The sequence below is a fragment of the Primorskyibacter flagellatus genome, assembly GCF_048268605.1.
Taxonomy (GTDB): domain Bacteria; phylum Pseudomonadota; class Alphaproteobacteria; order Rhodobacterales; family Rhodobacteraceae; genus Primorskyibacter; species Primorskyibacter flagellatus.
Window position 1 is genome coordinate 1 of sequence record NZ_JBLWVF010000012.1, and the last position, 57,671, is coordinate 57,671.

Annotated in this window: 50 protein-coding genes and 2 tRNA genes (1 of these 52 running past the window's edge); 31 read left to right on the forward strand and 21 right to left on the reverse strand. The window is 60.7% G+C overall.

Translation table 11 applies throughout. The features are described from left to right. Positions 1-677 precede the first annotated feature (677 nt). Both ACN0WV_RS13185 and ACN0WV_RS13190 read right to left on the reverse strand, forming a co-directional pair. On the reverse strand, positions 678-1,472 hold the full coding sequence (locus ACN0WV_RS13185; RefSeq protein ID WP_417606370.1) for an NAD-dependent epimerase/dehydratase family protein: 795 nt from the start codon (positions 1,470-1,472) through the stop codon (positions 678-680). A gap of 96 nt (positions 1,473-1,568) precedes the next feature. Beyond that, entirely contained in the window at positions 1,569-2,444 is an 876-nt protein-coding gene (locus tag ACN0WV_RS13190) for an SMP-30/gluconolactonase/LRE family protein (RefSeq protein ID WP_417606372.1), read from the reverse strand. Between the two features lie 417 nt (positions 2,445-2,861). Between ACN0WV_RS13190 and ACN0WV_RS13195 the strand changes: the two genes are divergently transcribed. Together ACN0WV_RS13195 and ACN0WV_RS13200 are read left to right on the forward strand one after the other, a co-directional pair. Further along, positions 2,862-4,094 carry an enolase C-terminal domain-like protein gene (locus ACN0WV_RS13195; protein WP_084353477.1) on the forward strand — a complete coding sequence of 411 codons (1,233 nt, stop codon included), beginning with the start codon at positions 2,862-2,864 and terminating at the stop codon, positions 4,092-4,094. 72 nt (positions 4,095-4,166) lie between these two features. Continuing rightward, positions 4,167-5,087 (forward strand): ornithine cyclodeaminase family protein, encoded by a 921-nt coding sequence (locus ACN0WV_RS13200; protein WP_417606374.1) that lies wholly within the window; start codon positions 4,167-4,169, stop codon positions 5,085-5,087. Positions 5,088-5,094: 7 nt separating this feature from the next. Here ACN0WV_RS13200 and ACN0WV_RS13205 read toward each other — a convergent pair whose 3' ends face one another. The 6 genes from ACN0WV_RS13205 to ACN0WV_RS13230 are packed head-to-tail and all read right to left on the reverse strand — an operon-like array spanning position 5,095 to position 9,778. Next, positions 5,095-6,261: a molybdopterin molybdotransferase MoeA gene (locus ACN0WV_RS13205; protein ID WP_417606376.1), complete on the reverse strand. Its 1,167-nt coding sequence runs from the start codon at positions 6,259-6,261 to the stop codon at positions 5,095-5,097. Beyond that, positions 6,258-6,734, reverse strand: coding sequence for a cyclic pyranopterin monophosphate synthase MoaC (gene moaC / locus ACN0WV_RS13210; protein WP_417606378.1), 477 nt, complete (start codon positions 6,732-6,734; stop codon positions 6,258-6,260). The genes ACN0WV_RS13205 and moaC overlap by 4 nt, the downstream gene beginning before the upstream one ends. Next, positions 6,731-7,534 (reverse strand): indole-3-glycerol phosphate synthase TrpC, encoded by an 804-nt coding sequence (gene trpC, locus ACN0WV_RS13215; protein ID WP_417606380.1) that lies wholly within the window; start codon positions 7,532-7,534, stop codon positions 6,731-6,733. Before trpC ends, moaC begins: the two co-directional genes overlap by 4 nt. Further along, the gene (locus ACN0WV_RS13220) at positions 7,531-8,181 is read right to left on the reverse strand and encodes a uracil-DNA glycosylase (RefSeq protein ID WP_417606382.1); all 651 of its coding nucleotides are present in this window, start codon (positions 8,179-8,181) and stop codon (positions 7,531-7,533) included. The genes trpC and ACN0WV_RS13220 overlap by 4 nt, the downstream gene beginning before the upstream one ends. Beyond that, positions 8,181-9,200: an anthranilate phosphoribosyltransferase gene (gene trpD, locus ACN0WV_RS13225; RefSeq protein ID WP_417606383.1), complete on the reverse strand. Its 1,020-nt coding sequence runs from the start codon at positions 9,198-9,200 to the stop codon at positions 8,181-8,183. Before trpD ends, ACN0WV_RS13220 begins: the two co-directional genes overlap by 1 nt. Then, the gene (locus tag ACN0WV_RS13230; RefSeq protein WP_084353471.1) at positions 9,197-9,778 is read right to left on the reverse strand and encodes an anthranilate synthase component II; all 582 of its coding nucleotides are present in this window, start codon (positions 9,776-9,778) and stop codon (positions 9,197-9,199) included. Before ACN0WV_RS13230 ends, trpD begins: the two co-directional genes overlap by 4 nt. 137 nt (positions 9,779-9,915) lie before the next feature. Here ACN0WV_RS13230 and ACN0WV_RS13235 point away from each other — a divergent pair, with 137 nt between their 5' ends. Further along, entirely contained in the window at positions 9,916-11,994 is a 2,079-nt protein-coding gene (locus tag ACN0WV_RS13235) for a divergent polysaccharide deacetylase family protein (RefSeq protein WP_417606385.1), read from the forward strand. Between the two features lie 161 nt (positions 11,995-12,155). Here ACN0WV_RS13235 and trpE read toward each other — a convergent pair whose 3' ends face one another. The 6 genes from trpE to fabI all read right to left on the reverse strand — a co-directional run bounded on the left by trpE (position 12,156) and on the right by fabI (position 18,820). Next, the gene (gene trpE, locus ACN0WV_RS13240) at positions 12,156-13,667 is read right to left on the reverse strand and encodes an anthranilate synthase component I (protein ID WP_417606495.1); all 1,512 of its coding nucleotides are present in this window, start codon (positions 13,665-13,667) and stop codon (positions 12,156-12,158) included. Positions 13,668-13,679: 12 nt separating this feature from the next. After that, entirely contained in the window at positions 13,680-15,527 is a 1,848-nt protein-coding gene (locus ACN0WV_RS13245; RefSeq protein ID WP_417606387.1) for a peptidylprolyl isomerase, read from the reverse strand. 75 nt (positions 15,528-15,602) lie between these two features. Then, positions 15,603-16,802, reverse strand: a complete 1,200-nt coding sequence (locus tag ACN0WV_RS13250) for an aminotransferase (RefSeq protein WP_417606389.1) — start codon at positions 16,800-16,802, stop codon at positions 15,603-15,605. Between the two features lie 85 nt (positions 16,803-16,887). Continuing rightward, positions 16,888-17,391 carry a xanthine phosphoribosyltransferase gene (gpt, locus tag ACN0WV_RS13255; RefSeq protein ID WP_084353467.1) on the reverse strand — a complete coding sequence of 168 codons (504 nt, stop codon included), beginning with the start codon at positions 17,389-17,391 and terminating at the stop codon, positions 16,888-16,890. Positions 17,392-17,404: 13 nt separating this feature from the next. After that, positions 17,405-18,007: a LysE family translocator gene (locus ACN0WV_RS13260; RefSeq protein ID WP_417606391.1), complete on the reverse strand. Its 603-nt coding sequence runs from the start codon at positions 18,005-18,007 to the stop codon at positions 17,405-17,407. A gap of 6 nt (positions 18,008-18,013) precedes the next feature. After that, positions 18,014-18,820 carry an enoyl-ACP reductase FabI gene (gene fabI / locus ACN0WV_RS13265; RefSeq protein ID WP_417606393.1) on the reverse strand — a complete coding sequence of 269 codons (807 nt, stop codon included), beginning with the start codon at positions 18,818-18,820 and terminating at the stop codon, positions 18,014-18,016. 139 nt (positions 18,821-18,959) lie between these two features. Here fabI and pdxH point away from each other — a divergent pair, with 139 nt between their 5' ends. The 10 genes from pdxH to ACN0WV_RS13315 all read left to right on the forward strand — a co-directional run bounded on the left by pdxH (position 18,960) and on the right by ACN0WV_RS13315 (position 30,939). Further along, a complete protein-coding gene (gene pdxH, locus ACN0WV_RS13270; RefSeq protein ID WP_084353464.1) occupies positions 18,960-19,565 on the forward strand; it encodes a pyridoxamine 5'-phosphate oxidase in 606 nt (201 codons plus the stop codon). A gap of 137 nt (positions 19,566-19,702) precedes the next feature. Continuing rightward, positions 19,703-20,236, forward strand: coding sequence for a cold-shock protein (locus tag ACN0WV_RS13275; RefSeq protein WP_235866629.1), 534 nt, complete (start codon positions 19,703-19,705; stop codon positions 20,234-20,236). A 68-nt stretch (positions 20,237-20,304) separates the two neighbouring features. After that, complete coding sequence (locus tag ACN0WV_RS13280) at positions 20,305-20,688, forward strand: DUF192 domain-containing protein (protein ID WP_417606497.1); 384 nt, start codon at positions 20,305-20,307, stop codon at positions 20,686-20,688. A gap of 74 nt (positions 20,689-20,762) precedes the next feature. Then, positions 20,763-20,839: transfer RNA gene (locus ACN0WV_RS13285), tRNA-Pro, on the forward strand. Positions 20,840-21,555: 716 nt separating this feature from the next. Continuing rightward, a complete protein-coding gene (locus ACN0WV_RS13290; RefSeq protein WP_417606498.1) occupies positions 21,556-25,215 on the forward strand; it encodes a vitamin B12-dependent ribonucleotide reductase in 3,660 nt (1,219 codons plus the stop codon). 205 nt (positions 25,216-25,420) lie between these two features. After that, positions 25,421-25,651, forward strand: coding sequence for a DUF2188 domain-containing protein (locus ACN0WV_RS13295; RefSeq protein ID WP_417606395.1), 231 nt, complete (start codon positions 25,421-25,423; stop codon positions 25,649-25,651). A gap of 861 nt (positions 25,652-26,512) precedes the next feature. After that, complete coding sequence (locus tag ACN0WV_RS13300) at positions 26,513-27,604, forward strand: HlyD family secretion protein (protein ID WP_417606397.1); 1,092 nt, start codon at positions 26,513-26,515, stop codon at positions 27,602-27,604. Positions 27,605-27,612: 8 nt separating this feature from the next. Next, positions 27,613-28,653: an FUSC family protein gene (locus tag ACN0WV_RS13305; protein WP_417606398.1), complete on the forward strand. Its 1,041-nt coding sequence runs from the start codon at positions 27,613-27,615 to the stop codon at positions 28,651-28,653. After that, positions 28,650-30,191, forward strand: a complete 1,542-nt coding sequence (locus tag ACN0WV_RS13310) for a phospholipase D family protein (protein WP_417606399.1) — start codon at positions 28,650-28,652, stop codon at positions 30,189-30,191. The genes ACN0WV_RS13305 and ACN0WV_RS13310 overlap by 4 nt, the downstream gene beginning before the upstream one ends. A 55-nt stretch (positions 30,192-30,246) precedes the next feature. Further along, on the forward strand, positions 30,247-30,939 hold the full coding sequence (locus tag ACN0WV_RS13315) for an endonuclease/exonuclease/phosphatase family protein (protein WP_417606400.1): 693 nt from the start codon (positions 30,247-30,249) through the stop codon (positions 30,937-30,939). Positions 30,940-31,208: 269 nt separating this feature from the next. On the opposite strand, the gene ACN0WV_RS13320 is transcribed toward ACN0WV_RS13315, so the two are convergent. From ACN0WV_RS13320 to ACN0WV_RS13335, 4 genes are all read right to left on the reverse strand, one after another. Beyond that, entirely contained in the window at positions 31,209-31,730 is a 522-nt protein-coding gene (locus ACN0WV_RS13320; RefSeq protein ID WP_417606402.1) for a bactofilin family protein, read from the reverse strand. Continuing rightward, positions 31,720-33,033: a DUF5930 domain-containing protein gene (locus tag ACN0WV_RS13325; RefSeq protein ID WP_417606404.1), complete on the reverse strand. Its 1,314-nt coding sequence runs from the start codon at positions 33,031-33,033 to the stop codon at positions 31,720-31,722. The genes ACN0WV_RS13320 and ACN0WV_RS13325 overlap by 11 nt, the downstream gene beginning before the upstream one ends. 197 nt (positions 33,034-33,230) lie before the next feature. Further along, a complete protein-coding gene (locus ACN0WV_RS13330) occupies positions 33,231-34,031 on the reverse strand; it encodes a ferritin-like domain-containing protein (RefSeq protein ID WP_417606406.1) in 801 nt (266 codons plus the stop codon). A gap of 89 nt (positions 34,032-34,120) precedes the next feature. Continuing rightward, a complete protein-coding gene (locus ACN0WV_RS13335; RefSeq protein ID WP_417606408.1) occupies positions 34,121-34,594 on the reverse strand; it encodes a peroxiredoxin in 474 nt (157 codons plus the stop codon). Positions 34,595-34,678: 84 nt separating this feature from the next. Between ACN0WV_RS13335 and ACN0WV_RS13340 the strand changes: the two genes are divergently transcribed. The 5 genes from ACN0WV_RS13340 (at position 34,679) to lpdA (ending at position 42,606) form a co-directional block, all read left to right on the forward strand. Continuing rightward, positions 34,679-37,957: a YhdP family protein gene (locus ACN0WV_RS13340; RefSeq protein WP_417606410.1), complete on the forward strand. Its 3,279-nt coding sequence runs from the start codon at positions 34,679-34,681 to the stop codon at positions 37,955-37,957. A gap of 30 nt (positions 37,958-37,987) precedes the next feature. Continuing rightward, positions 37,988-39,058: a tRNA preQ1(34) S-adenosylmethionine ribosyltransferase-isomerase QueA gene (gene queA, locus ACN0WV_RS13345; protein WP_417606412.1), complete on the forward strand. Its 1,071-nt coding sequence runs from the start codon at positions 37,988-37,990 to the stop codon at positions 39,056-39,058. A 97-nt stretch (positions 39,059-39,155) separates the two neighbouring features. Then, positions 39,156-40,418: an MFS transporter gene (locus ACN0WV_RS13350; protein ID WP_417606414.1), complete on the forward strand. Its 1,263-nt coding sequence runs from the start codon at positions 39,156-39,158 to the stop codon at positions 40,416-40,418. Between the two features lie 97 nt (positions 40,419-40,515). Beyond that, positions 40,516-41,094, forward strand: a complete 579-nt coding sequence (locus ACN0WV_RS13355) for a DUF924 family protein (protein ID WP_417606415.1) — start codon at positions 40,516-40,518, stop codon at positions 41,092-41,094. Positions 41,095-41,211: 117 nt separating this feature from the next. Next, positions 41,212-42,606 carry a dihydrolipoyl dehydrogenase gene (gene lpdA / locus ACN0WV_RS13360; protein WP_417606417.1) on the forward strand — a complete coding sequence of 465 codons (1,395 nt, stop codon included), beginning with the start codon at positions 41,212-41,214 and terminating at the stop codon, positions 42,604-42,606. Positions 42,607-42,770: 164 nt separating this feature from the next. Here lpdA and ACN0WV_RS13365 read toward each other — a convergent pair whose 3' ends face one another. Then, the gene (locus ACN0WV_RS13365) at positions 42,771-43,424 is read right to left on the reverse strand and encodes an alpha/beta hydrolase (protein ID WP_084353487.1); all 654 of its coding nucleotides are present in this window, start codon (positions 43,422-43,424) and stop codon (positions 42,771-42,773) included. A gap of 158 nt (positions 43,425-43,582) precedes the next feature. On the opposite strand from ACN0WV_RS13365, the gene iscR reads away from it, so the two are divergent. The 11 genes from iscR (at position 43,583) to ACN0WV_RS13420 (ending at position 52,479) form a co-directional block, all read left to right on the forward strand. Then, a complete protein-coding gene (gene iscR, locus ACN0WV_RS13370; RefSeq protein WP_084353448.1) occupies positions 43,583-44,044 on the forward strand; it encodes a Fe-S cluster assembly transcriptional regulator IscR in 462 nt (153 codons plus the stop codon). A 121-nt stretch (positions 44,045-44,165) separates the two neighbouring features. Continuing rightward, positions 44,166-45,212 carry a cysteine desulfurase family protein gene (locus ACN0WV_RS13375; protein WP_235866628.1) on the forward strand — a complete coding sequence of 349 codons (1,047 nt, stop codon included), beginning with the start codon at positions 44,166-44,168 and terminating at the stop codon, positions 45,210-45,212. Positions 45,213-45,241: 29 nt separating this feature from the next. Continuing rightward, positions 45,242-46,765 (forward strand): Fe-S cluster assembly protein SufB, encoded by a 1,524-nt coding sequence (gene sufB, locus ACN0WV_RS13380; protein WP_417606419.1) that lies wholly within the window; start codon positions 45,242-45,244, stop codon positions 46,763-46,765. Positions 46,766-46,869: 104 nt separating this feature from the next. Further along, positions 46,870-47,184: a heavy metal-binding domain-containing protein gene (locus tag ACN0WV_RS13385; protein WP_417606421.1), complete on the forward strand. Its 315-nt coding sequence runs from the start codon at positions 46,870-46,872 to the stop codon at positions 47,182-47,184. A gap of 3 nt (positions 47,185-47,187) precedes the next feature. Further along, positions 47,188-47,802 (forward strand): hypothetical protein, encoded by a 615-nt coding sequence (locus ACN0WV_RS13390; RefSeq protein ID WP_417606423.1) that lies wholly within the window; start codon positions 47,188-47,190, stop codon positions 47,800-47,802. Between the two features lie 32 nt (positions 47,803-47,834). Then, positions 47,835-48,590, forward strand: coding sequence for a Fe-S cluster assembly ATPase SufC (sufC, locus tag ACN0WV_RS13395; protein WP_417606424.1), 756 nt, complete (start codon positions 47,835-47,837; stop codon positions 48,588-48,590). Beyond that, positions 48,590-49,873 carry a SufB/SufD family protein gene (locus tag ACN0WV_RS13400; protein ID WP_417606427.1) on the forward strand — a complete coding sequence of 428 codons (1,284 nt, stop codon included), beginning with the start codon at positions 48,590-48,592 and terminating at the stop codon, positions 49,871-49,873. Before sufC ends, ACN0WV_RS13400 begins: the two co-directional genes overlap by 1 nt. Before the next feature lies 1 nt (position 49,874). Continuing rightward, on the forward strand, positions 49,875-50,378 hold the full coding sequence (locus ACN0WV_RS13405; protein ID WP_084353442.1) for a YIP1 family protein: 504 nt from the start codon (positions 49,875-49,877) through the stop codon (positions 50,376-50,378). Further along, entirely contained in the window at positions 50,375-50,965 is a 591-nt protein-coding gene (locus tag ACN0WV_RS13410; RefSeq protein WP_179141492.1) for a YIP1 family protein, read from the forward strand. Before ACN0WV_RS13405 ends, ACN0WV_RS13410 begins: the two co-directional genes overlap by 4 nt. Beyond that, the gene (locus tag ACN0WV_RS13415) at positions 50,958-52,178 is read left to right on the forward strand and encodes a cysteine desulfurase (RefSeq protein WP_417606429.1); all 1,221 of its coding nucleotides are present in this window, start codon (positions 50,958-50,960) and stop codon (positions 52,176-52,178) included. The genes ACN0WV_RS13410 and ACN0WV_RS13415 overlap by 8 nt, the downstream gene beginning before the upstream one ends. Positions 52,179-52,402: 224 nt before the next feature. Beyond that, a tRNA-Arg gene (locus ACN0WV_RS13420) sits at positions 52,403-52,479 on the forward strand. Between the two features lie 586 nt (positions 52,480-53,065). Here the strand turns inward: ACN0WV_RS13420 and ettA are convergent. After that, positions 53,066-54,721, reverse strand: coding sequence for an energy-dependent translational throttle protein EttA (gene ettA / locus ACN0WV_RS13425; protein WP_084353439.1), 1,656 nt, complete (start codon positions 54,719-54,721; stop codon positions 53,066-53,068). Positions 54,722-55,022: 301 nt separating this feature from the next. Here ettA and ACN0WV_RS13430 point away from each other — a divergent pair, with 301 nt between their 5' ends. Together ACN0WV_RS13430 and dacB are read left to right on the forward strand one after the other, a co-directional pair. Continuing rightward, the gene (locus ACN0WV_RS13430; protein WP_084353438.1) at positions 55,023-55,697 is read left to right on the forward strand and encodes a nicotinate-nucleotide adenylyltransferase; all 675 of its coding nucleotides are present in this window, start codon (positions 55,023-55,025) and stop codon (positions 55,695-55,697) included. After that, positions 55,694-57,190: a D-alanyl-D-alanine carboxypeptidase/D-alanyl-D-alanine endopeptidase gene (dacB, locus tag ACN0WV_RS13435; protein ID WP_417606432.1), complete on the forward strand. Its 1,497-nt coding sequence runs from the start codon at positions 55,694-55,696 to the stop codon at positions 57,188-57,190. The genes ACN0WV_RS13430 and dacB overlap by 4 nt, the downstream gene beginning before the upstream one ends. Positions 57,191-57,515: 325 nt before the next feature. Here the strand turns inward: dacB and ACN0WV_RS13440 are convergent, their stop codons facing one another. Further along, positions 57,516-57,671 carry the 3' portion of a tellurite resistance TerB family protein gene (locus ACN0WV_RS13440; RefSeq protein WP_084353436.1) on the reverse strand. Its footprint extends 246 nt past the window's final position, so only the last 156 of its 402 coding nucleotides appear in the window; its start codon lies beyond the right edge, outside the window; its stop codon occupies positions 57,516-57,518.

Consider the following 57,671-nt stretch of genomic DNA (forward strand, 5'->3'; position numbering starts at 1 on the left):
AACCCGCTTGCCTTCCTCACCCCAGAACGCCTCCGGATCCGAAACAGACGCCGCATAACGCCGCTCATATCCCGACGCATCAACATGCGCCTTGCCAGACAATTCCGAAGACGGAGGATAGGTTTTGGAAGTTTCGGTTGGGGTCTGTTTGGTCATCAGAGGCTCCTCCCTGAGTGAAGCATTTCGTGGCTCGATCCTGGCCATATTTGTGGCCAAAAATCGGGTCCGTCCGTTGCGGTAAATATACCGTGATACGAAAATAATTAAACAAGTATCAGAAAAATAACAGTTTTACTGTAAATTATTTTCATAAGGGCGCACAAATCAGTAAAAATATTTGCCTGACCTTAAGGAAACCCCTGTGAAACAGCACTCTCTTGATTTTGCGTAGTTCAGTGAAAATTAAAGGTAGCGCAATCATTTGGACCGGGATGGTCCATCAAGGGGTGCGGCAAAATGTTTCAGTATGCTGTTGTATGCCGCTGACGCCCACTGATGGGCCGCTGCTCAGTGCGTTCAACCTAAGCCTGCGTCGCAGGTGATTCTCCCTCTGCGTTCTCTGCACAATCATCGCGACGTGTGTCGACATGGAAAAAATCAAGAGCCTTCTCGAAAACAATTGTCAAAACGGCTGCGAAGGGGGCTTTGGCGTGGTTTGAAAGCCGGGGAGGGGCGTCCTAGTCTTCGTGGATGTCCTCAGCGGTGAAGATACCGCCCTGGAACCGCACTTCCGGAGTATCCGGAGCGGGCCGCGCATTATTGGCATCAACCGTCGGCCTGTAGTCTTCAGAGTTGTCTTGCGGTTTCCAGCCCAGGTAACCGACTTTGGAGTTATCCCACCAGCCGGCGTCATTGTCAGACGCGCCGTAGATTACCGGGCATCCCAGCTTGGAGGTCGCAAAGGCCCGTTCGATCAGCCGAACGAAATCGTCTTGGCTTAGCCAGGTGGACAGCTGCCTGTGGTCGGAGGGTTCGGGCAAGCAGCTTCCGATGCGCACGATGGCGGTCTCGATCCCGAATTTGTCATGGTACATGTTGGCGAGCGCTTCGCCGAACACTTTGGACACGCCGTAAAGGCTGTCCGGCCGAGGGTAGACATCAGAATCAAGCCGCTCATTTTGCGGATAGTACCCGATTGCGTGGTTGGAACTGGCAAAGACGATCCGATTGCAGCCTTGTTTGCGCGCGGCTTCATAAAGGTTGAAAACGCCGTCAATATTGGCGGAGCTGATCACGTTCCAACTGTCCTCGATGGAGCGCCCACCAAGATGCACAATACCGTCACAGCCTTTGACGAGTGCCTCGACTGCGGCCTTGTCGCTGAGGTTGCAGGGCATCAATTCTTCATTCGGACCTGCTTTGCCCAGATCCGCGATGTCGGACAGGCGCAGCGTATCGGCCAGATACGCCAGTTTGCTGCGCAAGACAGATCCCAACCCTCCTGCCGCGCCGGTGATCAGTAGTCTTTTCATGGCATTGTCCTTCAATTATTTCCTACTGCCCGAAGGCCCGCAACGCAGATCGAAGTTTGCCTATACGGCTGCGTGGATGCCGCAATCCTTTAAACCTTATCCGGCAAAACGCTTTTGCGGCAGGCCGGTCGCGCCCAAATCGGTGATGGCGAACAGCCCGCCAGCCTGGGGTTGATCCGTACCTTCCGTCAGGTCTGCGCCGATCGAGGTAACAAAAAGGATGTCCAGATCCTTGCCACCGAACATCGGTTTGGTGGGCTTTTCAACCGGCATATCTATGGTCAGAAGTATCTTGCCCTCGGGAGAGATCCGATAGACCTGCCAGCCGCTGACGCCGGCCATCCAGTAACAGCCTTCGGAATCGACCGTGCCGCCATCGGGCCGACCGGCAACGTGGCGTGTGTCGAAGAACACGCGCGCCGGGCCGGGCGTTCCGGTCTGGGTATCGTAGTCGCAGGCCCAGATCGTACGGACCCGCGCATTGCTGTCGGAGAAATACATGGTTTGCCCATCGGGAGAAAAGGCAAGGCCGTTGGTGGTGTAAATACCGTCTTTCCAAGGATGCACGACGCGGTCTGCATCCAGACAATAAAACCGGCCCATCGGTTGCGGCGCGCCGCCGTCTTTCATCGAACCGGCCCAGAACCGGCCCTGCGCGTCGGTGGCACCGTCGTTGAACCGGTTATCTGGCAGATGTGCTTCGGGGTCAGAGATATGGTCGCGTCGTCCGCTTTCCGGGTCGTAAAGACAGAAGCCCGATTTGGTGGCCAGCACAAGCCCGCCTGCCTCCCGGACTGCCAGACAACCAACCGGTTCGCCAAATTCCTGCGCGGAATTTTTGCGCGTCACGGGGTCATAGCGGTGGATCAGCCCGGCGGAGATATCCACCCACCACAGCACCTGTGCGCGGTCGTCCCAGACGGCACCTTCGCCAATCATGCTGCGGCTGGAGACAACACATTCAATTTGCATGAAAAAGCCTCATTGTGAATACGGTCTTTGGCGAGCCACGCCGCCGGATAAGAAATCATCGTGCCGGACTGCCGAGGACACCTGGCGGTGTTCCCAGAAGTCTTTGATCTTTGCGTTCACCCAGAGATGGCATGCAATAGTTCCAAGGACAACTCAGGTTCTCAGCCGTGACCGGGCACCCTGCGAAATGCGCCCACCGCCACTATCCCCAACCGGCGTGCGGCCGGCGCTTGTCTTGACAATTTATCGCATCACGTTCTGCCGGGTGTGGACTCTACCCTCCCTTTGTCGACTATGATGAGGCCGACTTGCATTGGGACTGCGTCGACCGCTGAACGATGACGTGACTGACTTGCGCCTCTGCATATGCTGTGGGGGCGGGGCATGACCTGAAACATGTAACAAATAGAGGCTCCCTTGACCGACACCCGCATCGCCGACATTCGCGTCACGCCAATTGCCTTTTCCGATCCGCCGCTGCGCAACAACGCTGGCTGCCACCAGCCCTATGCGTTGCGTTCCATCATCGAGGTGGAGACGGAAGGCGGCATCGTGGGCTTGGGCGAGACGCATGCCGGCAAAGAGCTGCTGGACGGGATGACAGACCTCGCCCCGCGATTGATCGGAATGGATGTGACCGATCTCAACGGGTTGTGGGCACATGCGCGGCGTGCGCTTTGGCCGATGCCCGATCCTCGGGTACAACTGCGCGTGGTTGCCGGGATCGAGGTTGCGATGTGGGACGCGTATGGCAAGGCCACTGATCGGCGGGTCTGCGACCTGCTGGGCGGGCAAATGCGCAAGACCGCCCCATTCTCGGCCTATCTGTTTTACAAATTCGCCAAGCACGCAGGCAGCGACACCGCCGATATGTGGGGCGAGGTTGCCACGCCTGAACAATTGGTCAACGAGGCCCACACGCTTGTCGATCAACACGGGTTCCGGTCGTTCAAGGTCAAGGCCGGCGTTCTGCCGCCCGACGAAGAGATTGCCGGGCTGGAGGCCCTGCGCGAGGCGTTCCCGAATGCGCCGCTTCGGCTTGACCCGAATGGTGGCTGGCATCTGCATACCACGCTGGACCTGCTGCCCAGGCTTGACGGGCTGGTGCAGTATCTGGAGGATCCAACGCATGGCATTCCGGCCATGGCAACCGTACAGGCAGCAACGGAAATTCCGCTGGCCACAAGCATGTGCATTACCAGCGACGCAGATTTGCCCGAGGGGATTTCGCGCAAAGCCGCGCAAGTGATCCTGTCTGACCATCATTATTGGGGCGGGCTACAGGCGACGCGGGAATTGGCGCGGATCTGCGCGATCTGGGGTGTCGGGTTGTCGATGCATTCAAACTCGCATTTGGGTATCAGCCTGGCGGCGATGGCGCATCTTGCCGTGTCCTTGCCGCATCTGAGTTATGACTGCGACACGCATTACCCGTGGCAGACGGATGAGGTGATCGAGGGTGGAAAGCTGCGCTTTGACAAGGGAGCGCTGACGCTGCCCGAAGGGCCGGGGCTAGGGGTGACGCTGGACCGCGATGCCCTGAAACGGCTGCATCAGAACTATCTCGATTGCGGCTATACAGAGCGTGATGATGCAAGCGAGATGCGAAAACACCGTCCCGACTGGCAATACGCGCATCCGCGTTTCTAACCCCCCCGTTCGAAAAGGACCGACATGCCAACGGCTTGTGGGCGATACTTGCCGGAACGAAAGACGATACAAATGCAGCACATCACCTATGACGCCGTCAACGCGCATCTGTCCTGGCCGGATGCCATTCAGGCGTTGAAAGAGGGCCACAAAGCGCCAAAACCAGAGCTTGACGATATGTTCCTCGGCCCGTCAGACGCGACCTTGCTGAACAGGGGGGCCTATATCGAAGGCTTGGGTTATGGGGCGAAGGCGGTAACGGTCTTCGGTGCCAACGCACGGCGCGGCTTGCCGACAGTACAAGGCGCAATGTTCTTTTTTGCGCCCGAGGACGGTCAGCTGCGCGCCATCATCGAAAGCCGTCTTGTCACCGAATGGAAGACCGCAGCCGACAGCGTTCTGGGCGCGCGGCTTCTGGCCCGCCCGGACGCCAAGCGGTTGCTGATCGTGGGGGCCGGTACGGTCGCGGCCTCGCTGGTGCGCGCCTATTCCGACGGGTTTTCGGGATTGGACAGTATTCAGGTCTGGGCGCGCCGGGGCGAGCAGGCAGAGGCGCTGGTTGCGAAAATGCAGAAGGAAGGGTTTGGTGTCGAGGCGGTTCCGGACTTGCAGGCGGCGGCCGGGCAGGCCGACATCATCTCGACCGCCACGATGGCACGCGCGCCTGTATTGCTGGGCGATTGGATCGCGCCGGGCACACATGTCGATCTGATTGGGGCCTTCAAGGCGGATATGCGCGAGGCTGATGATGCGCTGATGCGCAAGGCAAGCGTCTTTGTCGATAATCGCGACACGACCCTGCACCATATCGGCGAGTTGATCATGCCGCTCGCCTCTGGCGCACTGGCCGAAAGCGATGTTCTGGGCGACTTCTATGATCTTGTGGGCGGCGCGCCGGGGCGTACGAATAGCGATCAGATCACCGTGTTCAAAAACGGCGGCGGCGCGCATCTTGACCTGATGATGGCACGCTATATCGCCTCGGTTGCCTGAGGCCGGATCAGAGCGGAATGTACTCCACCGGATCGCCCGCATCGCGCGCCGGATCATGCGGAGGACGCACCAACAACGCGTCTGACAGGCCCAGAACGGATAACAAGGAGCTGTCTTGCCGCTGGTCGGGCAGAATGCCGTTTTCTGTCAGCCGCGCCCGCATGTAATGTTCGCGCGGGCCGTTGGCAGGCTGGGATTGGGCCAGAACGGTTTGCTTGCGCAGGGCTTGCGCGCGGGGCAGGCCCAGCATGGCCCGGATCACCGGGGCCACGAAAACATGTCCGCAAACCATGGCCGAGACGGGATTGCCGGGCAGTCCGATCATCATCGCGCCGTTCAATGTCCCTGCCATCAGCGGTTTGCCGGGCCGCATCGCCACTTTGTAAAACGCGCGGTCCATGCCCAGGTCGCCCGCCACCTTGCCAACCAGATCGTGATCACCCACCGAGGCACCACCGATCGTCACCACCAGATCCGCGCCTTGGGCAAGATCAAAGGCAGTGCGCAACGAAGCCTCATCATCGCGGGCCAACGGTAACAGCCGCGGCCGGGCACCCAAATCGCGCAGCAGCGCATGCAGGCCGAACGTATTGGATGCGATGATCTGATCCGGGCCGGGGACTTCGCCGGGCATCACCAACTCATCGCCCGTGGACAGGATAGCCACCTCAGGTCGGCGGGTCACGGGCACCCGCGCCACATTCATCGAGGCCAGCAAGGCGACAAGCGCGGGCGTCAGACGAACGGGCGCGTCGATGGACTGCCCCACACGAAAGTCACCGCCTTCAGCGCGGATATGCGGCCCCTTGTCCAAGCCCTCTGTGACGGTGATGACATCGCCATCGCGCGTCACATCTTCCTGGATCACGATGCGGCTGGCACCTTGGGGGACGGGCGCGCCGGTGAAGATACGCACAGCCTCGCCCGGCCCAACCGAGCCGTCAAAGCGCGTTCCGGCCGCCGCTTCACCGATGACCTTAAACCGGTCGCCGGGGGCTGCCGCGACAACCGCATAGCCATCCATCGCAGAGGCCGAAAACGGCGGCTGATTGCGTGTCGCCGAAACGGCGCGCGCCAACACCCGACCGTTCGCCGCGATCAACGGGATCTCTTCAACGGGCAGTGTAGGGGTGCGCGAAAACAGCCGGTCGAGCGCGTCTGATACGGGAATCATGTCGCCTCAAAACGGCCGGATTTGCCGCCATCTTTCAGCACCACACGGATGCCGCCGATCTGCATCGTTTTGTCCACCGCCTTGGCCATGTCATAGATCGTCAGCGCAGCCGTGCTGACCGCGGTCAGGGCCTCCATCTCTACCCCTGTCTGGCCGGTGGTCTTGACCGTGGCCTCGATCCGCAGGCCGGGCAGATCCGCATCCGGCGTGATCTCGACCGCGACCTTGGTCACGGGCAGGGGATGGCACAGAGGGATCAGTTCGGGCGTTTTCTTGGCCCCCATGATGCCGGCCAGCCGGGCAACACCGATCACATCGCCTTTTTTGGCACGGCCTTCGGTGATGATGTCAAATGTTTCGCGGGCCATCAGAACATGGCCCTCGGCCACGGCCACACGCGCCGTCACAGCCTTGTCGGAGACATCAACCATATGGGCATCGCCCTTGGCGTCGAAATGCGTCAGGCCACTCATGCCGATACCGGATCTGACAGAAGCTGCCGGGTCGCGGTCGCCACATCCGCCTGCCGCATCAGGCTTTCGCCGATCAGGAAGGTGCGGGCCCCGTAGGAGGCCATATCGGCCAGATCGTCGCGCGTGTTCAGACCGGATTCAGAGATCAACAGGCGATTGTGCGGCACGCGTTTGGAAAGCGTGCGCGTTGTGTCCAGCGAGGTCTCGAAGGTCTTGAGGTTGCGGTTGTTCACCCCGATCAGCGCCGATTTCAGCCGCAGCGCGCGGTCCAGTTCCGGCCCGTCATGCACCTCGATCAGTGCATCCATACCCCAGTGATGCGCCGCGTCCTCCAACTCCGCCGCCTGGGCATCGGACACGCTGGCCATGATGATCAGGATGCAATCGGCGTGCAGCGCGCGGGCCTCGGCGACCTGATAGGTGTCATACATGAAATCCTTGCGCAGCGCGGGCAGCGACGTGGCGCTGCGGGCCTGGGTCAGGAAAGTCTTGGCCCCCTGAAAGCTGGGCGTGTCGGTCAGGACGGACAAGCAGGTGGCGCCGCCATCCTCATAGGCGCGGGCCAGCGTGGCGGGGTGGAAGTCCTCCCGGATCAACCCCTTGGAGGGCGAGGCTTTCTTGACCTCGGCGATCAGGCCATAGCCTGTCGCGGCCGCCTTGCGCAGCGCCTCGGCAAACGGGCGCACGGGCGGGGCTGCGCGGGCGGCGTCCTCGACCGCGCCAAGCGGCGTGGCAGCCTTGTCGGCGGCGACTTCCTCCAGCTTGTAGGCTTTGATCTTGTCGAGGATTGTCAGGGTCATGGCGTCGTCCAATTGATCTGTGTCTCGCCCCTTGCCTTAAGCCAGTCGTTGACTTGGGAAAAGGGGCGCGAGCCGAAAAAGCCGCGGTAAGCAGACAATGGCGAAGGATGGGCGCTGCCGAGGATAAGATGGTCGGGGCCTTCAATATGCCGGGCGTATTTCTGCGCCGGTCCCCCCCAAAGCAGAAAGGCGCGGGGGCGGTCCGACAATGCCGTCAGCACTTCCTTGTTCAACCTGTCCCAGCCAAGCTTCGCATGCCCCTTGGCCGCCCCTTCTGGCACCGTCAGCGCGGTGTTGAGCAAGAGAACGCCCTGATCGGCCCAGTCTGACAGGTTGGTCTGTGTTCGTGTGAGGTCCAGATCGTCATGCAACTCTTTGAAAATATTTCCAAGACTGTCCAGACGTCCGCCAAAGTCGTCGGGGATGGAAAAGGCCAGCCCGTCCGCCTTGCCGTTGGTGTGATAGGGATCCTGTCCGAGGATGACCACCTTGGTGTTGTCCGGCGAACATAGGTCCAACGCCCGGAAAACCTGCTGGTCCGGTGGATAAATCGGGCGGGTTTCGGCCTCCAGCCTAGTGACGATCCCCGGCAGGGTTTCGGAGAAGAAGGGCAGATGCGCCCATGCCTCTGGCACCGTCAAAGCCATCACGCGGCTTGGGTGATGCGGGCCAGCGCCTCGATCCGGGCTTTCGCGGCACCGCTGTCGATACTCTCGCAGGCCATGGCCACGCCTTCGCGCAGGTCGTTCGCCTTGCCAGCCACAACCAGCGCACCCGCCGCGTTCAGCAGCACCGCGTCGCGGTAGGCCGAGGGCGCACCGTCCAGCAGCGCGCGGAAGGCCGCGCCGTTTTCTTCGGGTGTGCCACCGATGATGTCCTCGAACGGATGCACGGGCAGGCCCGCATCCTCGGGATGCAGTTCCGATTCGCGGATCGTGCCGTCTTCTTCCAGCGCGGCCACCCAACTGACGCCGGCGATGGTCAGCTCGTCGGTGCCGTCAGAGCCATGCACCAGCCAGGCGCGTTCGGACCCCAGCTTGCCCAGCGTCTCCGCCATCGGGCGGATCAGATCGCGGGTGAAAGCCCCGGTCAACTGGCGTTTCACGTCTGCCGGGTTGGTCAGCGGCCCGAGAATGTTGAACATCGTGCGGGTGCCAAGCTCGGCCCGGACAGGGCCGACATGGGCCATGGCGGGGTGATGCATGGGTGCCATCATAAAGCAGATGCCTGCTTCTTTCAGGGCTTTTTCAACCGTTTCCACGCCGATCATCACGTTGATGCCCATCTGGCCCAACGCGTCCGCCGCGCCCGATTTCGACGACAGGTTGCGGTTGCCATGCTTGGCGACCACGACACCGGCACCGGCCACAACAAAGGCCGTCGCGGTCGATATGTTCAGCGTGCCCTTGCCGTCGCCCCCGGTGCCGACGATGTCTATTGCCCCTTCGGGCGCACGAACCTTGTGGCATTTGGCGCGCATGACGGCGGCGGCGGCGGCATATTCCTCGACCGTTTCGCCGCGTGTGCGCAGGGCCATCAGCAGCCCGCCGATCTGGGCCGGGGTGGCTTCGCCCTCGAACAGGATCTCGAAGGCCTGATGCGCCTCTGCGGCGGTCAGGGCGCGATCCGGGGCGGCCCCGATCAGGGGCTTGAGCGCATCACTCATGCGGGCACCTTCATTTCCTTCACGAAGTTTTGCAGCAGGGCGTGGCCATGTTCGGACGCGATCGATTCCGGGTGGAATTGCACGCCGTGGATTGGCAGGGTCTTGTGTTGCAGGCCCATGATGGTGCCATCCTCCAGCTCTGCCGTGATTTCCAACGCGTCGGGCAACGTGTCCCGGTCCACCACCAGCGAATGATAGCGCGTGGCGTCAAAGGGCGAGGGCAGGCCCGCGAACACGCCCTTGCCCGCATGTTGCATTGCACCCATCTTGCCATGCACGATCTCGTGGCAGCGCACGACCTGACCGCCAAACGCCTGCCCGATGGATTGGTGGCCAAGGCAAACCCCCATCAAAGGTGTGCGGGTTTCCGCCGCCGCCAGCACCATCGACAAGCAGATCCCCGCCTGATCAGGTGTTCCGGGGCCGGGAGACAGCAGGATGCCGGCCGGTTTCAGCGCCATGGCCTGCTGCACATCCAGCGCGTCGTTGCGCCAGACCTTCACATCCGCGCCCAATTCGCCCAGATAGTGGACGAGGTTATAAGTGAAGCTGTCGTAGTTATCGATGAGCATCAGCATGGGTCGATTTCCCTGTCTGGGGCTGGTGGCCGGGGCCTTGGTCGCGGTATACATGCTCTGGCTTGGCAGGCAGCGTCAAGGGCTTGGCACGTCGCAGGCACATGTGCGGCCATGAAGGACAACGAGAGGGCAGTAAAGTGGCAAAGGGTTTTCTCTCCGGAGCAGTGTTTGGCACCGTGACCGCCGTCGCCGGGGCAGGCGTCTTGTCGTTGGCTGTCGGAATGCCGCAATCGCAACGCCCAGAGGTTGTCGCCGTCGAGGTCCCTGCCGGGTCCGCCTTTGACGATGTCCGCGACGACCGTGCCGCCACGCGCCCTGCGTCAGAGACAAGTGGCCCGGCCGGAGAAGCCCCCCGGATCACTGCGCCGGTGCCGGATGATCTGGCGCGGCTTGCCGATGCCGACACGACGCCGGTGGCGGCACCTTCGCCGGATATGGGCGCGAATGCAATGCCCGCGCCTGATGCCGGGGTATCAAGCGGTGCTGTGACAGTGCAGTCCGAAACGCCGGCCCCGGTCGCCGTGGAGCCATCGGCCGCGCCCGCGACACCTGAGGCAGAGACGCGCCTGACGGTATCCACCGAACCCGCGGATCCTCCGGCACCACCGGTGGAGGAACGCCTGAACGGTCTTACCCCGCCTGATGACGCGCTTGATGATGACGTGTTCGTCCAAAGCATGCGGGCAGAGGCGGTCAGCGGTGGACCGGTGCCACAACCCTGGCGCCCGGACGCCGGTGTCGCGATGTTTGACGCGCCAGCTCAGCCCGCGCCACCTACGGCCGAGGATACCACGCCGCCGACGGCAATCGACACGCCCCCGGCAGCCACGGTCAGCGGCCTTTCCGAGCCATCTGCCCCGGCACCGTTCGTGATTCAGAACGATCCTGGGTTGGCGCAGGATAGAGCCGATGATGCGCCGGCTGGCCGTGACATGTCTGATGCGAGGGATGCAACCGATGGCTCCCGGTCCGAAGCTGAAGAGCCTGCGGATGCGCCCGTCCTGACGGACACGCCGGAAGTCGCTGGCGCCGAAAAAAGACAATCATCAGAAATTGTTACTGCCGAAGGAGAGACTGCTCGATCTGTTCCCGATGATGGCAACGAACAGCCCGCAGACCGGGAGAGCACTGCTGACACTGTAGCGCCGGCAACTGGTGGCGGTGGCGATGTCGGGCCTGGTTCCGACGATGGTGCGGATGCGGGGTCTGACGAAGCGGATGACATGGACTCTGTCGAAGCGACCCCGACGGCTGACAGCGGCCCATCGGATGAACCGCCGGCAATCACGATGTCGGACGCACAGCAAGGCGAGGGGCCAGAGCCAGCCGATGCAGATCGCGATGAGGCCAGCGCAGACACCGGCGCTGAGGCAAATGTGAACCTGGGTGCTGATGAGCCGAGCATGGCACCTCCAGAGGAAATGATTGCTGAGAGCGCCCCCGTGATTGGCAGTCAGCCAGTCCAAACCACTGCGCCCGACGCAAGCGCAGAGTTTCCCGGCAACGCGGTGGCTCTGGCGGAACTGTCGCCGCTTGAACGTTTCGGCGCTCCCTTCCAACCTGCGGGCGAAAAGCCATTGTTGTCGGTGATCCTGATCGATGATGGAACAGGCCCGCTTGGGCCGGACGCAATTGACGGTTTTCCCTTTGCGGTGACCTTTGCACTTGATGCCGCCAGCCCCGATGCGCGGCAGCGGATGACGCTTTACCGAGAAAAGGGCTACGAGGTGATGGCGCTTGCCGATCTGCCGCAAGAGGCTGGCGTCAATGCGGCAGAGGACGCCCTGGACGCGCTGTTGAATGATCTCCCGGAAGTGGTGGCCGTGCTTGAGGGCGATCAGGCCGGCCTTCAGGGGGCGCGGGCAATTTCTGATCAGGTGACGCGGACAGTCCTGCAAAGCGGTCACGGGCTGGTCATGCGGCCCAATGGCCAGAACTCTGCGCAAACGCTCGCCGCGCAACAGGGCGTGCCCGCCGCAACAGCGTTTCGGGATCTTGACGGGCAGGGACAGGGCCAGACCGTGATCCGAAGGTTCCTTGATCAGGCGACGACGCGGGCAACCTCGCGCGCAGGCCGGGAACAGCCGATCATTCTGCTTGGTCGCCTGCGTGCGGAAACGCTGGCATCGCTGATGCTCTGGGGGATGCAAGACCAGACCAAGGATGCCGTCGACATCGTACCGATTTCGTCTTTTCTGTTGCAGCAGGCTGACTGACACTTAGTCGCCAATGGCGATTTTTTGCGCGGTTTTCCACCAAGACAGCGCTTTTCCCGTCCTTTTATGCGCAACACAAGGCGGCCCGGTCAGCTTTGCTGACCGGGCCGCCGGGCGACGCCGAAGGCGGCGCAATCGATGCCCTAAAATGAACGATCGGATCAGAGGTTGCCGGACCCGGTAAAGCGCGCGGCATCTTCCGCAGCCATGCGAATGGCGTTGGATTTATGCACGGTCTCCTGATACTCGGCTTCCGGGTCGCTGTCATAGACCACACCGCCACCGGCCTGAATATACAGCTTTTCGTCTTTCACCACGGCCGTGCGCAGCGCAATGCACATATCCATATCGCCGCCCGCGCTGAAATAGCCGACACCGCCGCCGTAGACGCCGCGCTTTTCCGGCTCCAGCTCGTCGATGATCTCCATCGCGCGCACTTTCGGCGCGCCGGAAACGGTGCCCGCAGGCAACCCGGCCAACAGCGCCGACAACGCGTCGTGGTCGTCGTCCAATTCACCTACAACGTTCGAGACGATATGCATGACGTGGCTGTAGCGTTCGATGATGAATTGCTCGGTGGGCGTCACGGTGCCGATCTTTGACACGCGACCGGTATCGTTGCGTCCCAGATCCAGCAACATCAGATGCTCGGCCAGTTCCTTCTTGTCGGCCAGAAGATCGGCCTCCAACGCCTTGTCCTCGGCGGGGGTGGCACCGCGTTTGCGCGTGCCTGCAATCGGGCGGATTGTCACTTCCCGACCAAAGACCCGCACAAGGATTTCCGGCGACGCGCCGATCACCTGAAAATCGCCGAAGTTGAAATAGAACATGAAGGGCGACGGATTCGTGCGACGCAGCGACCGGTAAAGCGAGAAGGGCGGAAGCGGGAAATCCTGCGTCCAGCGTTGCGCGGGCACGACCTGAAAAATATCGCCTGCGCGGATGTAATCCTTGGCCTTTTCGACTGCAGCCTTATAGGCATCCTTGGTGAAATTCGACACCGGATCGGCCGTCTGCCCAGCCTCGCCAAGATCGCGGCTGGCCTGCGGCATGGCACGCTCCAGATCGCGCACCGCGTCCATCACGCGCTCTGCGGCCTGCGCATAAGCCGCGCGTGCCGACAGGCCTTCACGGGTCCAGGCGGGGGCCACGACCGTGACCTCGCCCTTGACGCCATCCAGAACCGCAACGACAGAGGGACGCATCAACAGCGCATCGGGCAGGCCCAACGTGTCCGGATTGACGTTCGGCAAATGCTCCACCAGCCGGATCATATCGTACCCGAGATAGCCGAACAGTCCGGCCGCTGCCTGTGGAAGGTCGGCGGGCAGGTCTATCCGGCTTTCGGCGATCAGCGCGCGCAGCGTGTCCAGCGGATGGCCGTCCAGCGGGGTAAAGCTCTCGCGGTCGAAGCGTGCCTGCCGGTTGATGCTGCTCTGTTCGCCGTCGCAGCGCCAGATCAGGTCAGGCTTCATGCCGATCATCGAATAGCGGCCACGCACCTCGCCGCCAGTCACCGATTCCAGCATGAACGCGTCCCGCGCCGCGCCTGTCAGCTTCAGCATCAGCGATACCGGCGTGTCCAGATCAGCCGCCAGACGGGCATGCACAATCTGGTTTTGCCCGGCATCATAGGCGCGGGCAAAAGTTTCAAAGTCGGGGGTCAGTTGCACCATTCTCGAACCTTACTGGAATTGCGCGTGAACCGCGTTGATCGCTTGCTGGTTCAGTTCCAGCCCGATGCGCGACTGGATGTCCGTCGCCATGGCGCGGAACAGATCCTGCGAGATTGACGCCCCGGCCTGCTCGCGCAACGTTGTCACCAGTTCCTGCGCATCGGTGCTGTCGCTATCGGCGGCCGAGATTTGGTCCAGACGCACCAGCAGCACGTTGTTCGATGCCGTCACGGCGCGCGCTTCGCCCGGTGCCATGTCGAACACCGCCAGCAGTACCTCTGGCGGCACACCGCCTGCAAAATCGCCGCGTGTCGCGCCAGCCTCGGATCTGGGGTCAAGCCCGAGGGTCTCAAAAGTGCTGTCCCCGGCCAATTGTCCGGCCATCTCTTCGGCTTTTGCGGCCAGCGTTTCCGTCCGGGTTTGCGTCAGCCAATCCTCTGCGACCTGATCTCGGACCTCGTCAAACGGCTGGGCCTGAGCTGCAATATCGGAATCAAGCCGCATGGCGTAAATGCCGCCATCGCCCAGCAGGTCCATTTCCGGGAAGTCGTCGGCGCTGAGCGCGGTCGCGGCGCTGCGGAACGCTTCGTATCCGGTGATTTCATCCTCGGCCTGTCCGCGCCACTCGACTTGGCCAAGCTGCATATCGGTCGCCTCTGCGATCTGTTCCAGCGTTTCGCCGCCAGCCAGTCGGTCATCCAGATCCTGCATTTGGGCTTCGATCGCACGGCGGGCATTGTCCAGCGCAAGATCGTCACGCAATGCGGCTTGTGCATCCTCAAAAGAGGTCACCTGCGCGGGCAGAACGCCGTTCACACGAAACAGGGCCGGACCAAGGTTGGAGGCGAAGGGGCCGACGATATCACCAACCTCAGCGCCAAACACGGCCTCGCCAGCAGTGCCCAGTTCGTTCTGAGCCACATCGCCCATATCGACATCGGCCAGTGCCAGGCCCCGGTTCTCTACCAGTGTTTCGAATTGCGTGGTGCCCGCATCCAGACTGTCGCGCGCGGCTTGTGCGGCGGCGTCATCGGCAAAGACCAGACGCTCGGTCAGGCGACGTTCTGGCTGGTTGAATTCCGCATCGCGACGCTCATAGGAGGCGCGCAGATCGTCTTCGGACACCTCGACGCTGTCGATGATCATCTCGGGGGTCAGCCAAGCATAGGTGATCGCCTTGGCTGCGGCTTCGGTGTAAAGCGCGATATTCTCGTCATACCAGGTCTTCAGATCCTCCTCGGATGGGTCTGGCAGATCGGTGGCCAGCAGCGCAGGATCGACCTGCGCCCAAGTAAAATCACGGGTCTCGCCGGCATAGGCGACAATCGCGTCGGCATAGGCGTCAGGGATCGTGTTGCCGGACAGCACTGCGGCTTGCAGCATGGTGCGGGCGGTCTCATCGCGCAGTTGTTCTTCGAACTGCGCCTCTGTCAGCCCGGCATTCTGAATGGCAAAGCGGTAGGCTTCGCGGTCAAAACTGCCATCAGCACCCTGAAACGCTGAAATCTCGCGCAATTGCCGCGCCACGATTTCGTCGCTGACAGAAATGCCAAGCCGCGACGTTTCGGCATCCAGCGCGCGTTCTGTTACCAGTCGTGACAGCACGGCGCGGTCCACACCCGCCGCCTGGGCATCGGCAAAGGTCAAGGCAGAGCCGCGTTCAGCCTCAATCGCGCGGATTTCGTTTTGCAGCGCGCGCGCATAGGTGTTGACGTCGATTTCCTTGTCACCGACAGAGCCGACCGATCGCACGGTGCCGCTGAAATTGATCGCGCCAAAGCCCATGAGGCCGACGATCAGCAGACCCATCAGGATCCAGACCAGCGTTTTTCCGACGCTCTTCACCGGTGAAGCCATGATTTTCCCTTGCCTGTTCGTGCCGTGTCAGTTGATGCGGTGTCTTTTAAGCGGTCCGGCCGCTGCTGCGGATGTCTACGCTGCACCGCCGGTTGGGGCAAGGGGCAGCGAAAGCGTCTCCAGCCGTTCGAAAAGCGTCGCGATCCCGGCCGCATCGACATTGGCGAAGGCCACGCGAATATGCCGCGCGCCAGTGGCATCATCGCGCGGCGTGAACATCGTGGCGGGCAGGGCGAGGACATGCGCCTGACGCACGAGAAGCGGTGCAAGCGCGTCGGCGGACATGGCGAAAGGATGTTCCAGATACGCGAAATAGGCACCGACACCGCGCAGGTGCCAGCCCTGCGGCTCCAGCCGCGGAAAGCCGGTTTCAATCGCCGCGCGCCGGGACAGGATCTCGGCCCGTTCGCCCGCCAGCCATTGCGTGAGGTTCTGCAATCCCCAAAGGGCGGCACGCTGACCAAGTTGCGACGGGCAGATTGTGACCGCGTCGATGAATTTTTCGACCTCTTCCAGACGCTCGGGCGAGGTCATCACCGCCCCCACGCGATGGCCGGTCAAACGAAAGGACTTGGAAAAGGAATAGAGCACAATGACCGTGTCGGCCCAGTCCGGATCATGCAGAAGGTCATGCGGCGCGCCACTGCGGCTGTCGAAATCGCGGTAGGTCTCGTCAAGGATCAGCTGGATTCCGGCGTCGCGCGCCAGATCGCGAAAGGCGTGGATCACCTCGGCCGGATACTCGACCCCTGTGGGGTTGTTTGGGCTGACCAACGCAATCGCCCGCGTGCGGGGCGTGATCAGTGCGGCGGCGGCTTGCGGGTCGGGGACAAGATCCGGCCCGGTGGAAAGCGGCACCGCCCGCACGCCCGACATATCCAGCCACATCTTGTGATTGAAATACCACGGCACCGGCAGGATCACCTCGTCGCCTTCACCGCAAAGCGAGGCGATGATGGCCGCGAAGGCCTGATTGCAGCCAGAGGTGATGCCCACCTGTTCCGGCAGAACGGTGCCGCCGTACCAGTCCGACCAGCGCGCCGCCAGTTCCGAGCGCAAGGCAGGCAAGCCCAGGTCGGGACCGTAAAGATGGGTGGCCGTGTCCTCCAGCGCTTCGGCCATCGCGCGGCGTAGCGCTTGCGGCGGCGGGGCCACGGGGGCTGCCTGGCTGACATTGATCAGCGGGCGATCGGCTGGAAAGCTGACCCCGTTGAGCCATGCCCGCGCCGCCATGATCGGCGGGCGAAAGGTGGCGGCGGTGCGTGGCGTCGTCATCGACCATCCCTGTGGTTAACGGCGTTTGCGGACAACAAGGCTTCCGCGTTGTTCGAAGCTTGCATGTTACCCGCGATGCATAGCCTTAATCCGTGCCGCGATAAGGTTCCACATATTGCAGGGCCATGTCCCAGGGGAAGAAGATCCAGGTGTCCTGACTGACCTCGGTGATAAAGCTGTCGACCTGCGGGCGGCCCTGCGGCTTGGCGTAAACGGTGGCGATATGCGCCTTTGGCATATGCTGGCGCACGACTTCCAGCGTGCGGCCTGTATCGACCAGATCATCCACCACCAGCACACCGGTGCCGTCGCCGATCAGATCCATGTCGGGCGACTTGATGACCTGCGGCTTGCTTTGCGTTTGGTGGTTGTAGCTTTTGATGCTGATCGTGTCGACGGTGCGGATGTCCAACTCGCGTGCGACGATCATCGCGGGGGCCATGCCGCCGCGCGTGATTGCCACCACGGCGCGCCACCCCCCGTCCGCAGGGCCGTTGCCATCCAGTCGCCATGCCAGCGCGCGGGCATCGCGGTGAAGCTGGTCCCAGCTGACGTGAAACCCTTTTTCATGCGGCAGTTGGTTGGTCATTAAGAACTCCTGATTAGCGGCTGAGCAGCAGGCGCAGGCCAAGCAGGCCCATGACACCGGCCGCGATACGGTCGAAAATGAATTTGGCGCACAGGTAGCCTGCGCTGATGCGGCGGGTGCTGAGCAGCATGACAAGGACAGACCCTACCAGAAACTCCACGCCGAGGTGATTGAGCACAATCAGTCCCTTATCCCCGACGCTAAGCCCGGCGGGAAAGATCACCACCAGCACGGCTGCGGAAAACAGCACCGATTTGGGGTTGGACAGATTGACCAACATGCCGCCCAGAAACGCTCGGGCAGGCGGGGTGGGGGCGTCGCCCAACGGATTGCGCGCATGCCGCCATGTCTTCCAGGCGATATGGATGAGGTAGAATGCCCCCACGATCTTGCAGGCCGTATAGGCCCAGGGCACGATCTGAAAAACGGCGTCCAGTCCCAGCAGCGCCAGCAGGGTCCATGTCGCCGCCATGACCCCCAGACCCCAGGCGGTGAACAGCCCCACGCGTCTGCCATGGGCCAGCGTGTTGCGAATGATATACAGCATCGCGGGGCCGGGACTGGCGATTGCCGCCAGCAGGGTCACGTTGAAGGCGATCACATGGGCGAGGTCCATCGCGCCCTAGCCCTTGGTGATGTCAGGCGCATCCACGGCCTTCATGCCCACGACATGATAGCCGGCATCCACATGATGCGTCTCGCCGGTCACGCCTGCGCCCAGATCTGACAGCAGATACAGCGCCGAGTTGCCGACATCCTGAATGGTCACGTTGCGGCGCAGGGGCGAGTTATACTCGTTCCATTTCATGATGTAGCGGAAATCTCCGATGCCGGAGGCCGCCAGCGTCTTGATCGGGCCGGCAGAGATCGCGTTGACACGGATATTGTCCTTGCCCAGATCCTCGGCCAGATAACGGACCGATGCCTCAAGCGCGGCCTTGGCCACGCCCATGACATTGTAATGCGGCATCACGCGTTCGGCCCCGTAATAGGTCAGCGTCAGGCAGGAGCCGCCGGTTTTCATCATCTTCTCGGCGCGTTTCACCACCGAGGTGAAAGAATAGACGGAGATGTCCATTGTCATCGCAAAGTTGTCGCGGCTGGTGTCCACATAACGCCCGCGCAGCTCTGTCTTGTCGGAAAAACCGATGGCGTGGACGATGAAGTCCATATTGTCCCAATGCTCTTGCAGACCGTCGAAAAGCGCATCCACCGATGCCTCGTCGCCGACATCGCAGGGCAGGACAATATCGCTACCCAAAGACGCCGCCAGCGGATCGACGCGTTTCTTCAGTGCTTCACCCTGATAGGAAAAGGCAAGCTCTGCGCCGGCATCGCCAAGCGCCTTTGCGATACCCCATGCGATTGACTTGTCATTGGCCAATCCCATGATCAAACCGCGCTTGCCGGCCATTAGTTGATTAGACATAAGGATCCCTTCGCCCGAAACTTCTTGCAAAACCGTTTAGGGGATAGGCCGGTTGTCGGCAAGCCTCGGGCCGCGTATGGCAGCTTTGGTGTATCATAGACGTGCTTATTGACACCTACCTGCGACCGAAAGGATTCCCATGACCGACCGTAGTGGCATCTTCGCCGGAGACGACCCTTTTGTAATTGCGCAATCCTGGCTGGACGAGGCCAGAACGCAGGAAATCAATGACCCGGATGCCATGGCGCTGGCGACCGTGGATGTGAACGGGCTGCCCAACGTCCGCATGGTCCTGCTGAAAGAGATCGAGGCGGCGGCCTTTGTCTTCTACACCAATTACGAAAGCGCCAAGGCCCGTGAGATCACCGATACGGGCAAGGCGGCCTTTGTCATGCATTGGAAATCCCTGCGCCGACAGGTCCGTGTGCGTGGGCTGGTCACGCGCGAAGACGGGCCGCAAGCGGATGTCTATTATAAATCCCGATCGCTCAAAAGCCGCCTTGGTGCCTGGGCATCGCAGCAATCGCGCCCACTGGACAGTCGCGCGACCCTGATGGCCGAGGTTGCCAAGGTCACTGCGCGCAAAGGCACCAATCCGGACCGCCCGCCATTCTGGGGCGGCTTCCGGATCGCGCCGCTGGAGATCGAGTTCTGGGCTGACGGGGCGTTTCGTCTGCATGATCGGTTTCGCTGGCATCGCAGCGACGTCTTGGATGCATGGCAGGTCGTTCGGCTCAACCCCTGACGCGGATTCGCGACAACTCTGCCAAGCTTTGAAACGCTTGCAGTTCGCGTCACATGAACTGCAATTAGGCCGGTTATTCTAGGTTTTTTGGTTGCATTGATCAAGCCTGTGTCGCAAGACGTATGTGGGGACAAGGAATGGTTATTAACTTGGAAATGGATATGGCACCCGGCGAATATGTGCAGGGGAAGGTCAAGTGGTTCGATCCGGCAAAGGGATTCGGCTTCGTTATTGCTGACGAAGGTGGTCCGGACATACTGCTGCATGCAAACGTGCTTCGCAATTTCGGGCAAAGCTCCGTTGCGGATGGTGCGCGCGTGGAAATCGCCGTGCAGCGCACGGATCGCGGTGTGCAGGCGACCGAAGTTCTGGGGATCGTTCCGCCACTTGGTGCCGAAGGATTGCCGCTTGCCGATTTCGAGGAGATCGACCCGGAAATCATCGCGAATGCGCCGCTTTTGCCCGCGCGGGTCAAATGGTTCGACAAGGCGAAAGGCTTTGGTTTTGCGAATGTCTTCGCGCGGCCCGAGGATGTCTTTATACATGTCGAGGTGCTGAGACGATCCGGCCTGTCCGACCTTCAGCCGGGCGAGGCGCTGGCAATCCGCATGATCGATGGCAAACGTGGTTTGATGGCGACGGAGGTTTGTTCTTGGGAAACCGCAGTTTAGGTCTGGCCCTGGTTTTTACGATTGCCGCAGGGCAGGCTGGGGCTGCATGCCGTGATGATCGCGTATCGTTGCGCGGTGACTGGGGCAGCGCACAGTTCTCTGTCGAAGTTGCCGATGATGGCCAAGAGCGTGCGAAAGGCCTGATGCACCGTTCGGAGATGCCCAAGAGCGCGGGCATGCTGTTTGTCTATGACACGCCGCGATCGGTTGCCTTCTGGATGCGCAACACGCTTATCCCATTGGACATGATTTTTGCGGATGCCAGCGGCGTGGTGCAAAAAGTGCATTCCAACGCCGTTCCCCTTGACGAGTCCGCGATTCCCGGTGGCGACAACATCCAGTATGTCCTGGAAATCAATGGCGGACTGGCAGACGCGATGGGCATCACATCGGGCAGTCAAATGCAGCATCCGGCCGTTGGAGCGGCGGCTGCGTGGCGCTGCGACCGATAAATATCAACTTCCTGCCGAAATGCGTCAGAATCGGCTTTTCAATCGCGGCAGTCACGTCTATTGAGGCCGCTGTTCGGGGCGTAGCGCAGCCTGGTAGCGCGACGGTTTTGGGTACCGTAGGTCGCAAGTTCGAATCTTGCCGTCCCGACCACTTTCCCAGGTTTTCAAACAATTCTGTATGAAGTGATCCTGCCCCAGGCCGGTCGTTTTGTTCTGTTCAATGTCACGAATAGGATGCTTAACGGCGGTTCTTTGGGGATCGGCGTTTCGGGAACCATAATCATCTGTTGATTGTCTGCGCGGACCATCGCGACCACCACATATATGTAGGGTTGCGATTTCTTCGCTACATCTCGACCATTCGTGAGGCGGGGACATGGCCGCATTGTTCCGACGGTCTGCCGTGTTCTTTGCGCCACGCCATGCGGGAGCGGCACGGCGCGATTTTAAATTAATATACGTTAACAAAACCTAAACGATGGATGAGTGTAATTCATTAAGTATCTATAACTAAATAGAAAAATACCCTTATAGGGGGTGTTTTGCTTGTGGATATGTCTGGGGGCGACTCGTCGTGTTCGACGCGAAGATGCGTCAACCCAAAAGAAGCCATGAAAAGGCCAATAAATCCGTTGACGGGCTATGCCTAAATACGTCAGATAGTGTAAGTCAGTCGTTGAGCCACAATATGTAGTGGCGGGCAGGCGGGATCAGAAGGCGAAAGCGCCTTGATCGGGACACATGAAACGAACAGCGCGACAGGTTTTCGATTACGCGCCGTTTTCACCGTCCCCTGACCCGGAAAACGGCACAGGTGCCCGGCAAACGGGCGCAAAAATGAAAACGCTGGTAATGGGGCAGCCTGATATGAAGATCGAAAGACAATTCACTCGCGCCGGACAAGATGCTTATGCAGGCATTGATTTCGTCAGCACGACCTCGGAGATCCGCAATCCCGACGGCACCGTGGTCTTCCACCTCGACGAGATCGAGGTTCCCGCGAAGTGGAGCCAGGTTGCCAGCGATGTGATCGCGCAAAAGTACTTTCGCAAGGCCGGCGTCCCAACCCGTCTGAAGAAGGTCAAGGAAAAGGGCGTACCCGAGTTCCTTTGGCGCTCTGTTCCGGCCAAGGACGGCGTGGAGAAAACCGGCGAGACCTCGTCCAAGCAGGTGTTTGACCGTTTGGCCGGTGCCTGGGCCTATTGGGGCTGGAAGGGTGGCTATTTCACCACCGAGGCCGACGCCCAGGCCTATTACGACGAAATGCGCCACATGCTGGCCACGCAGCGCGCCGCCCCCAACAGCCCGCAATGGTTCAACACCGGCCTGCATTGGGCCTACGGCATCGACGGTCCGGGCCAGGGCCATTACTATGTTGACCACGAAACCGGCGATCTGACCAAATCCACCTCCGCCTATGAGCATCCACAGCCCCATGCGTGCTTCATCCAGTCGGTCAAGGATGATCTGGTCAGCGAAGGCGGCATCATGGATCTTTGGGTGCGTGAGGCGCGCCTGTTCAAATACGGTTCCGGCACGGGCACCAACTTTTCCTCGCTGCGCGCCGCGCAAGAGCCGCTGTCTGGCGGTGGCAAGTCGTCCGGCCTGATGGGCTTTCTGAAAATCGGTGACCGCGCTGCCGGCGCGATCAAGTCGGGCGGCACCACGCGCCGCGCCGCCAAGATGGTGATCTGCGATGCCGATCACCCCGATATCGAAGAGTTCGTGAACTGGAAGGTCAAGGAAGAGCAGAAGGTCGCCAGCATCGTTGCCGGATCCAAGATGCACGAGCAGATGCTGAACGGTCTGTTCGCCGCGATCAAGGCATGGGACGGAGCCGAGGCCGACGCTTATGATCCCAAGGTCAACGACGCGCTGAAAACCGCCGTGCGCGCCGCCAAGAAGGTCTCGATCCCAGAGACATACATCAAGCGCGTGCTGGATTACGCGCGGCAGGGCTATGGCTCGATCGAGTTTCCGACCTATGACACCGATTGGGACAGCGAAGCCTATGCCTCTGTCTCGGGCCAGAATTCCAACAACTCTGTCCGCGTGACCGATGCCTTCCTGAAGGCCGTGAAGGATGATGCCGACTGGGAACTGATCCGCCGCACGGATGGATCTGTCGCGAAAACCGTCAAGGCGCGCGCCCTGTGGGAAGATATTGGCCACGCCGCTTGGGCATGTGCCGATCCGGGCATCCAGTATCACGACACCGTCAACGACTGGCACACATGCCCCGAAGACGGCGCGATCCGCGGGTCGAACCCGTGTTCCGAATACATGTTCCTGGATGACACGGCGTGTAACCTTGCGTCGATGAACCTGCTGACCTTTCTCAAGGACGGCGTGGTCCAGTCCGAGGACTACATGCATGCCACGCGCCTTTGGACCCTGACGCTGGAAATCTCGGTGATGATGGCGCAATTCCCGTCCAAGGAAATCGCGCAGCTGTCCTATGACTTCCGGACGCTGGGTCTGGGCTATGCCAATATTGGCGGGCTGCTGATGAACATGGGCTTTGGCTACGATTCAGACGAGGGCCGGGCGCTGTGCGGCGCGCTGACCGCGATCATGACCGGCGTGTCCTATGCGACCAGCGCCGAGATTGCGGGCGAGTTGGGCACCTTCTCTGGTTACGAGCGGAATGCCGATCACATGCTGCGGGTCATCCGCAACCATCGCAATGCGGCTTACGGCAAGACCTCGGGCTATGAGGCGCTTGCGACCAAGCCTGTTGCGCTGGACCATGCAAACTGCCCCGATGCCACGCTGATCGAGTTGGCGCAATCCAGCTGGGACGAGGCGCTGCGCCTTGGTGAAAAGCACGGCTACCGCAACGCGCAAGTGTCTGTAATTGCGCCGACCGGTACAATCGGTCTGGTGATGGATTGCGACACGACCGGGATCGAGCCGGACTTTGCCCTGGTCAAGTTCAAGAAGCTCGCTGGTGGCGGTTATTTCAAGATCATCAACCAGTCAGTGCCAGCCGCGCTTGAAAAGCTGGGCTATTCCTCCAGCCAGATCGCCGAGATGGTGGCCTATGCTGTCGGTCACGGGTCCTTGGGCAACGCACCGGGGATCACCCATACCGCATTGATTGGCCACGGTTTTGGCGAGACAGAGATCCAGAAGGTTGAAAGCGCTCTGGCCGCAGCCTTTGACATCCGGTTCGTGTTCAACCAATGGACGCTGGGCGAAGAATTCTGCCGCGAAACGCTGGGCATTCCGGCGGAAAAGCTGACCGATCCCACATTCGATCTGCTGCGGCATCTGGGCTTCACACGCGCCGACATCGACGCGGCAAACGATCATGTCTGCGGGACAATGACACTGGAAGGCGCGCCATTCCTGCGCAAAGAGCATTACTCGGTCTTCGACTGTGCCAATGCCTGCGGAAAGAAAGGCAAGCGTTTCCTGTCGGTCGACAGCCACATCTACATGATGGCGGCGGCGCAAAGCTTCATCTCGGGTGCGATTTCCAAGACGATCAACATGCCCAATGACGCCACGATCGAGGATTGCCAGAAGGCGTATGAGCTGAGCTGGTCGCTGGGTGTGAAAGCCAACGCGCTCTATCGCGACGGGTCCAAACTAAGCCAGCCGCTGGCATCCGCGCTGGTCGAGGATGACGAGGACGCAGCGGAGGTGCTGGAAAGCGGGTCCCAGCATGAAAAGGCAACGGTGCTGGCTGAAAAGATCGTCGAGAAGATCATCATCAAGGAGGTTGCGCAGCAGCAGCGCGCCAAGATGCCCGACCGTCGTAAAGGCTATACCCAGAAGGCGATTATCGGGGGTCACAAGGTCTATCTGCGCACCGGCGAACATACCGACGGCACGCTGGGCGAGATATTCATCGACATGCACAAGGAAGGGGCGGGCTTCCGCGCGATGATGAACAACTTCGCCATCGCCGTGTCCGTCGGCCTTCAATACGGTGTGCCGCTGGAAGAGTTCGTCGATGCCTTCACATTCACCAAGTTCGAACCGGCGGGCATGGTGCAGGGCAATGACAGCATCAAGAACGCGACCTCGATCCTGGATTACATCTTCCGCGAATTGGCCGTGTCCTATCTGGACCGCACCGATCTGGCGCATGTCAAACCCGAAGGTGCGTCTTTTGACGACCTAGGCCGCGGCGTAGAAGAGGGTGTGTCCAACATCAAGGAGATGTCCGAAACGGCAGCTTCCCGTTCGCTGCAAGTGCTCAAGCAGATCAGCTCGACCGGCTACTTGCGCAAGCGTCTGCCGCAGGAACTGGTGGTATTGCAGGGCGGTGCGTCGCTTTCCGGGCTTGCGACGTCCGGAGCGGTCGAAGCATTCGTGCCCGAAGTGGCGGCAATGACTGGCGGCGGCGGTGGCTCTACCGCAGTGTCCTCCGGCACGGTCGGGATGGACCAGCGCGTGAAGGCAAAAATGCAGGGCTATGAGGGCGAAGCCTGCGGCGAATGCGGCAACTACACGCTGGTCCGCAACGGCACCTGCATGAAGTGCAACACCTGCGGCGGCACGTCGGGCTGTAGCTAAGAAATTGAAGGCTGGGGATGGTGTGGTAGCACCGTCCCCAGCCTGCCACCTGCTTATTCAGTGTGGGCAGATGGCGAAATTAATCGGCCTTACGGTCGACGATAGATAAACAACACGGCCGATTTGAGTTTTCAATGACGCACTGAGTTACCCACAGACTTGCCACCAACAATAGCTCACGGTCTGTGGATAAGGAGGCAAATACATGCCTGATAAGAGAGACTACTGGACCCAGCGGCGTCCCGATGGGAAATGGGAATCAAAGCGTGAGGGCGCGTCGCGCGCATCAGCGGTCACTGAAACCCAAGCTGAAGCGTGGGAGAAATCTAAGGATTTTGCACGCGACCGTAGCGGTGAAGCGTATCTGAAGGGTCGTGATGGCCTAATTCGGGAGCGAAATACCTACGGGCACGATCCGGAGAACTCAAAGGGATAGCAATCAGAGCAGCTGCGCTTGCTCTGCGCTTTGGACAGGTCGCAGGCAGAAAGCAAACCGAGCGGTGAACCAACCGAACCTGTTCCAGAGAACCTACAGGGTGCCCTTGCGGCACCCTTTTTTCAAACCACCGGCGGCACCTATCCACGAGTCGAATGTCGTAGTTGGGCAGAGATCAACTGTCGTGACATGTTGCTTGCAGGAAGCTGCGAAATGATAACTGTCCACCGGACGTTTTTACGTCGGTCGTTCTTCTGTCCCGTCTGCCTGAAGCCAGCCCCGGTCGACAGCCGTCCTGAATGTAGTTCATCGCACGCGCCGCGATCGTCTGGTTCCGGCTGTGTTTCAAGGATGCTGTTCCGTCTTTCACGTTAACGAACCTGACCCGGCGATGCAGATTGCCGGGATGGTTGCTTGGTCAAATCCTGGTGTATTCTGGCCTTCCTCGATTGCCATTCTTGAATACGCGACGTCGTCTCCCCAGATCGTTGTCTGATGTGCTTGACGATGGGGTCGTCAGAAATTGAATCCACATCAGGGTCTGGCAGAAGCAGGCAATCATCCTGAACGCCCAGTCATGAGCCCGAGGCGGTAGCCATGTCGCCGACAATAGTGGAGGATGTGATCATGTTTGACGCAAAGAACCTCCCACTGAACGATGATGTGAATTTGGTGGCGCAGGCACCGGTTGTGTAATCGCAGAACCTCTTGGTTTTATTATCTCAGGTGAACGGGTATTCTGTCGATGATACGGGTGCGTTGGTGCTGACAACAGTAGCCGGCAAGACGATAACGGCTCGCAGACGCTAGGCAGGCGAGAGACGCGCTGAGACGCGTGAAGTAGAAAACAAGAGGCTGGAAATGACTGATAGCACGACGCAACCCGCCGGGAAGCCAGCTTCGAAAGTGGCAATTTTCGTGGTTCTGCTCCTGATTGTGATGGTTGTTCTTTACGCTTTGGCGGATCGCATGGCACCGTCCTCGTCTCGCGGCATTGTTTCCGCCTATGTCGTTCAAATCGCGCCACGGGTGTCGGGTGAAGTGACCGATGTGCTGGTCGATGACGATGCCGTGGTTCAGGCGGGCGATCCGCTGTTTGCCATCGATTCGCGTCCGTTCGAATTGGCGGTCAGACAGGCAGAGGCCAATCTTGAAACCGCGCTTCAGAACGTCAACGCCTCTGGTGCCTCGCTGGTGGCGGCACAGGCTGCCGTCACGCAGGCCCGTTCCGCACTGGACAACACCCGTGCCGAGGCTGACCGCACCTTCCGGCTGGAAGAGCGTGGCATCGCGGCGACAGCACAGGGCGATCAGGCCCGCGCCGGTGTCGCGCAAGCAGAGGCCGCGCTGCAAACCGCCGAAGCGAACCTCAAAAGCGCGCGGGCCAAGCTGGGACCGCAAGGAAAGGACAATCCCGCCATCCTTGGGGCGGAGGCGCAGCTGGAAAAGGCGCAGTACGATCTTGCCTCCACCACCGTGACCGCACCGCATCTGGGCGTGGTGACGAATGTCACCCTGTCGGAGGGGCAGTTCATCGGGGCGGGCAATCCGGCACTGACCTTCATAGATGCCGAGGCCGCCTGGATCACGGTGGACCTGCGCGAGAACCAGTTGCAGGGCATCGGTGCCGGCGATTCGGCGCATCTGCTTTTCGATGCGCTGCCTGGGCAGATATTTGAGGGGCGCGTTCAAAGCGTCGCCTGGGGGATCAATCCGGGGCGCAACGTTCAGGGTGGTCTTGTGGTCAATCAACCCTCGAACCGTTGGTTCGAACCGGCCAGACGGATTCCCGTCCGGATCGAGATTGACGGTGGCATGGAAAACTGGCCCCGCGCCGTGCGGGTGGGGGGCAAGGTTCATGCGGTGGTTTTCGCGCAAAGCGACACCGGTCCGATTGCCTTGATCGCAAGGGGCATGCAGCGTCTGCGGTCCTGGTTCAGCTATCTGCACTGAACACGCCAATGTATGTCACACCTCGCCCCGACCCGATAGAAGATCCGCTTTATGGCATCCGCCTTGGGCTGATGGGCGCGTTGGCATATCTCGCGATCCCGATCCTAAATCCGGCGCTGCCTCCGATCATCGCGGCCCTGCCGGTCGGTCTGATTGCGTCACAACGCCGTGCCTTTGATCCGGGCAAGGCCATCGGCGGCGTGGTTGCGATGATCGTGCTGCCCTGGATCATGACATGGTTTGTTGAATGGCTGCGGCCCATGCCCTTGGTCTATGTCGGGGCCATGTGGCTTGTGTATTTCTCGGGCTTTCTGTTGATCCTGCGGTCCGGCGCGCAGGCAGGCATGTTGATCGTTGTCGTGGCCGTGCTGATGTCTGTGATGGGGATGCATGGCAATGCAACGGTCGAGTTTCTGCGTGACGGGTTTGTGCAGGCCTCGCTGGTGGCATTGGTGGTGGGTCCTCTGGTCTATCTGCTATTACCGCCGCGCACCCGCGAAAAACAGGTGGACGACCCGAAGCCGGGCGGCGGAAACACGACGCTTGGGGCGGCGATCCGCGCGTCGGTATTGCTGGGGCTGAGCTTCTGGCTATACGCCGTGATGCAGCCTTCGGATATGATGATGGCCGTGGTCGCGGCCATGGTTCTGGTATTCCCGACCCGCAACGCAGTGTTCGATGAGGCGCGGCAGCGTGTGCGTGCCACGTTCTACGGCGGGGCGATTGCTGTCGGCGTGCTGGCGCTTTTCACTCTGTCGCCAAACCTGCCGATCCTGCTGGGCCTGATTTTTCTCAGCGGATTATGGCTGGGCCAGAAGATGCTGAACGGCACACGGCCAAGCATGGTCTATCAATACGCCTTCTCCGTCGCGCTGGCCCTGATCGCCGGGGCGCTCAGTACGCAGGATCCGGTTTATGCCACTTTCACGCGGATCGTCCTGACGTTGACCGGGGCTTTCACGGCCGCCTTCACCGTGGCACTTCTGGACGCAATGACCGGCTGGCGCGAAGAGGCGGAGCCGGCTGCTCAAGGACCCACAGTGACATGATGTATATCGTAAAACTTCTTGTGACCCTGTTGGTATTTGTGGGCGTTGTCATTCTCATTGCCCGCATGGTTTTTACCGTGCCGACGGTAGAGGAGCGGACCGATACGACGGCACTGGAGCCAGCATTGGATGGCCCACTGGCCGACGCTCTGATCGAGCGTGAGGCTGCCAATGCAGGCTTGACCGGCGTTGCGCCGTTGCAAAACGGTGCCGACGCATTTGCCGCGCGGATGATCCTTGCCGATGCGGCAGTGTCGTCCATAGACGCGCAATATTACATCTGGCATGGCGATCTGACCGGAACTTTGCTGCTTGATGCGCTGGTGCGCGCCGCCGACAGGGGCGTGCGGGTTCGGCTGCTTCTGGATGACAATGGCACTGGCGGGCTGGACCCGGAACTGGCAAAGATGAATGCCCATCCCATGATCGAGGTCCGTCTGTGGAACCCGTTCAACCTGCGCCATTTCAAGATGCTGTCTTATGGGTTCGATTTTTTCCGGCTGAACCGGCGGATGCACAACAAATCCTTCACCGTGGATGGACGCGCCACGATTCTTGGGGGCCGCAATATCGGCGACGAATATTTCTCTACCGGGTCTACAGCGCTTTATGTCGATCTGGATGTTCTCGCCGTAGGTGCAATCATTCCCGAAGTGTCTGCCGATTTCGATAAGTACTGGGCCGCGCCTTCGGTGCATCCTGTCGGTCCGATTGTCGGCGCTCCGCAGGACGCAGACCCGGTTGCCGATCGTCTCGCCTCGTATCAGGCAGACCCGCAAATGGCGGAATACCGTGCTCTGCTGCAATCTTCGGACATCGTTGCCGCGCTCGCGGCGGGTGAAATGGGGGTGGAGTGGACAAACTCCATGCTGGTCAGCGACGATCCGGTAAAGGGGGAAGGGGCCGTTCCGCGTGAAGACCTGTTAGCGTCGCGGCTTAGAAAGGCCGTGGGCGAAATTGAAAGCAGTTTCGATGGTATTTCGCCCTATTTTGTCCCCGGAAAGGCAGGGGTCAATGCCTTTGCGACACTTGCAAGCCAGAGGGTTGTCGTTCGGATGCTGACCAATTCGCTGGAGGCGACGGATGTGCTTCCGGTGCATGCGGGCTATGCCAAGCACCGCGAAGATATGCTGAAAGCCGGAGTCGTCCTCTATGAACTGCGCCAACAGGCGGCGGTTGACGCGCCAATAGATCGCCTGGGCCCGTTCGGGTCGTCCGGGGCGAGTCTCCACGCCAAGACCTTTGCCGTGGACGGGAAACGCATCTTTGTCGGTTCCTTCAACTTCGATCCACGCTCGACCACGCTCAATACCGAAATGGGGCTTCTGATTGATAGCGAACTGTTGGCGCAAGGATTGCACGATGCTTTTGACAAAGATTTGCAGGGCCTCGCATGGCGGGTAGAGCGCAAGGATAATGATCTTGTCTGGATCGATCCCGAGGATGGCTCGACAGTGACGGATGAACCGGGGACGACGTTTCTCAAACGTGCCGCGCTGACGGTGATTGGATGGCTGCCGATCGAGTGGCTGCTTTGACGGATCCATCGGAAAAACCCTCCGGGAACGGAGCGCTTGAAGATTGGCGCACCGGATGAGCGGGCGTCCCCTTTGCATCGTAAGCTGGAATATCCGTAAAGCCGTAGGCCTTGACTGGCGGCGTGATCCGGCCCGCGTATTGCGAGTGCTGTCTTCTATGAAGCCGGACATCATACTGCTTCAGGAAGCGGATAAACGGCTGTCGCCCCGCCATCCGGCGTTGCCACTGGATCAGGTGGCAAGAGCTGGATGGACTGCTTTGAACGCCGATCCCAGGACACCTTCGATCGGTCATCACGGCAACGCCATATTGTTGCGGAGCGACTTTATCGCAACTCGCATCGAGCCGGTCGATCTGCCCGGTCTGGAGCCGCGCGGCGCTCTGCTCGCCCGCATCCAGGGATCGTTCGGGGCCGTGACGGTGGGTGGATTGCATCTTGGCCTGCGCCATGCCGACCGCCGACGCCAGATCGCAAACGTCATTGAAGCGGCAGAGCGTATCGGGGGGCGAATCGTTCTGGGAGGCGACCTGAATGAATGGAGAAGGTCCGACGAGGCTTTCGGTTTGCCGGACGGCTGGAGAACATTGGCACCAAGCGCAACATTCCATGCCGCGCGTCCTACTCTGCGGTTCGACCGGTTTCTGATCGGACCGGGTAATGGCGATCCCGTCGCGGATGTTCCGCACAAGGGGGAAAGCCTGCGCGCATCGGATCATCTTCCAATTCGGCTTCTGGTCGATACGTAGGGCGTTGCACGGCAAGTTGGTGTACGGCCGTCGACAATAACAGCGATGATGTGATCGAATGGTGCAACCACTTTTGAAATCGCAACGGTTTGTGCAGAAACTCCTTGAAGGGGCGGGCTGAGCACTGCGTAGCATCTGTCGGGCACTGAAAGCCTGACATTGTTAAAATCGATTTCTGCAACCGGCTGTGGGTCCGACGAGCGGGAAGGGGCCTCAACGCAAAAAGGCCGCCTTAGGGGCGGCCTTGTCAGATTGGCGAGCGCAAAGGCTCAGCCTTTTTGCGGAGCAGACTGTTGTTGAGGCTGCTGTGCGGCTGCGCGGGGCGCTGCGGCACCCTTGGTTGCCAGCGGGTCGTCTTGACGCTGCACGGAGCCTTCGAAATGCGCACCGCTTTCAATTGCGATGGTCTTGTGGATGATGTCACCCTCGACCCGAGCGGTCGCGGTCAGGCGAACCTTCAACCCGCGCACACGGCCGACGATGCGGCCATTGATCACAACGTCATCCGCCATCACTTCGCCTTTGACGGTGGCGCTTTCGCCGACGGTCAGTAGATGGGCGCGAATGTCGCCTTCGACGGTGCCTTCGATCTGGATATCGCCGGTCGTCTTGACGTTGCCGGTGATGTGAAGGTCGGGGCTAAGCACCGACGCAGGCGGTTTTGCCTTGGGCGCCGAGGCTTGAAAATCAGATTGCGGACGGGGAGCGGAGGACGAGGCATCGGCGGTTGCCGATTTCGGCGCGTCGTCGGCTTTCGGCCCGGGCTCGTTGATCTTGCTCTTAGAAAACATCGTTTGCAGCCTTGATATAGGTCATTGGATTGACAGCGTTGCCGCCGACTCGGACCTCATAATGTAGATGGGTCCCGGTCGAGCGTCCAGTATTGCCCATATCACCAATGCGACTTCCGCGCGAGACCCTTTGCCCCTTCTTCACGCGAATCTTGGACATATGCGCGTAGCGGGTTTCGATGCCGAATTCGTGCTGGATCTTCACAAGATTCCCGTAGCCCGACTGCCATCCCGCATGGATAACCACGCCATCCGCCGTGGAATAGATGGGCGTGCCGTGTGGCGCTGCAAAATCGGTACCTGCGTGCAGGCGGCCCCAACGGTAGCCGAAGCCGCTGGTGAAGCGGAACGAATCCTTCAGCGGGCTGGCAAACGGTGCCTTCTGGGCCGCGATTCGATACAGGTTCAGCCGGTCCATCTGGCCAAGGATGCTGTTGGCGCGCATCGCATCATCGGACGGGCCTTCGCCGCGTGTCGACAGGCTGAGCGGCGTCAGCGGACCACCCTGACCGGAATAGCCCTTGCGGACCTGAGACAGGATACGGTCCGGGTCCATACCCGCGGCGGTAAACATCTTGTCGAGCGGTTTGACCGAGACGGTCATGGCTTCTTCAAGCTGGCGGAAAATGCGGTCGTTTGCATCCTCCATGACGCGGATCTCGCTGGCCATCGCGTCGGCCTGGGTCAGGGCGTGCTGCGCATCGGCGAGGATCTGGTCACGCTCGATCGCTGTGCGCTCCAGTGCTTCGGCCATGAAATCCATGGTGCCGTCGGCGCTGTGGTCGCCTTGCGCCAATTGCACGTCGCCATCGGCAAGCTGGGCCTCGATGGAGGCAAGCTTGCGGGTGATGTCCTTACGCTGGGTCATCGTATCGCGAAGCGTGGCTTGAATGACCTCGATGCCGGCTTCCAACTCGCTGCGGCGGGTTTCGGACTGCAACAATTGTGACTGCATCACGGACACCTGCGCCAGCGCGGTGTTGAAGCGTTCCTGTGCGGCCAACGCTTCTTCGGCGCGGATGTCGCGTTCGGTGGAGAGCGCGTTGAGGCGCTGCTGATAGGTCGCCTGATCGCGAATGGCCTGCTCGCGGAAATTGCCGGAGCCGATGGAATCCATCAGCACGATGGCTGTTGCGATGATCGCCCAACCGACGATAACCGCGCTCCCGGTAGAGGCGAGCGCTTGCGTGCCGGGCTTGAGACGGATGAACCGGGTGTCGGTTTCGGACCTCAGAAAGAGTCGGCGTTCCGGGAAGAAGCGCTCAAGTAGCGCATGTGTCTTGATCGCGAGTCGCGTTCTCACCTGTCCGTCCTTGTCCAGCCCCGTTTACGGCACTCAGGTCAACTGGGACCGGGTACCTTGGATGCTGGCTTATCCAGACGTTGGCATTTTCGCAACGATTTTGGGTTAGTCGATTCGTCGCAAGGTGGCGTTTTGGTCGAAAGCGGCAAAAAACCGCCGATCTAGAATGGTTTGCGATCCGGATTACCCGGCGATGGTCAGGTCAGCGGCCAGTAGAAATCCGGGGGCAACCCCGCTTCGGCACGCTTTTCTTCGTTGAATGGCGGCTTCAAAGAGCTATGGAAATACCGGCCGACAAGATCGTGGAATGCCAGTTTCGGGTCCATTTCATGGCGTCCGCACAAAAAGTGAAACCATTTGGAGCCGTAGGCGACGTGATGGACCTCTTCGGCGTAGATCGTTTCAAGCGCGGCCACCGCCTGCCTGTCGCCCGCCTTGGTGAACAGCGCGATCATGCCGGGGGTCACGTCCAGTCCGCGGGCCTCCAGAACCATTGGCACAACCGCAAGGCGGCCCATGAAATCCTCGGCTGTATCTTCTGCGGCGCGCCACATCCCGGCATGGGCGGGCAGGGCACCGTAATGGCTGCCCGCATCTTCAAGACAGTCGCACATCAGATTGAAATGTTTCGATTCTTCGTCCGCCGCCTTGACCCAATCGTCGTAATAGCCAACCGGCATCGGAATATCCGAGAAGCGCGCGATGATGTCCCAATGCAGATCCACTGCGTTCAGCTCGATATGCGCGACGGCGTGCAGCATCGCGATGCGGCCCTGCGGCGTGCCGGGTTTGCGCTTTGGCATTTGTCTGGCGTCAAGAAGCTCTGGCCGGGCGGGGCGCGACGGTTGCATCGGCGGTACCGCGCGCCCGATTTCCGGCGTTTCACCTGCTTCGCGGGCGGCAAACCAGTCCGCCGCGTGGCGGCGCGATTTGGCGGTTTTCTCACGGCCGTCCGACGTGGTCAGAACGTCCACTGCCATCTCGCTCAAGCTTAACATCGACACTCTGTTCCTTTGTGAGCAACCATGGGCCACATCTCGTCGCGAGGGATGTGCAGATCTTCTGGTTGAAAGACGTGTGACGGCCGTTACACGTCTTTTGCGGCGGCCAGAACTTCTTCTGCATGGCCGGGGACTTTCACTTTGCGCCATTCGCGCGCGATGCGACCGTCGCCGTCGATCAGGAAGGTCGAGCGTTCTATCCCCATGAATGTCTTGCCATACATGGATTTCTCTTTCCACACGCCGTAGCGTTCGCAGGTATCTCCGCCTTCGTCTGACAGAAGCGGCACGGTCAGCCCGTGCTTGGCCACGAATTTTTCATGTTTGGCCACGCTGTCCTTTGATATGCCGTAGATCCGCACGCCCAAAGTGGCAAATTCCGGCAGAAGACCTGAAAAGCCGATGGCTTCTTTCGTGCAGCCGGAGGTATCATCACGCGGGTAAAAGAACAGCACGACCGGGGCGGGCCGCAAGGCCGATAGGGTCATCTCGTCACCGCCGTCGCGTGGCAGGGTGAAATCCGGTGCCATCTCGGCAGCTTGTGCGGAATCTGTGGACATTTGCGGCTCCTTATCCTTTGCAGCGTTAGAGGTTTCATATCAAACTCGACGCGACAAGCGTAATCGCGAAAGGCATCATGTCCAGTGACCAACGCAGAAAGACCTGAACAGCCTGCAAGATCGCGGCGGGGACTGCATCTTGCAGGTTGGCTGTTGGTGGTGCTGCTGTTGCTGGGCGCGCTTGCAGGAGCAGGGGCACTATACGTTGTGGGGCGGCCCATTGCCGCGCCGGACTGGCTGCGCGACCGGATCGAGCAGCGCATCGGGCAGACCGTTCCCGGACTTGCAGTGGCTTTCGGTGAGGTCACGTTTCTGATCGAACGTAACGGCGCGCCCAGACTGTCGCTTTACGACGTGGATATCGGCACCAGTGACGGGCGGAGCCTTGCCTCGCTCAGCGATGTTGAGGCTGTGCTGTCACGCGGGGCGTTGCTGCGCGGCGAACCGAAGCTGAAGTCGGTCACGCTGGCGGGAGCTTTTGTCACCATGCGGCGCGATCGGGATGGCCGCTTTGGGCTGTCTTTCGGCGATGCTCTGGCACCCGAAGGGGCTGCGCCGGACCTGCCTGCGATCATCACAGCGGTGGACACCGCACTGGCCAACCCGCGCCTTGATGCGCTGGAGGAGATCACGGCCGAAGGTTTGACGCTGCGCTATGAGGATGCCCGCGCCCGTCGCGGCTGGACCGCCGATGGCGGGCGGCTTGCGCTGACGCGCGGTGACCGGGCGCTGTCCCTGCGCGGTGATTTCGCGGTTCTTGGCGGGGGAACAAATGTGGCCACGATCGCGCTGAACGCCGAAAGCGCGCTCGGGGATCCAGGGCTGGTCTTTGGTGTGACGCTCGCGGATATGCCGTCACGCGATATTGCCACGCAAGGCCCGGCGCTGGCCTGGCTCAAGGGGCTGAGGGCACCGATCTCGGGGTCGATGCGCGCGCAGATGTTCGGCGATGGCAGCCTTGGCCCGCTGAACGCGACGCTGGCAATTGGCGAAGGTGTGCTGCAACCCACCGATCAGACCAGCCCGGTGCCCTTCACGGGCGCGCGCAGCTATTTTACCTATCACCCCGATACGGAAACACTGGTTTTCGACGAAATCTCGGTCAAGTCCGACTGGGGGCAGGCGCTGGCAGAGGGCCGCGCGACGTTGACGGGCCTGCAAAGCGGCTGGCCCAGTGCGATGCTGGGGCAGTTCCGTGTCTCCGACATCCGCACCAATCCCGGCGGTTTTTTTGAAACGGATCTTGCCCTGAAAGGCGCCGAGGCTGATTTTCAGCTGGAGCTGGACCCGTTCCGCTTTTCGCTGGGGCGGATGCGACTGGTGGACGAAGACCTGCCGCTGCGGATCTCGGGCGAGGCAGCAGCGGGGGAAGAGGGCTGGCACCTGGCGCTGGATGCGCGCGTGGCCAAGGTAGCGCCTGCTCGTGTGGAAGAGCTTTGGCCACCGCATGTGGTGACCAAGACTCGCAAATGGGTGCGCGAGAATGTGCAGGGTGGGGTGTTGCAGGATGTGCAATTCGCGCTGCGTGTCGAACCCGGAAAGCCACCGGCAACATATCTGGGTGCCGAATTCGAGGACGCGCAGGTGCAATACGCGCGGACCCTGCCGCCGGTCACCGGCGGGTCGGGGCAGTTTGTCATCAATGGCAAGCGGTTGTTCGCGACCGTTGACAAGGGGCAGGTCGCGGCAAGCGAAGGGCAGCCGCTGGATATTTCAGGTTCCACCTTCACCATTCCGGACATAACCCAGCGCCCTGCAACCGGCAGGTTGGAGTTGAACGCAACGGGCCGGATCCCGGCGGCGCTGGCCTTTCTGAACCGTGAACCGCTGTCGGTCATGGATCGCGCCAAGCGGCCGGTCGATGTGGCCGAGGGGCGCGCGACCGTCACCGGATGGATGGAACGGCCATTACGCAAAGGCGTGAAGCTGCCCGACATGACCTTCCGCTTCGACGCGGATCTGACCGATGTGCGAAGTGACAAGCTGATCCCCGGCCGTACCCTGCGCGCGTCGCAACTGAAGGTGGAGGCCACACAGGAGAGCGTTAGCATCAGCGGACCCGCGCGGCTTGGTGCCGTGCCATTCAATGGCACATGGAGCATGCCCTTGGGCCAGCCCGGCGCGGCCAGCAAACTGACTGGAAAGCTGGAACTGGGACAGGCTTTTGCGGATGAGTTCGGCATCGCGCTGCCGCGCGGGATGCTGTCGGGAAAGGCGCAGGCAGATCTGGCACTGACGCTTGAAAAGGACCGTGCGCCAGCGTTTTCCCTGTCGTCAAATCTGGCGGGGCTGGGGATGCGGCTTGATGCGCTGAACTGGGGGCTGAGCCAGCGCCAGACCGGCAAGCTGGAGGTCGCAGGGCACCTTTCGAAGCCTGTTCAGATCGACCGGTTCAGCCTGTCGGGGGCGGGTCTGAATGCGGGCGGCGACGTCCGGCTGAATGCCAATGGCAGTCTTGACCGAATTGCGTTGAACCGCGTGCAACTGGGCGGTTGGCTGGATGCGCCGGTGGTGCTGACGGGGCGCGGTGCAGGCGTGCCGCTTGCAATCACGCTGCAAGGCGGAACCGTCGATATGCGCAAGGCAAGTATCGGTGGCGGATCAGGTGGCGGTGGGGGCAGCACCGGGCCAATCACACTGGCGCTTGACCGGTTGCAGATCTCTGACGGGATTGCGTTGCAGCCGTTTCGGGGGACGTTCACCACCGGGGGCGGGCTGGATGGCAGGTTCACCGCACGCATCAACGGCGGTCCGGATATTGCGGGTGTCGTCTCGCCGCAAAGGGGCGGGGGCAGTGCCTACCGCATCCAGTCGCAAGAGGCAGGCAAGGTATTTGCGGCGGCGGGCTTGTTGAAGAACGTGGCGGGCGGCGAGATGGACCTGACCCTGCGGCCGACCGGCCGGACCGGCACGTTTGACGGGATATTGAAAGTGACCAATCCGCGCTTGCGCAGTGGCAACGCGTTGGCGGCCCTGCTGGACGGGATCAGCGTCGTCGGACTGCTTGACCAGATGAACGGGCCCGGCATCTACTTTACGGATGTCGAGGCGAAGTTCCGGCTGACGCCCGCGCAGGTGATCCTGTCGCAATCCAGCGCCGTTGGACCGTCGATGGGCCTGTCGCTGGACGGATATTACACGCTGGCCAGCAAGGCGATGGATTTTCAGGGCGTGATCTCTCCGATCTATATCCTCAACGGAATAGGGTCGCTGTTCACCCGCAAGGGCGAGGGGTTGATCGGGTTCAACTTTACCATCAAGGGCACGTCGGATACGCCACAGGTCGGCGTGAACCCGCTATCGATTCTGACGCCCGGCATGTTCCGCGAAATCTTTCGCAGGCCGCCGCCGACCACCCAGTGATGCACCCAAACCTGAGATGAAGAGCCCGCCATGAAGCTTGCCGATTTTGACTTTGACCTGCCGGATGAATTGATCGCCACGCGCCCTGCGAACCCGCGTTCCTCGGCGCGGCTGCTGGTGGCGCAGGGCGATGACATCCACGATGCGGTGGTCACGGATCTGTTGACGTGGCTGCGCCCCGGCGACCGGCTGGTTCTGAACGATACGCGGGTGATCCCGGCGCGCTTGTCTGGCTTGCGCGAACGTGATGGGGTCGAAGGACTGACGCAGGCTCGGATCGAAGTCACGCTGCTGGATCCGGCGGCGGATGGTTGCTGGATGGCGCTGCTCAAACCGCTGAAGAAAGTGCGCGACGGCGAGGAGATCACCTTTTCGCCTGACCTGTCCGCGACGGTCGAGGCGCGCGAGGATGGACAGGCGCGGCTGCGCTTCAACCTGTCGGGCACCGATTTTGATGCGGCTCTGGCAGAGGCGGGGGCCATGCCGCTGCCGCCCTATATTGCCGCGAAACGCCCCGCCGACGAACAGGACAAGACCGACTATCAGACCGTGTGGGCGAAACGCCCCGGTGCCGTGGCCGCCCCCACGGCGTCGCTTCATTTTGACTCCGAATTGCTGGCACTTCTGCGCGAAGGCGGCATCCAGTTTACCCATGTGACATTGCATGTCGGCGCGGGCACCTTCCTGCCCGTCAAGGTCGAGGATGTGACCACCCACCGGATGCATGCCGAATGGGGCGAAGTCACGGAAGAGGCCGCCGCCGAGATCGCGGCCACACGCGCGGCGGGCGGGCGTGTCATCCCGGTGGGGACAACGGCGCTGCGCCTGATCGAAAGTGCGGCAGCAGATGGTGAGATCCGCGCCTGGTCCGGCGATACGGATATATTCATCTATCCGGGCTACGAATTCCGCATCACCGACGCGCTGATGACCAATTTTCATCTACCCAAGTCGACCTTGCTGATGCTGGTCTCGGCGCTGATGGGACAGGACACGATCCGGCATATCTATGCGCATGCGGTAGAGGCAGAATACCGCTTCTTTTCCTACGGCGATGCCTCGCTGCTTTTGCCGCCTTGCAAAAGCGACGCCGAAGGATGAAGAGCGTCGCTGCGAAGACAGTTGATTCTTCGCACGGCCTTTAGGCTGAAACAAAGGCCCTGGCGCCAAAACTCTCTTTCGTTCCGCCGGAGGCACGATGCTGTACGTTCTCAAAAACTCATGGGCGCTTTTGCTTGGCATGATGCTGCTGATGCTGGGCAATGGCCTTCAGGGGTCGCTTCTCAGCGTGCGGGGCGGCGAGGCGGGGTTTTCCGCCTTCCAGATGTCGATGGTCATGTCGGCCTATTTCCTGGGTTTCCTGTTCGCGTCGCGGATGACGCCCGGAATGATCCGGCGTGTTGGCCATGTCCGTGTCTTCGCAGCACTTGGGTCGTTCATTTCGGCCGTGCTGATCATGTATCCGACGTTTGAACATCCGACGGCCTGGATCATCGGCCGTGTGATCATCGGGTTTTGCTATTGCGGCGTCTATGTCACCGCCGAAAGCTGGTTGAATAACGCCGCCAGCAACGAGACCCGCGGACAGTCGCTATCGCTTTACATGATCGTGCAAATGGTCGGAATTATTGCTTCGCAGGGTTTGCTTCTGGTGCCGGATCAGTCCGGCTATCTGCTCTATGTGATTCCGTCGGTGCTGGTGTCTATCGCCTTTGCCCCGATCCTGTTGTCGATCTCGCCGACGCCGGCGTTCGAGACGACCAAACCGATGAAGCTAAGCGTGCTGTACCACACCTCGCCTTTGGGCTGTGTTGGCATGTTCTTGCTGGGCGGTGTTTTCGCATCGCAATTCGGCATGGCGGCGGTGTACGGAACGCAGGCGGGCATGACGCTGACGCAAATCTCGATGTTTGTGGCGTCGTTCTATGTTGGTGCGCTGGTGTTGCAATATCCGCTTGGCTGGCTCTCCGACCGGATGGACCGGCGCGAATTGATCACGATCTGCGCCGGTATCGGCGGTGTCGCGGCATCGGTTGCGGTCTTGCTGAACGGAAATTTCGCGCTGATGCTGGTGGCGGCCTTCCTGATCGGCGGCATGTCCAATCCGCTTTATTCGCTGCTGATCGCCTATACAAACGACTTCCTCGGGACCGAGGACATGGCCGCCTCGTCTGGTGGATTGCTGTTCATCAACGGGCTTGGTGCCATTGCGGGCCCGTTGATCACCGGCTGGATGATCGAGGTGTTTGGACCCGGCGGGTTCTTCGTGTTCATTGCCGGTCTGATGCTCTCCCTGACGGGCTATGCCCTCTACCGGATGACACAACGTGCGGCACCGTCGATTGAAGAAACCGCGGCTTATTCGCCGCTGACCGCGGGCTCGACACCCGTCGCTGTCGAGGTGGCACAGGAACTGGCAATCGAAAGCGCGCAGGACGAGCCTCAGGACGCCACTGCATGATGTGACGGTTTGTCGTAATTTGTTACTGTTTCAAACTGTTAATGAGGTGTTAGCATTCTCGCATCTGCGGGGGGGCAAACCGCAAGGAGTGTGAGCCATGGTGGCACCTGAAGATGTTCTCAAGTTCTGGCTCGATGAAATCGGGCCAAAAGGTTGGTATCAGGGTAGCAAGGAGCTGGACGCGCAGATACGCGACAAGTTTCTTGAGAGCTGGCAAGGCGCGATGGAGGGGCGTCACGCGATGTGGCTGACCTACCCGTCCGGGGCGCTGGCCTATATCATCCTTGTCGACCAGTTCCCCCGCAACATGTTCCGCGGCACAGAGCAGTCCTTCGCGTCTGACAAGATCGGTCTGGCCGCTGCGAAACAAGCGGTCAAACGCGGCTGGGATCTGAAGATCGACGAACCTGCGCGGCAGTTTTTCTACCTGCCAATGATGCATTCGGAAAACCTGTGTGATCAGGACAGGTGCATCCGGCTGATGAGCGACCGGATGAAGGAAACCGGCGCAAGCAACCTTACCCATGCACAGGCGCATCGCGAGATCATTCGCCAGTTTGGACGGTTTCCCTATCGCAATGACGCGCTTGGACGAAAGACAACCGACGCCGAAGCAGAGTTCATGGCCGCAGGCGGTTACGCGAAAATGTTGAAGCAGATCAACGTCCCGGCCTGACAGGTCCTATTCGATAACGGGCGCGGGCGGCCCCGTGTCGCCCCGGTTCCCGTTGATGCCCTTCAGCTCTTCGGCTAGCGTGCTTTGGCATGACAGAACGAACCGGAGGTCCACGCTATGGCGTCGCAAACATTCGACATGATCGTGATCGGTGCGGGGCCGGGCGGCTATGTGGCCGCCATTCGTGGCGCGCAGCTTGGGCTCAAGGTCGCCATTGTCGAGCGCGAACATATGGGCGGCATCTGCCTCAACTGGGGGTGCATTCCGACCAAGGCGCTGCTGCGATCATCCGAGGTTTTTCACCTGATGCAGCGCGCCGGTGACTTTGGGCTGAAGGCCGATGGTATCGGCTATGATCTGGATGCCGTGGTCAAACGGTCGCGCGGCGTGGCCAAGCAACTGAATTCCGGCATCGGCCACCTGATGAAGAAAAACAAGGTCACAACTTTCATGGGCGAGGCGACGCTGCCTGCCAAAGGCCGGGTCAGAGTGAAGACCGACAACGGTACGCAGGAGCTTGAAGCCGACAATATCGTGCTGGCCACCGGAGCCCGCGCCCGGGAATTGCCGGGGCTTGAGGCGGATGGCAAACATGTCTGGACCTACAAGCACGCGCTGCAACCGCCGCATATGCCCAAACGTCTTCTGGTCATCGGATCCGGGGCCATCGGCATTGAATTCGCCAGCTTCTACAATACGCTGGGCGCGGACACGACCGTTGTTGAAGTCATGGATCGGATCCTGCCGGTCGAGGATGCCGAGATCTCGGCTTTTGCAAAAAAAGCCTTTGTGAAACAGGGCATGACCATACGCGAAAAAACCATGGTCACGAAACTTGAGCGCGGTAAGGCAGGCGTCCAGGCCCATATCGAACAGGCAGGCAAGACCGAGACACAGGCATTCGACACGGTGATCTCTGCTGTGGGGATCGTTGGCAATACCGAAGGTCTGGGGCTGGACGCGCTGGACGTGAAGGTCGAAAAAACCCATGTGGTCACGGATGAATATTGTCGTACCGGTGTGCCGGGCCTCTACGCCATCGGAGACCTCGCAGGCGCGCCCTGGCTTGCACACAAAGCCAGCCACGAAGGCGTGATGGTTGCGGAACTCATAGCAGGCGGTCAGCCGCACAGCGTATCACCCGAAGCGATTGCCGGCTGCACCTATTGCCAGCCGCAAATCGCCAGCGTCGGTCTGACAGAGGCGCAGGCCAAAGAGAAAGGTTTTGACATCAATGTGGGCCGTTTCCCATTCATCGGAAATGGCAAGGCTATTGCTCTTGGCGAGGCGGAAGGCCTGATAAAGACCATCTTCGACGCCAAGACCGGCGCGCTGCTTGGTGCCCATATGGTCGGTGCCGAGGTCACCGAACTGATCCAGGGCTATGTCGTCGCCCGACAGCTTGAGACAACCGAAGAAGACCTGATGCAAACCGTCTTCCCGCATCCGACCCTGTCAGAGATGATGCATGAAAGCGTGCTGGATGCCTACGGCCGCGCAATCCACGTCTGACTCCCCATAAAATGGGCAAAGAAAAAACCAATCACTGCTTCTTCTTGGTAAAAATACTCCGGGGTGTGTGAGGGGCTGGCCCCTCACTCCCGCAATTTCAAACAGGCATGTCGGATAATTCATCACAAAAAGGGTTCAACACCCATTTGCCTGTGCTCACCTGCTCAGCGCGTGTTTTCCGTCAGGCGGCGCTTCACATATTCAGAAACGTTTCCGATCATCGTGTCCATATGCGGCTCTTCAAAGAAATGGCCCGCGCCGTCGATCTCCTGATGGGTGACGGTGATGCCTTTCTGTTCGTGCAGCTTGCCCACAAGCGTCCGTGTATCCGCAGGTGGCGCAACGCGATCCGTGGTGCCGTTGATCACCAGACCAGAGGACGGGCAGGGTGCCAGGAAGGAAAAATCATACATATTGGCAGGAGGGCTGACCGAGATGAACCCGGTGATCTCGGGGCGGCGCATGAGCAATTGCATGCCGATCCATGCGCCAAAGCTGAAACCCGCAACCCAGCAATGCTTGGAGTTGTTGTTCATCGATTGCAGGTAGTCTAGGGCCGAGGCCGCATCCGACAGCTCGCCTATGCCCTGATCGTATTCGCCCTGGCTGCGCCCGACACCGCGGAAATTGAACCGCAGGACCGTGAAGCCCATGTTGTAAAACGCATAATGCAGGTTGTAGACAACCTTGTTGTTCATCGTTCCGCCAAATTGCGGATGCGGGTGAAGCACGATGGCGATCGGCGCGTCGCGTTCCTTTTGCGGGTGGTAGCGGCCTTCGAGGCGGCCTTCGGGTCCGGGAAAAATCACCTCGGGCATGGTCGGGTCTGGCTCCTGGTAGGGTGCGGCAATATTCTTGACGAAATCACTCAAGCACCTTAGAATGGTTCTAATCCGGCTTGAGGCCGGTCAGGCTGCATGGCAGATAAGCCCTGCGGCAGCAGACGTCAATCGTTTCGCGAGGGGAGTTCGGTGCGTTGAAACTAAGCACGAAGGGGCGTTATGCCATGGTGGCACTGGTTGATATTGCTCTTCAGCCGCAAGGCGATCTGGTGACGCTTGGGGATATTGCCAAACGTCAGGACGTTTCGCTGCCTTATCTCGAGCAGCTTTTTGTCAAGCTGCGGCGTTCTGGGCTGGTGGATTCGGTCCGCGGTCCGGGCGGGGGGTATCGTCTGGCGCGTCCAGCGAGCGAGATTCGCGTTGTCGAAGTTTTGGCGGCCGTGGATGAGACAGTTGATGCGATGCATAAGGGCGCGGGTGCGTCAGGTGGGCTGTCGGGCAGTCGCGCGCAATCGCTGACCAACCGTTTGTGGGAGGGATTGAGCGCGCATGTCTATGTGTTTCTGCATCAGACCCGCCTTTCGGACATCGTGGGTAACGGGTTGGCACCCTGTCCGGCGGTGCCAACCTTGTTCGCCGTGGTGGATGAGGAATGATGTCGCTCTGTGACAGGCCGTTTGCGCGCGTCTTGCGCGCCCGAAGGAGGGGGCCAGCCCCCTCTGCCGCCTGCGGCGGCATTAACCCCCGGAGTATTTTTGCCAAGAAGAAGGGTTGGGTGTGAAGTCGCGCGTTTACCTTGATTATAATGCGACGGCGTTGTTGCGGGTCGAGGCGCGTGACGCGATGATTTCGGCGATGGATGTTGTCGGCAATCCGTCATCGGTGCATTCAGAAGGTCGCGCCGCAAAAGCGATTGTCGAGAAAGCTCGGGCGCAAGTGGCGGCAGCCCTGGGAGCGGAAGGTGCGGATATTGTCTTTACATCGGGTGCCACCGAGGCGGCGGCTTTGGCCTGTATCGGCAGGAAGCTGGACGGGGCGGCGATAGAGCATGATGCGGTGATGGCTTGGGTATCAGACGGCCTGGTTGTCGATGGTGCGGGGCATGTGACGGTAACGCACCCCGAAGGCAGTGCCTTGCAACAGGCCAATTCCGAGACCGGGGTGGTGCAGGACTTGCCGCAGGGGTTGGCTGTCAGCGATATGACGCAGGCTTTTGGAAAGCTGCCCTTTGCGTTCAACTGGTCGGGCGCGCAGATGGCGCTGATCTCGGCGCATAAGCTGGGTGGCCCAAAAGGTGTGGGCGCGCTGGTGATGAAGCGGGGCACGGATCTGGCTGCACAGATTCGGGGCGGCGGGCAGGAGATGGGGCGTCGGTCCGGAACGGAGAATGTTATCGGGATCGCGGGATTCGGTGCCGCGGCAGAGGCGGCGGCGCGAGACCTTGATGCCGGTATTTGGGATCGGGTCGAAAAACTTAGAAACATTCTAGAAATAGCTATTGAGGCTGGCGCAAAAGAGACTATTTTAGTCGGGAAATCAGCGCGTCGTCTGCCCAACACCTCTTGCCTTGCGACGCCGGGCTGGAAGGGGGAGACGCAGGTCATGCAGATGGATCTTGCGGGCTTTGCCATTTCGGCGGGCTCTGCCTGTTCCAGTGGCAAGGTGCGCGCCAGTCGCGTACTGACCGCGATGGGATATGACGAGGCCGTGGCGGCGAGCGCGATCCGCGTGTCACTGGGGCCTGCGACAACAGAGGATGAAGTGCTGCGTTTCGCTGAAACGTGGCTGGAGAAGTATCACAGACACCGGGCCCGCGCCGCTTGAGGCCCGGGATTCGAGCGAAGGAGACAGACATGTCGGCATTGGATACCACAAACGTCAAGGAAGGCGTGGACCGCGAGACCGTTGACGCGGTGCGTGAGGTTGGCGGCAAGTACAAGTACGGCTGGAACACCGAGATCGAGATGGAATATGCCCCCAAAGGGCTGACTCCGGATATCGTGCGGCTGATCTCGGACAAAAACGGCGAACCGGAATGGATGACCGACTGGCGGTTGGCGGCTTACGATCGCTGGTTGCAGAAGGAAGAGCCGGACTGGGCGATGGTCGATTATCCCGAGATCGACTTTCAGGACCAGTATTACTATGCCCGTCCCAAAAGCATGGCCGAAAAGCCCAAGTCTCTGGATGACGTCGATCCAAAACTGTTGGACACCTACAAGAAGCTGGGCATTCCGTTGAAGGAGCAGATGATCCTTGCCGGTGTCGAAGGGGCAGAGGCCGCGCCCGCAGAAGGCCGCAAGGTTGCAGTGGATGCGGTGTTCGATTCCGTATCCGTCGGCACGACCTTTCAGAAAGAGCTGAAAGCGGCCGGCGTGATCTTCTGTTCGATCTCCGAGGCGATCCGCGACCATCCCGAACTGGTAAAGAAATACCTCGGCTCCGTCGTGCCGGTGTCGGACAACTTCTATGCGACATTGAACAGCGCCGTGTTCAGCGACGGGTCGTTTGTCTACGTGCCACCGGGCGTGCGCTGCCCAATGGAGCTGTCCACCTATTTCCGGATCAACGCCGAAAACACGGGGCAGTTCGAACGGACGCTGATCATTGCCGACAAGGGCTCCTACGTCAGCTATCTTGAGGGCTGCACCGCGCCGATGCGCGACACCTCGCAGCTTCACGCTGCGGTGGTGGAGATCATCATCGAGGAAGACGCCGAGGTGAAGTATTCCACGGTGCAGAACTGGTATCCGGGGGACGAGAATGGCAAGGGCGGGATCTACAACTTCGTCACCAAGCGCGCCGATTGCCGGGGCGACCGGGCCAAGGTGATGTGGACGCAGGTCGAGACCGGCTCTGCCGTGACGTGGAAATACCCGTCCTGCATCCTGCGCGGCGATGACAGCCAAGGCGAGTTCTACTCGATCGCCATCACCAACCACCACCAGCAGGCCGATACCGGCACCAAGATGGTGCATTTGGGCAAGCGCACCAAGTCGCGCATCGTGTCCAAGGGGATTTCAGCGGGCGTGGCGCAGAACACCTATCGCGGGCTTGTCTCGATGCACCCCAAGGCGAAGGAATCGCGCAACTATACGCAATGCGACAGCCTGCTGATCGGCGACAAATGCGGCGCGCATACCGTGCCGTATATCGAGGTTCGCAACAATTCGAGCCGGGTAGAGCATGAGGCGACCACGTCCAAGGTGGATGACGACCAGATGTTCTATTGCCGTCAGCGCGGCATGGACGAGGAAGAGGCCGTGGCCCTGATCGTCAACGGTTTCGCCAAGGAGGTGCTGCAAGCCCTGCCGATGGAATTCGCCATGGAAGCGCAGCAACTGGTTGCGATTTCGTTGGAAGGGTCGGTTGGCTGACCTGGCGATAAACGCGCTGTTCACGGCGTCGGTTCTGCAAGGGCACCGGTTCAAAAAGGCCAGCGTTCCAAGGCAAGCGCCAAATTCCTGACAGGAGAACGGACATGATCCTGACCACCACAAACTCTGTCGAGGGGTATTCCATCGCAGAATACAAGGGCATCGTCGTGGGCGAGGCGATCATGGGCGCGAATGTCGTGCGCGACGTGTTTGCCTCGATCACCGATATTGTCGGCGGGCGGTCGGGCGCATACGAATCCAAGTTGCAGGATGCGCGCGACACCGCGCTGCGAGAGTTGGAGGACCGGGCCGCCGCGTTGGGGGCAACCGCGGATGTCGGCATTGATCTGGATTACGAGGTCGTGGGCCAGTCGATGCTGATGGTCTCGGCCAGCGGGACGGCGGTACGGCTGGGCTGAACGATGAACACCACTGTCATCACACAGGCGCGGCAGACGCGCCCTGAATTGGCCATGCCCGTGCCGGAGGCTGCTTTGCTGCGCGCCGAATACGCGCGGGCAGAGGTCATTCTTGAATATGGCAGTGGTGGATCCACGGTGCTGGCGGCCGAGATGCCGGGCAAGACGGTGTTCTCGGTGGAAAGTGACAACGGCTGGGTGCAGATGATGCGTGCCTGGTTCAACGACAATCCGCCGAGCGAAGGCACGTCAGTCGATGTGATCTGGTCCGAGGTGGGCGAGACAAAAGAATGGGGACGTCCGGTTGATGACAGTCAGTGGCGGCGCTATCCGCGTTACCCGCTGGAGGTCTGGGGCCTGCCGGAATTTCGTCAGCCCGATGTGGTGCTGGTGGATGGTCGGTTCCGCGAAGGCTGTGCCTTGGCGGCGGCATTCATGGCACAGCGTCCCTTGGTGCTGCTGTTCGATGACTACGCGCAGCGCAAGAATTATCATGCGGTCGAGGAATTCCTTGGCACGCCGGAGATGACCGGGCGGATGGCCCGGTTTGATGTAACACCGCAACCCGTGCCACCGGCGCAGCTCTTGCGGATCATGCAGTTGATGGTGCGCCCCTGAGCGCGTCAGATGGGACAACGGAAGGAAAATAAATGCTTGAGATCAAGAACCTGCACGTCGAACTTGAAGAAGAGGATAAGCAGATCCTCAAAGGCGTCAACCTGACCGTTGAGGCAGGGAAGGTGCATGCGATCATGGGGCCAAACGGATCGGGCAAATCGACCCTGTCCTATGTGCTTGCGGGTCGCGATGGCTATGAGGTGACCGAAGGATCGGCCACGCTGGAAGGCGAGGATCTGCTGGGTCTGGACCCCGAAGAGCGTGCTTCGCTTGGTCTGTTCCTAGCCTTTCAATATCCGGTGGAAATCCCCGGCGTCGGCAACATGACGTTTCTGCGCACGGCTGTGAACGCGCAGCGCAAGGCGCGCGGCGAAGACGAAATGTCCGCGACCGAATTCCTCAAGGAAATCAGAGCCAAGGCCAAGGAACTTCAGATCGATGCGGAGATGCTGAAGCGGCCCGTCAATGTAGGGTTCTCGGGTGGCGAGAAAAAGCGCAACGAGATCCTGCAAATGGCGATGCTGGAACCGAAGATGTGTATTCTGGACGAGACCGATTCCGGTCTTGATGTGGATGCGATGAAGCTGGTCGCTGACGGCGTGAACGCGTTGCGTGGCGAAGGCCGTGGTTTTCTGGTCATCACCCACTATCAACGTCTGCTGAACCACATCAAACCGGACGTGGTGCATATCATGTCGAACGGACGGATCGTGAAAACCGGCGGACCGGAACTGGCGCTTGAGGTCGAAGAAAACGGCTATGGCGACATTCTGGCGGAGGCAGTGTAATGGCAATGGCACAAGCAAAACTGGACGCGACCGATGCGCGTCTGGCCACCCTCAGCCTGCCGGAAGGCGGCTGGGCCGAGCCTGCGCGCCGCGATGCGCTGGCCCGTGTGCAGGCAACCGGCCTGCCGGGGCGTCGCGATGAGTATTGGAAATACACCCGGCCCGACATGCTAACGGCAGAAACCGCCGCCGAAGCCGCTATTTTCGACGCTGACGAAGCGCCGGTCTTCGGTGAGGTTGACCAGTTGAAACTGGTTTTCGTCGATGGTGTATTCGATGCTGCTGCCTCTGACGATCTGGCGCTGGATCATGTGCGCATCGAACGTCTGGCAGAGGCCGGCTCGGCGGACATCCATTGGGCGCGTGATCTGTACGGCACATTGGAGACCGCTGGGCAGACGCCCGTGGCGCGCACGCTGGCGGCGCTCAACACGGCGTTTGCGAGTGACGGCGTGCTGATCCATGTGACCGGCGCGGCCCCCAAACCCATCGCGCTTGTCTACCATCACGCCGACCCGAAATCGGACGTCATGCTGCATCATGTGATCCGCATGGACGCGGGCGCGGCGCTGACCCTGCTGGAAAGCGGCCCCGTCGCGGCACGGTGCAACATGGTGATGGAGATCGACGTGGCAGACAACGCCGCGTTCAACCATGTCCGCGTTCAGGGTCGCGATCACGAGCGTCAGGCCGCCACGCATATCTTCACGCGGCTGGGGCAGGAAAGCCGGTTCAAATCCTTCACCATGACGGCCAATGGCGTGATGACGCGCAATGAATGCGTGATCGAGCTGACCGGCGACGATGCCTCTGCGCATGTTGCAGGGGCGTGCATGGGCGACGGCGATTTTCTGCATGACGACACCGTGTTCATCACCCATGATGCGGTGAATTGCGAAAGCCGTCAGGTCTTCAAGAAGGTTCTGCGCAACGGTGCGACCGGTGTTTTCCAGGGCAAGATCCTTGTGAAGGCAGGCGCGCAGAAGACCGATGGCTATCAGATCAGCCAGTCGCTTTTGCTGGATGGGGACAGCCAGTTTCTCGCCAAGCCAGAGCTGGAGATCTATGCCGACGATGTGGCCTGTTCACATGGCTCCACCTCGGGTGCGATCGACGAGGATGCGCTGTTCTATCTGCGGGCGCGCGGCATTCCGCATGGGATCGCGACCGACCTTCTGACGCTGTCCTTTCTGGCCGAAGCGGTAGAGGAAATCGAGGATCCGGATCTTGCCGAAGAGATCGTGACCCGCATGGAAGCGTGGCTCGCGCGGCGGCGCGGATAGGGTGCCGGTCACCCAGGACATCGTGGCCACCTATCGCGGGCCGGGGCGCGTGATGCATCGCCTGTTGTCGATGGGCCAGCGCGAGGATCGCGCGATTGCCATCGTGATGGCGGGCTGCGCGGTGATCTTCGTCGCGCAGCTGCCGCGTCTGGCACGCGAGGCGCACCTGACCGGGGAAGAGCTGAACCCGATGCTGGGGGCCTCGCTGCTGGCCTGGGTCTTTATCGCGCCGCTGATGCTATACGCGCTGGCGGCGCTCAGCCATCTTGTTGCGCGCCTGCTTGGAGGGCGCGGAAGCTGGTTCGATGCGCGTCTGGCATTGTTCTGGGCGGTGCTGGCGTCTTCTCCGCTGATGTTGCTGAACGGGTTGGTGGCCGGTTTCATCGGGCCCGGCCCGGCGCTTAGCTTTGTCGGGTTGCTATGGCTGGCCATCTTCGGCTGGTTCTGGGCGCGTTGCCTCTGGGTGGCAGAGCGTCCTCAGACGTCCGTGGGGGCAGGGGCATGAGCCCGCAAGCCTTCCTTCAGCTTGCGGTGCAGACGGTGCTGGCACCGCGCGATATTGCCCGGCTGCTGATCTCTGCCCGGTTGGGGCGAGAGGCATTGCTGACCGCCTTTGCGCTGGTCGTGGCGTTGAACACGCTGGTCTTTGCGGGGATGGCCGTCCTCATGCCGCCTGACCCCTCCGTGGCAATCGGAAATCTGTCGCCTCTGGCATTCATGTTGCTTCTTGGCGGATCGGTGGCCACGGCTGCCGTAGTGATCACTTGGGCCGGTCGCGCGATGGGCGGCACCGCGAAGTTCGAAGACATTGCCCTGCTGCTGATCTGGCTTCAAGCGCTGCGCTTTCTGATGCAAGTGGCGCTGATCCTGATCAGCCTTGCTCTGCCGGGGGCCGGCGTTCTTGTGGTGATCGCGGCAGCTGTCGCGGGACTGTGGGTCATGCTTAACTTTATCGATGCGGCGCATGGGTTTGGCAGCCTTGGAAAATCCGTCTTCGTGCTTTTCATTTCGCTTCTGGGCGCGGTGGTGGGCCTTTCAATTCTGCTGTCCCTTGTCGGGACTTCTACACTGGGACTAAGCAACTATGTATGACGTGACGCAGATCCGAGCCGACTTTCCGATCCTCTCGCGGCAGGTCAACAACAAGCCGTTGGTCTATCTGGACAACGGTGCGTCAGCGCAGAAGCCGCAGGTTGTGATTGATGCCATCACCACGGCCTATGCGCAGGAATATTCCAACGTGCATCGCGGGTTGCACTACCTGTCCAATCTTGCGACAGAGAAATATGAAGCGGTGCGCGGCACCATCGCGCAGTTTCTTGGTGCGATGGACGAGCATGAGATCGTCATGAATTCCGGCACGACCGAAGGCATCAACACCGTCGCCTATGGCTGGGCCATGCCGCGGATGGAACCTGGCGACGAGATCATCCTGTCAGTGATGGAGCATCACGCCAATATCGTGCCCTGGCATTTCCTGCGCGAGCGTCAGGGCGTTGTCCTGAAATGGGTCGATGTCGACGAGACGGGCGCGCTGGACCCACAAAAACTGCTGGATGCCATCACGCCCAAGACCAAGCTGATCGCTGTCACCCATATGTCCAACGTGCTGGGCACCGTGGTGGATGTGAAGGCGATCTGCGATGGCGCGCGCGAAAAGGGCGTTCCGGTGCTGGTCGATGGCAGTCAGGCGGCGGTGCATATGCCGGTGAACGTGGCCGAGATCGGGTGCGATTTCTACGCGATCACCGGGCATAAACTTTACGGACCCTCCGGCTCTGGCGCGATTTATATCCGCGCGGACCGCCAAGCCGAAATGCGTCCCTTCATGGGCGGTGGGGACATGATCCGCGAAGTCCACAAGGACGCGATCACCTATAACGACCCGCCGATGCGGTTCGAGGCCGGCACGCCCGGCATCGTGCAGATGATCGGGCTGGGCACGGCGCTGGACTATATGACGGGCGTCGGCATGGACAATATCGCCGCACATGAGGCGAGTCTGAGGGACTATGCACAAGCAAAGCTGGACGGGCTCAACTGGCTTCAGGTGCAGGGCCACGCGAAGGGCAAGGGCGCGATCTTTTCCTTCACGCTGGACGGGGCGGCACATGCGCATGACATCTCGACCATTCTTGACAAAAAGGGCGTGGCGGTACGCGCGGGCCATCACTGCGCAGGGCCGTTGATGGATCATCTGGGCGTTACCGCGACCTGCCGGGCGTCCTTCGGCATGTATAATACCACGCAGGAGGTCGACTCGCTGATCGACGCGCTTGAATTGGCGCATGATCTGTTTGGCTGAGTGATGGACCATATGAAATGTCTGGCGCTTATGCCGGAATTTGCCATTGCAGTCACAGGTCGCGGCGGCTATACGCCGAACTCAGGCACTCATAGCTCAACCGGACAGAGCGTCGCCCTCCGAAGGTTTTGGGATATGGGTGCAAGACGTTGAAAGGTAAGATGGAAATCAAACGGTTATCGCGGAATCGTACAGAAACCGCAAAGATACGCCGCTAAAAGCGCGGTCCCGTAGCTCAGCTGGATAGAGTGCTCGCCTCCGAAGCGAGAGGTCACAGGTTCGAATCCTGTCGGGACCGCCATCCTTTCACCAAATAGACAGCCCCCAATTCCCGGAACGATCCTCCACAGCCGTCCAGTCAGTTGCAGGCAGCAATCTGATATGGTGAGGTTGGCCACATCCAAGAACACTCCTGTCTCAGCTATGGCAAGTCATGGATAACTGAAAAGTTGAAGGAGGCCGGCCCGAACACCGGTTCTGTATTGGGCGTTTACTGCGCCAGAACGACATATCCGTGATGGAGCATTGGCAAACACAAGGTCACGACGCGCAGCAATCATACGTTCAACTTGCTGGCTTGGGACGTCAAAGCGGATCAATCGAGCCAGAAATGGGCTGGAGAATTCTCGCCGAAGCACTCGAGCGATTGCTCAAACGGGATATAATTGAATGTGTTGCGACGGTCGGTTGACTCCGCTCAATACTGTTCCCCCGACGATCACAAGATCCTGCGCACTGCTTTCGTGCTGTTCCTGATCACAATGCAAGTGATATCGTCAAAGCTAGAGAAGGCGGTGAGGGCAGCAAGGACAAGTAGCCGAGATTTCCAGCTCTCTGCTACTTGACCGTTAATAGCCGTGCCTGGTTGCGATTCCGGCAACCTATGCTCACCTCACGAACTTTTTGAACTTCACCCGTTTCGGTTCCAGCGCGTCGACGCCGAGGCGGCGTTTCTTGTCTTCCTCGTAATCTTCGAAGTTGCCTTCGAACCATTCGACATGCGCGTCGCCTTCGAAGGCGAGCATATGCGTGCAGATCCGGTCAAGGAAGAAGCGGTCGTGGGAGATGACCACGGCGCAGCCTGCAAAATCCACCAGCGCATCTTCAAGCGCGCGTAGGGTTTCGACGTCCAGATCGTTGGTCGGCTCATCCAGCAGCAACACGTTGCCACCCTCTTTCAGCAGCCGCGCCATGTGAACGCGGTTGCGCTCGCCGCCTGACAGCAGGCCGACCTTCTTCTGCTGGTCGCCGCCCTTGAAGTTGAAAGATCCGCAATAGGCGCGAGAGTTGACCTCGGCATCGCCCAGCTTGATCACTTCGGCACCGCCCGAGATTGCCTGCCATACGGTGTCATCGGCGTTCAGGTCGTCGCGCGACTGGTCAACATAGGACAGTTGCACGGTGTCGCCATAGGACACGGACCCTTCGTCGGGCTGTTCCTGCCCGGTGAGCATCTTGAACAGCGTTGATTTACCCGCGCCGTTGGGACCGATCACGCCGACAATGCCGCCGGGGGGCAGGCTGAAGTCAAGATTCTCGATCAACAGCTTGTCGCCCATAGCTTTTTTCAGGTTCTCGACCTCGATCACCTTGGCACCCAGACGGGGCCCGTTGGGGATGACGATCTGAGCTTTTCCGACTTTTTCGCGTTCGGACTGCCCGGCAAGTTCTTCATAGGCCTGAATACGCGCTTTGGATTTGGCCTGACGGGCCTTCTGGCCCTGCTGCATCCATTCCAATTCGCGTTCCAGCGTCTTTTGCTTGGACTTGTCCTCGCGGGCCTCTTGCGACAGGCGCTTGGCTTTCTGTTCCAGCCAAGAGGAATAGTTGCCCTCATATGGCATGCCGCGGCCGCGATCGAGCTCAAGGATCCAGCCGGTGATGTCATCCAGGAAATAGCGGTCATGGGTGACGATCAGGATGGTGCCCTTATAGGCGATCAGGTGGTTTTGCAGCCAGGCGATGGTTTCGGCGTCAAGGTGGTTGGTCGGTTCGTCCAAGAGCAGCATGTCGGGCGCTTCAAGCAGCAGCTTGCACAGCGCGACGCGGCGCTTTTCACCGCCCGACAGCGTGGTGACATCGGCATCGTCGGGGGGGCAGCGCAGGGCCTCCATCGCGACGTCGATCTGGCTGTCCAGATCCCACAGGTCGTTGCTGTCGATTTCGTCCTGAAGGGCGGCCATCTCGTCGGCGGTCTCGTCCGAGTAGTTCATCGCCAATTCGTTGAACCGGTCGAGCTTGGCCTGCTTGGAGGCCACACCCAGCATGACATTTTCGCGCACGCTGAGGCTTTCGTCGAGCGTGGGTTCCTGCGGCAGATAGCCGACCTTGGCACCCTCGGCGGCCCAGGCCTCGCCGGTGAAATCCTTGTCGATCCCGGCCATGATCTTCATCAGGGTGGACTTACCCGAGCCGTTCACGCCGACAACGCCGATCTTCACGCCGGGCAGGAAGCTGAGCCGGATATTTTCGAAGCATTTCTTGCCGCCGGGATAGGTCTTGGAGACACCATCCATGTGGTAGACGTACTGATAAGCTGCCATGTCTGAAACGATCCTGCTCTGTCCTGAAAGTGTTGACTGCATATAGACTGCCTGACAGTTGGCTGCAACGTGGCCGATGCCGCTGATCCTGCTGTCTGGCAGGCCGGTCAACAGGGAACGCCTTGCCGGGGCGAACGTCGGGGGCTTGATGAGGTGTGGGGGCTTTTCGTTGTGCAAGTCGCGTTTGCGACTGCGTATTGAGAAAGGCGGAGGTCGAAAGCCGTTGATCTTCGCACTCAGGAGTAGTTTCTGTTCTGCGGGCCGCAGCTACTATACGATTTCCGGTCCGACGAGGAGGAAGATGAAACAGCGAGGGGCATATCTGCGGGCCGGCATGCGCGTGGGCCTTCTGGGCGGATCGTTTGATCCGGCCCATGCCGGGCATGTCCGGGTGACATTGGAGGCGCTGCGACGGTTCGGCCTCGATCGGGTCTGGTGGCTGGTCAGTCCGGGCAATCCGCTCAAACCGCGCGGGCCGGCCCCGCTGGAACAGCGCATGGCGGGCGCGCGGGCCATCATGCAGCATCCCAAAGTGCATGTCAGCGACTTCGAGGCACAGGCAGGCACGCGCTACACCGCCGATACAGTGCTGCGGTTGCGCAAGATCCACCCCGGCGTGCGTTTTGTCTGGCTTATGGGGGCGGATAATCTTGTGCAATTCAGCCAGTGGGACAATTGGCAGCAGATCATGCGGTCGGTGCCTGTGGGCGTACTGGCGCGGCCCGGAGACCGGATTTCGGCGCGCACCTCCGTTGCGGCGCGGGTCTTTCGGCATGCGCGACTGCCGGCGCAGGCCAGTCGACTGTTGCCAAATGCGCAGGCTCCGGCATGGTGTTTCGTGAACATGCCGATGGTTGATCTCAGTTCCAGCGCGATCCGGGCTGCCCGCCACAGCGGGACAGGGGCGCAATCAGCAGGTACTCACGAGAACTCGACTTGTGGCACGGCGAATGGTGGGGTTAATTCTGGGACATGACAAAACGTATTTCGAGACGGGCATTTCTGGGCGGAACGGCTGCGTTGATGGTGGCCACGCCCGCGCTTGCCAATGCACCAACCCGTTCCTTGCGCCCCGTGGCACGCGGCGAAGCGCGGCTGGCCGTGGCCCAGACGCCGCCGGAAGAGCTGATCGCCCGCGCCAAGCTGAACGGTCAGGTCAGCTATTGCCTGTCGGACGCCGATACCGGCAAGATCATCGAGCAATACGCCCCGAATGTCGGACTGCCGCCGGCCTCGGTCGCCAAGGCGATCACGGCCGCATACGCGCTGGAGGTTCTGGGTCCGGAACATCGCTTTCGCACAAGACTGCTGGGCAGCGGGCCGGTGCAGGAAGGCGTTCTGAAAGGCAATCTGATCCTTGCGGGCGGGGCAGACCCGACGCTGAACACCGACGGGCTTTATGCCCTGTCGGAAGGGCTGAAGGCAGCAGGCATCCATACCGTCGAGGGCGATTTTCAAGTTTACGGCGGCGCATTGCCCATGGTGCCCGTCATCGACATCTCGCAGCCTGATCACGTTGGCTATAACCCGGCCGTGTCGGGGCTTAACCTGAATTTCAACCGCGTGCATTTCGAATGGCGCCGCGAGGACAGCGACTATGCCGTGACGATGGAAGCCCGGTCCAGCCAGCATCGACCGGGTGTGCATTTTGCAAAGATGCAGGTCATCGAACGCAGCATGCCGGTCTACACCTACAAAGACAGTGGCGCTGCCGATGAGTGGACGGTTGCACGCGGCGCGCTTGGCAAAGGCGGGGCGCGGTGGTTGCCAGTGCGCAAGCCTGAACTTTACGCCGGCGAGGTTTTCCAGACTTTCGCACGCGCGCAGGGGATCGCGTTGCGCGCGCCGAAGGTGATCGCAGAATTGCCGGAGGCCGCGGCGGAACTGGCGGGGCAGGACAGTGGGCCGCTCAGCGATATTCTGCGTGACATGCTGAAGTTTTCAACGAACCTGACGGCAGAAGTGGTCGGACTGGCCGCGACGACGGCCCGGTCCGGCAAGCCTGTTTCTGTGCGCGCGTCGGCAGAGACGATGAGCGCATGGGCCAATGCGGCGTTCGAAACCGACGGCATCGCACTGGTCGATCATTCGGGGCTTGGCGATACCAGCCGGGTGGAATCGCCCGATATGGTGGCCTTGCTTGTGGCGGTGCGCGAACGACTGGGGCTTTTGCCGCTGCTGAAAGAGATCCCGATGCGCGACGCCAATCGGAAGGTTCTCAAGTCCCATCCTGCAACCGTTCGTGCCAAGACCGGGACGCTGAATTTCGTAAGCGGGCTTGCGGGCTATGTGGACACGACCGACGGCAAGGCGCTGGCTTTCGCCATATTTGCCGCCGACACGGACCGTCGCGACGGGCTGGAAAAAGCAGAGCGGGAACGCCCGCCGGGGGCGGCCTCGTGGAATGCGCGGGCGAAGATCCTGCAACAGCAGTTGATCGATCGGTGGTATATTCTGCACGCGAGCTAGGGCGCGGCGTCAGCACATGGCACCGCGGAAACAGCGCCATCTGGGTTGCTTTCAGTTCAGCAGGGCCAGCCGCGGTGCCGCGGCACCGACGATCGGCAGCAGGCAGAGCAGGAACAGGCCCAGTAGGGTCAGCTTTCTGCGGTTCATTCTTCAATCTCCGACAAGAATAATTTCGATCAAAGTCATAACGGCGGTAATTGCCTGTTTTATGACATATCAAAAAAGACATGTTGTCGGCAGTCAGGAATAGCTTACCTGCACCATTTTGAGCAGAAAGCCGCCCGGTTAGGCGGCTTTGCGGGGATTTTGGGCAGATCAGTGTGCGTCAGGCGCGCAGGTGCCGGGCGCGGGCACCGCGTTCAATCGCTGCGGCGTGCAACCGGTCGAGGTTCAGCTCGTAGCGGATTTCCTCCAGCAGGCGCAGTTCCGGTTCGTAAAGCTGACCGTCGGCGGCGGCCACATCGCAGGCCAGTGCGTAGGC

Bases quoted from the DNA above. Each gene is read 5' to 3' on its own strand.
- ACN0WV_RS13385 (WP_417606421.1), top strand. From the start codon at position 46,870: ATGATCCTGACCACCACAAACTCTGTCGAGGGGTATTCCATCGCAGAA.
- ACN0WV_RS13410 (WP_179141492.1), top strand. From the start codon at position 50,375: ATGAGCCCGCAAGCCTTCCTTCAGCTTGCGGTGCAGACGGTGCTGGCA.
- ACN0WV_RS13205 (WP_417606376.1), bottom strand. From the start codon at position 6,261: ATGATTCCCGTATCAGACGCGCTCGACCGGCTGTTTTCGCGCACCCCT.
- ACN0WV_RS13185 (WP_417606370.1), bottom strand. From the start codon at position 1,472: ATGAAAAGACTACTGATCACCGGCGCGGCAGGAGGGTTGGGATCTGTC.
- ACN0WV_RS13430 (WP_084353438.1), top strand. From the start codon at position 55,023: ATGAAACAGCGAGGGGCATATCTGCGGGCCGGCATGCGCGTGGGCCTT.
- sufB (WP_417606419.1), top strand. From the start codon at position 45,242: ATGTCGGCATTGGATACCACAAACGTCAAGGAAGGCGTGGACCGCGAG.
- ACN0WV_RS13310 (WP_417606399.1), top strand. From the start codon at position 28,650: ATGATGTATATCGTAAAACTTCTTGTGACCCTGTTGGTATTTGTGGGC.
- ACN0WV_RS13300 (WP_417606397.1), top strand. From the start codon at position 26,513: ATGACTGATAGCACGACGCAACCCGCCGGGAAGCCAGCTTCGAAAGTG.
- ettA (WP_084353439.1), bottom strand. From the start codon at position 54,721: ATGGCAGCTTATCAGTACGTCTACCACATGGATGGTGTCTCCAAGACC.
- ACN0WV_RS13400 (WP_417606427.1), top strand. From the start codon at position 48,590: ATGGCAATGGCACAAGCAAAACTGGACGCGACCGATGCGCGTCTGGCC.
- ACN0WV_RS13355 (WP_417606415.1), top strand. From the start codon at position 40,516: ATGGTGGCACCTGAAGATGTTCTCAAGTTCTGGCTCGATGAAATCGGG.
- ACN0WV_RS13245 (WP_417606387.1), bottom strand. From the start codon at position 15,527: ATGGCTTCACCGGTGAAGAGCGTCGGAAAAACGCTGGTCTGGATCCTG.
- ACN0WV_RS13335 (WP_417606408.1), bottom strand. From the start codon at position 34,594: ATGTCCACAGATTCCGCACAAGCTGCCGAGATGGCACCGGATTTCACC.
- trpC (WP_417606380.1), bottom strand. From the start codon at position 7,534: ATGACCCTGACAATCCTCGACAAGATCAAAGCCTACAAGCTGGAGGAA.
- ACN0WV_RS13250 (WP_417606389.1), bottom strand. From the start codon at position 16,802: ATGACGACGCCACGCACCGCCGCCACCTTTCGCCCGCCGATCATGGCG.
- ACN0WV_RS13200 (WP_417606374.1), top strand. From the start codon at position 4,167: ATGCAGCACATCACCTATGACGCCGTCAACGCGCATCTGTCCTGGCCG.
- ACN0WV_RS13390 (WP_417606423.1), top strand. From the start codon at position 47,188: ATGAACACCACTGTCATCACACAGGCGCGGCAGACGCGCCCTGAATTG.
- ACN0WV_RS13275 (WP_235866629.1), top strand. From the start codon at position 19,703: ATGGTTATTAACTTGGAAATGGATATGGCACCCGGCGAATATGTGCAG.
- pdxH (WP_084353464.1), top strand. From the start codon at position 18,960: ATGACCGACCGTAGTGGCATCTTCGCCGGAGACGACCCTTTTGTAATT.
- ACN0WV_RS13365 (WP_084353487.1), bottom strand. From the start codon at position 43,424: ATGCCCGAGGTGATTTTTCCCGGACCCGAAGGCCGCCTCGAAGGCCGC.
- dacB (WP_417606432.1), top strand. From the start codon at position 55,694: ATGACAAAACGTATTTCGAGACGGGCATTTCTGGGCGGAACGGCTGCG.
- ACN0WV_RS13350 (WP_417606414.1), top strand. From the start codon at position 39,156: ATGCTGTACGTTCTCAAAAACTCATGGGCGCTTTTGCTTGGCATGATG.
- ACN0WV_RS13290 (WP_417606498.1), top strand. From the start codon at position 21,556: ATGAAGATCGAAAGACAATTCACTCGCGCCGGACAAGATGCTTATGCA.
- ACN0WV_RS13330 (WP_417606406.1), bottom strand. From the start codon at position 34,031: ATGTTAAGCTTGAGCGAGATGGCAGTGGACGTTCTGACCACGTCGGAC.
- ACN0WV_RS13320 (WP_417606402.1), bottom strand. From the start codon at position 31,730: ATGTTTTCTAAGAGCAAGATCAACGAGCCCGGGCCGAAAGCCGACGAC.
- ACN0WV_RS13415 (WP_417606429.1), top strand. From the start codon at position 50,958: ATGTATGACGTGACGCAGATCCGAGCCGACTTTCCGATCCTCTCGCGG.
- ACN0WV_RS13295 (WP_417606395.1), top strand. From the start codon at position 25,421: ATGCCTGATAAGAGAGACTACTGGACCCAGCGGCGTCCCGATGGGAAA.
- ACN0WV_RS13230 (WP_084353471.1), bottom strand. From the start codon at position 9,778: ATGCTGATGCTCATCGATAACTACGACAGCTTCACTTATAACCTCGTC.
- lpdA (WP_417606417.1), top strand. From the start codon at position 41,212: ATGGCGTCGCAAACATTCGACATGATCGTGATCGGTGCGGGGCCGGGC.
- gpt (WP_084353467.1), bottom strand. From the start codon at position 17,391: ATGACCAACCAACTGCCGCATGAAAAAGGGTTTCACGTCAGCTGGGAC.
- queA (WP_417606412.1), top strand. From the start codon at position 37,988: ATGAAGCTTGCCGATTTTGACTTTGACCTGCCGGATGAATTGATCGCC.
- ACN0WV_RS13305 (WP_417606398.1), top strand. From the start codon at position 27,613: ATGTATGTCACACCTCGCCCCGACCCGATAGAAGATCCGCTTTATGGC.
- fabI (WP_417606393.1), bottom strand. From the start codon at position 18,820: ATGTCTAATCAACTAATGGCCGGCAAGCGCGGTTTGATCATGGGATTG.
- ACN0WV_RS13190 (WP_417606372.1), bottom strand. From the start codon at position 2,444: ATGCAAATTGAATGTGTTGTCTCCAGCCGCAGCATGATTGGCGAAGGT.
- ACN0WV_RS13220 (WP_417606382.1), bottom strand. From the start codon at position 8,181: ATGGCTTTGACGGTGCCAGAGGCATGGGCGCATCTGCCCTTCTTCTCC.
- ACN0WV_RS13315 (WP_417606400.1), top strand. From the start codon at position 30,247: ATGAGCGGGCGTCCCCTTTGCATCGTAAGCTGGAATATCCGTAAAGCC.
- moaC (WP_417606378.1), bottom strand. From the start codon at position 6,734: ATGAGTGGCCTGACGCATTTCGACGCCAAGGGCGATGCCCATATGGTT.
- ACN0WV_RS13260 (WP_417606391.1), bottom strand. From the start codon at position 18,007: ATGGACCTCGCCCATGTGATCGCCTTCAACGTGACCCTGCTGGCGGCA.
- trpD (WP_417606383.1), bottom strand. From the start codon at position 9,200: ATGAGTGATGCGCTCAAGCCCCTGATCGGGGCCGCCCCGGATCGCGCC.
- sufC (WP_417606424.1), top strand. From the start codon at position 47,835: ATGCTTGAGATCAAGAACCTGCACGTCGAACTTGAAGAAGAGGATAAG.